40 protein-coding genes and 2 CRISPR repeat arrays (2 of these 42 running past the window's edge) are annotated in these 57,671 nt (G+C 41.1%); of the genes, 20 read left to right on the top strand and 20 right to left on the bottom strand.

The annotated features are described in order from the left end of the window. The 8 genes from MSG93_RS12520 to MSG93_RS12485 all read right to left on the bottom strand — a co-directional run. Positions 1-1,168 carry the 5' portion of an acetyl/propionyl/methylcrotonyl-CoA carboxylase subunit alpha gene (locus MSG93_RS12520; RefSeq protein WP_324622110.1) on the bottom strand. 551 nt of this gene lie to the left of the window's left edge, so the window shows 1,168 of its 1,719 coding nt (coding positions 1-1,168); it begins with the start codon at positions 1,166-1,168; the stop codon falls past the left edge of the window. After that, on the bottom strand, positions 1,168-2,751 hold the full coding sequence (locus tag MSG93_RS12515; protein WP_324622072.1) for an urea amidolyase family protein: 1,584 nt from the start codon (positions 2,749-2,751) through the stop codon (positions 1,168-1,170). Before MSG93_RS12515 ends, MSG93_RS12520 begins: the two co-directional genes overlap by 1 nt. 32 nt (positions 2,752-2,783) lie before the next feature. Next, positions 2,784-3,599, bottom strand: a complete 816-nt coding sequence (locus MSG93_RS12510) for a putative hydro-lyase (protein WP_324622071.1) — start codon at positions 3,597-3,599, stop codon at positions 2,784-2,786. A 2-nt stretch (positions 3,600-3,601) separates the two neighbouring features. Continuing rightward, complete coding sequence (locus tag MSG93_RS12505; protein WP_324622070.1) at positions 3,602-4,366, bottom strand: 5-oxoprolinase subunit PxpA; 765 nt, start codon at positions 4,364-4,366, stop codon at positions 3,602-3,604. Between the two features lie 34 nt (positions 4,367-4,400). Beyond that, positions 4,401-5,654 (bottom strand): NRAMP family divalent metal transporter, encoded by a 1,254-nt coding sequence (locus MSG93_RS12500; protein WP_324622069.1) that lies wholly within the window; start codon positions 5,652-5,654, stop codon positions 4,401-4,403. Between the two features lie 338 nt (positions 5,655-5,992). Continuing rightward, positions 5,993-6,904 carry a LysR family transcriptional regulator MumR gene (gene mumR / locus MSG93_RS12495; RefSeq protein ID WP_324622068.1) on the bottom strand — a complete coding sequence of 304 codons (912 nt, stop codon included), beginning with the start codon at positions 6,902-6,904 and terminating at the stop codon, positions 5,993-5,995. Between the two features lie 106 nt (positions 6,905-7,010). Then, positions 7,011-7,955 carry a DUF4424 family protein gene (locus MSG93_RS12490; protein ID WP_324622067.1) on the bottom strand — a complete coding sequence of 315 codons (945 nt, stop codon included), beginning with the start codon at positions 7,953-7,955 and terminating at the stop codon, positions 7,011-7,013. A 190-nt stretch (positions 7,956-8,145) separates the two neighbouring features. Then, positions 8,146-9,015 (bottom strand): LysR family transcriptional regulator, encoded by an 870-nt coding sequence (locus tag MSG93_RS12485; protein ID WP_324622066.1) that lies wholly within the window; start codon positions 9,013-9,015, stop codon positions 8,146-8,148. 197 nt (positions 9,016-9,212) lie between these two features. Between MSG93_RS12485 and MSG93_RS12480 the strand changes: the two genes are divergently transcribed. Beyond that, positions 9,213-10,082, top strand: coding sequence for a DMT family transporter (locus MSG93_RS12480; RefSeq protein WP_324622065.1), 870 nt, complete (start codon positions 9,213-9,215; stop codon positions 10,080-10,082). A 101-nt stretch (positions 10,083-10,183) separates the two neighbouring features. Here the strand turns inward: MSG93_RS12480 and MSG93_RS12475 are convergent, their stop codons facing one another. Together MSG93_RS12475 and MSG93_RS12470 are read right to left on the bottom strand one after the other, a co-directional pair. Continuing rightward, the gene (locus MSG93_RS12475; RefSeq protein WP_324622064.1) at positions 10,184-11,464 is read right to left on the bottom strand and encodes an OprD family outer membrane porin; all 1,281 of its coding nucleotides are present in this window, start codon (positions 11,462-11,464) and stop codon (positions 10,184-10,186) included. 31 nt (positions 11,465-11,495) lie between these two features. Next, positions 11,496-12,842: an MFS transporter gene (locus tag MSG93_RS12470; RefSeq protein WP_324622063.1), complete on the bottom strand. Its 1,347-nt coding sequence runs from the start codon at positions 12,840-12,842 to the stop codon at positions 11,496-11,498. Positions 12,843-13,360: 518 nt separating this feature from the next. Between MSG93_RS12470 and MSG93_RS12465 the strand changes: the two genes are divergently transcribed. Both MSG93_RS12465 and MSG93_RS12460 read left to right on the top strand, forming a co-directional pair. Beyond that, positions 13,361-14,437 carry an aromatic ring-hydroxylating dioxygenase subunit alpha gene (locus MSG93_RS12465; RefSeq protein ID WP_324622062.1) on the top strand — a complete coding sequence of 359 codons (1,077 nt, stop codon included), beginning with the start codon at positions 13,361-13,363 and terminating at the stop codon, positions 14,435-14,437. A gap of 12 nt (positions 14,438-14,449) precedes the next feature. Then, on the top strand, positions 14,450-15,394 hold the full coding sequence (locus MSG93_RS12460) for a PDR/VanB family oxidoreductase (RefSeq protein ID WP_324622061.1): 945 nt from the start codon (positions 14,450-14,452) through the stop codon (positions 15,392-15,394). 41 nt (positions 15,395-15,435) lie between these two features. On the opposite strand, the gene MSG93_RS12455 is transcribed toward MSG93_RS12460, so the two are convergent. The 3 genes from MSG93_RS12455 to mhpT all read right to left on the bottom strand — a co-directional run bounded on the left by MSG93_RS12455 (position 15,436) and on the right by mhpT (position 18,010). Then, entirely contained in the window at positions 15,436-16,128 is a 693-nt protein-coding gene (locus MSG93_RS12455; protein ID WP_005802836.1) for a GntR family transcriptional regulator, read from the bottom strand. Positions 16,129-16,251: 123 nt separating this feature from the next. Further along, entirely contained in the window at positions 16,252-16,707 is a 456-nt protein-coding gene (locus MSG93_RS12450; protein WP_324622060.1) for a MarR family winged helix-turn-helix transcriptional regulator, read from the bottom strand. Positions 16,708-16,777: 70 nt separating this feature from the next. Continuing rightward, positions 16,778-18,010, bottom strand: a complete 1,233-nt coding sequence (gene mhpT, locus MSG93_RS12445) for a 3-(3-hydroxy-phenyl)propionate transporter MhpT (protein ID WP_324622059.1) — start codon at positions 18,008-18,010, stop codon at positions 16,778-16,780. Positions 18,011-18,258: 248 nt separating this feature from the next. On the opposite strand from mhpT, the gene MSG93_RS12440 reads away from it, so the two are divergent. From MSG93_RS12440 to MSG93_RS12405, 8 genes are all read left to right on the top strand, one after another. Further along, on the top strand, positions 18,259-19,098 hold the full coding sequence (locus MSG93_RS12440) for a p-hydroxycinnamoyl CoA hydratase/lyase (RefSeq protein WP_171056853.1): 840 nt from the start codon (positions 18,259-18,261) through the stop codon (positions 19,096-19,098). Between the two features lie 37 nt (positions 19,099-19,135). Continuing rightward, on the top strand, positions 19,136-20,587 hold the full coding sequence (locus tag MSG93_RS12435) for an aldehyde dehydrogenase (RefSeq protein WP_324622058.1): 1,452 nt from the start codon (positions 19,136-19,138) through the stop codon (positions 20,585-20,587). An 83-nt stretch (positions 20,588-20,670) separates the two neighbouring features. After that, a complete protein-coding gene (locus tag MSG93_RS12430; protein ID WP_324622057.1) occupies positions 20,671-22,557 on the top strand; it encodes a feruloyl-CoA synthase in 1,887 nt (628 codons plus the stop codon). Positions 22,558-22,632: 75 nt separating this feature from the next. Beyond that, positions 22,633-23,772 (top strand): acyl-CoA dehydrogenase family protein, encoded by a 1,140-nt coding sequence (locus tag MSG93_RS12425; RefSeq protein ID WP_324622056.1) that lies wholly within the window; start codon positions 22,633-22,635, stop codon positions 23,770-23,772. Positions 23,773-23,854: 82 nt separating this feature from the next. Further along, positions 23,855-25,105 (top strand): OprD family porin, encoded by a 1,251-nt coding sequence (locus MSG93_RS12420; RefSeq protein WP_324622055.1) that lies wholly within the window; start codon positions 23,855-23,857, stop codon positions 25,103-25,105. 57 nt (positions 25,106-25,162) lie between these two features. Further along, on the top strand, positions 25,163-25,699 hold the full coding sequence (locus MSG93_RS12415; RefSeq protein ID WP_324622054.1) for a DUF3237 domain-containing protein: 537 nt from the start codon (positions 25,163-25,165) through the stop codon (positions 25,697-25,699). A gap of 40 nt (positions 25,700-25,739) precedes the next feature. After that, positions 25,740-26,129 carry a PaaI family thioesterase gene (locus MSG93_RS12410; protein ID WP_324622053.1) on the top strand — a complete coding sequence of 130 codons (390 nt, stop codon included), beginning with the start codon at positions 25,740-25,742 and terminating at the stop codon, positions 26,127-26,129. Positions 26,130-26,162: 33 nt separating this feature from the next. Then, entirely contained in the window at positions 26,163-27,914 is a 1,752-nt protein-coding gene (locus tag MSG93_RS12405) for a tannase/feruloyl esterase family alpha/beta hydrolase (RefSeq protein ID WP_324622052.1), read from the top strand. A 75-nt stretch (positions 27,915-27,989) separates the two neighbouring features. On the opposite strand, the gene MSG93_RS12400 is transcribed toward MSG93_RS12405, so the two are convergent. Then, on the bottom strand, positions 27,990-31,241 hold the full coding sequence (locus tag MSG93_RS12400; protein WP_324622051.1) for a DEAD/DEAH box helicase: 3,252 nt from the start codon (positions 31,239-31,241) through the stop codon (positions 27,990-27,992). A 584-nt stretch (positions 31,242-31,825) separates the two neighbouring features. Here MSG93_RS12400 and MSG93_RS12395 point away from each other — a divergent pair. After that, on the top strand, positions 31,826-32,524 hold the full coding sequence (locus tag MSG93_RS12395; protein WP_324622109.1) for a DUF1826 domain-containing protein: 699 nt from the start codon (positions 31,826-31,828) through the stop codon (positions 32,522-32,524). Between the two features lie 58 nt (positions 32,525-32,582). Here MSG93_RS12395 and cas3f read toward each other — a convergent pair whose 3' ends face one another. Next, on the bottom strand, positions 32,583-35,828 hold the full coding sequence (cas3f, locus tag MSG93_RS12390; protein ID WP_324622050.1) for a type I-F CRISPR-associated helicase Cas3f: 3,246 nt from the start codon (positions 35,826-35,828) through the stop codon (positions 32,583-32,585). A 123-nt stretch (positions 35,829-35,951) separates the two neighbouring features. After that, a CRISPR array of direct repeats spans positions 35,952-36,460; the repeat unit is 28 nt; unit sequence TTTCTAAATCATCTATGCGATGAACAAC. A gap of 278 nt (positions 36,461-36,738) precedes the next feature. Between cas3f and MSG93_RS12385 the strand changes: the two genes are divergently transcribed. The 5 genes from MSG93_RS12385 to cas1f are packed head-to-tail and all read left to right on the top strand — an operon-like array spanning position 36,739 to position 41,453. Next, the gene (locus tag MSG93_RS12385) at positions 36,739-37,905 is read left to right on the top strand and encodes a hypothetical protein (protein ID WP_324622049.1); all 1,167 of its coding nucleotides are present in this window, start codon (positions 36,739-36,741) and stop codon (positions 37,903-37,905) included. After that, positions 37,902-38,786, top strand: coding sequence for a type I-F CRISPR-associated protein Csy2 (gene csy2 / locus MSG93_RS12380; protein WP_324622048.1), 885 nt, complete (start codon positions 37,902-37,904; stop codon positions 38,784-38,786). Before MSG93_RS12385 ends, csy2 begins: the two co-directional genes overlap by 4 nt. A gap of 29 nt (positions 38,787-38,815) precedes the next feature. Further along, positions 38,816-39,877 carry a type I-F CRISPR-associated protein Csy3 gene (gene csy3, locus MSG93_RS12375; protein ID WP_324622047.1) on the top strand — a complete coding sequence of 354 codons (1,062 nt, stop codon included), beginning with the start codon at positions 38,816-38,818 and terminating at the stop codon, positions 39,875-39,877. A gap of 2 nt (positions 39,878-39,879) precedes the next feature. Beyond that, positions 39,880-40,488: a type I-F CRISPR-associated endoribonuclease Cas6/Csy4 gene (locus tag MSG93_RS12370; protein WP_324622046.1), complete on the top strand. Its 609-nt coding sequence runs from the start codon at positions 39,880-39,882 to the stop codon at positions 40,486-40,488. An 11-nt stretch (positions 40,489-40,499) separates the two neighbouring features. Then, entirely contained in the window at positions 40,500-41,453 is a 954-nt protein-coding gene (gene cas1f / locus MSG93_RS12365; RefSeq protein WP_324622045.1) for a type I-F CRISPR-associated endonuclease Cas1f, read from the top strand. Positions 41,454-41,550: 97 nt separating this feature from the next. Next, positions 41,551-46,321: a CRISPR direct-repeat array (repeat unit 28 nt; unit sequence GTTGCTCATCGCATAGATGATTTAGAAA). Here the strand turns inward: cas1f and MSG93_RS12360 are convergent. Next, positions 46,322-47,353, bottom strand: coding sequence for a LysR family transcriptional regulator (locus tag MSG93_RS12360; RefSeq protein WP_324622044.1), 1,032 nt, complete (start codon positions 47,351-47,353; stop codon positions 46,322-46,324). It abuts the feature before it with no gap. A gap of 195 nt (positions 47,354-47,548) precedes the next feature. On the opposite strand from MSG93_RS12360, the gene MSG93_RS12355 reads away from it, so the two are divergent. The 3 genes from MSG93_RS12355 to MSG93_RS12345 are packed head-to-tail and all read left to right on the top strand — an operon-like array spanning position 47,549 to position 53,437. Beyond that, on the top strand, positions 47,549-48,772 hold the full coding sequence (locus tag MSG93_RS12355; protein ID WP_324622043.1) for an efflux RND transporter periplasmic adaptor subunit: 1,224 nt from the start codon (positions 47,549-47,551) through the stop codon (positions 48,770-48,772). A 5-nt stretch (positions 48,773-48,777) separates the two neighbouring features. Next, positions 48,778-51,957, top strand: a complete 3,180-nt coding sequence (gene adeG, locus MSG93_RS12350) for a multidrug efflux RND transporter permease subunit AdeG (protein ID WP_324622042.1) — start codon at positions 48,778-48,780, stop codon at positions 51,955-51,957. A 10-nt stretch (positions 51,958-51,967) separates the two neighbouring features. Continuing rightward, a complete protein-coding gene (locus tag MSG93_RS12345) occupies positions 51,968-53,437 on the top strand; it encodes an efflux transporter outer membrane subunit (RefSeq protein ID WP_324622041.1) in 1,470 nt (489 codons plus the stop codon). A 77-nt stretch (positions 53,438-53,514) separates the two neighbouring features. Here MSG93_RS12345 and MSG93_RS12340 read toward each other — a convergent pair whose 3' ends face one another. The 4 genes from MSG93_RS12340 to MSG93_RS12325 form a co-directional block, all read right to left on the bottom strand. Beyond that, positions 53,515-54,492 carry a hypothetical protein gene (locus MSG93_RS12340; RefSeq protein WP_324622040.1) on the bottom strand — a complete coding sequence of 326 codons (978 nt, stop codon included), beginning with the start codon at positions 54,490-54,492 and terminating at the stop codon, positions 53,515-53,517. 75 nt (positions 54,493-54,567) lie between these two features. Continuing rightward, complete coding sequence (locus tag MSG93_RS12335) at positions 54,568-55,254, bottom strand: GAD-like domain-containing protein (protein ID WP_005231493.1); 687 nt, start codon at positions 55,252-55,254, stop codon at positions 54,568-54,570. 71 nt (positions 55,255-55,325) lie between these two features. Further along, on the bottom strand, positions 55,326-56,012 hold the full coding sequence (locus MSG93_RS12330; RefSeq protein ID WP_032880354.1) for a GAD-like domain-containing protein: 687 nt from the start codon (positions 56,010-56,012) through the stop codon (positions 55,326-55,328). Continuing rightward, positions 56,009-57,671, bottom strand: the 3' portion of a protein-coding gene (locus MSG93_RS12325; RefSeq protein WP_324622039.1) for a polymorphic toxin type 15 domain-containing protein. It continues 23 nt past the right edge of the window; only the last 1,663 of its 1,686 coding nucleotides appear in the window; the start codon falls outside the window, past its right edge; it ends in the stop codon at positions 56,009-56,011. The genes MSG93_RS12330 and MSG93_RS12325 overlap by 4 nt, the downstream gene beginning before the upstream one ends.

The raw sequence follows: 57,671 nt of genomic DNA, 5'->3' as shown, positions 1-57,671 counted from the left end.
TCAGTTTTGCCATAAGTGAGTCAAAGTGGCTGGAAACCAATGACCCAGTTCGAACCCCTGTATCCACGCGAACCCCTTGACCAAACGGCGCTTCGAATAAACTCAACACACCAAAGGCCGGAATGAACCCGCGAGCTGGGTCTTCGGCATTAATACGAAACTCAATGGCGTGGCCTTGGGCTTTTGGTGTTTCTTTAATAGAGAGCACTTCACCTTGTGCCACACGAATTTGCTCAACCACCAAATCGACTTTTGAGGTTTCTTCAGTCACCGGGTGCTCGACTTGCAAACGCGTGTTTACTTCTAAAAATGAAAGCTTGCCGTCACGACTCAGTAAGTATTCAACTGTTCCTGCACCCACATAGTTTGCAGCCTGACAAATGTTTTTTGCCGAGCTTAAGATTTGCTGATAAATCTCATCGCTAATAAATGGTGCTGGCGCTTCTTCGACTAACTTTTGGTTACGGCGTTGCAACGAGCAATCACGTGTACCCAATACCACAATATTGCCATGTTGGTCGGCAATCACTTGCGCTTCGACATGACGCGGTTTATCGAGATATTGCTCGACAAAACATTCACCACGACCAAAGGCAGCTTTTGCTTCTCGAACTGCCGACGCATAAAGCTCTTTGACTTCTTCGAGTTTCCAAGCGACTTTTAAACCTCGGCCACCGCCACCAAATGCAGCTTTAATGGCAATGGGTAAACCAAACTGTTTGGCAAAATCTAAAGCTTCCTCTGCATTGTTGAGTGGATCTTGCGTACCCTGAACCAAGGGTGCACCCACCGAAGCAGCAATTTTACGTGCTTCGATTTTATCGCCTAATTTTTCAATGGCACTTGGTGATGGCCCGACCCATTTTAAGCCTGCATCAATCACAGCTTGAGCAAACTCAGCACGTTCGGATAAAAAGCCGTAACCTGGGTGCACCATCGTCGCTTTGGATTTTTTTGCAATCTCGATAATGGCAGTAATATTTAAATAAGTTTCACTGGCGGTTGCACCAGCCAAGCCCCATGCTTCGTCTGCAAGTTCAACATGCAAGCTGCCAATGTCATCATCTGCATATAACGCGACCGAAGCAATTCCCATGTCACGGCAAGCATGGATAATACGAACGGCAATTTCACCACGATTCGCAATCAATAATTTTTCTGTATTCATCATTCATTCTCAAAATCTGTAAATTCGGCAATTTTTTTAAATTTGATGCGGCAACCTGCAGGAATCTGTGCCACCAAGTCCCAATGGTGTTTAGCAACAGAGCCAATGACTGGATAGCCGCCCGTTAAAGGATGATCATTCATAAACAAAACGGGCTGCCCGCTCGGTGGAATCTGCAAAGCACCAATGCATGTACCTTCACTTTCCAGTTCATGGGTGATTTTGCGAGTTAAAGGCTGCTCACCTGAAAGTCTTAGCCCGACGCGGTTGCTTTCATTGGTTACCAGCCATTCTTGCTGACAGAGCAGTTCAATACTGTCTCGTTCAAACCAGTCAGTGCGTGGCCCCATTACAATATCGAGCTCAACCACTTCACCAGCTCGTGGTAAATCACTTTTACCCACTTCATTTACACTAATGTTGGTCGCCTTCACCTGTCCTTGGTAAATGGTATCTCCGAGCTTTAAAGGCTCTGGCCCTAACATTGCCAAGCTGTCAAACGAGGCACTATTCAGTACAGGTTCAACGTCTATACCACCGCGAATTGCCAGATAGTTTCTTAAGCCTGCGGTTGGTGGCTGAATTTGAAATTCATCTCCTTCATCCAAATTAATCGGCTGATCGCTTGCAAAGTCTACGGTTTGACCGTCGGCAAATTTCACACGAATGTTTGAGATGGCACCTGCCACCGCAATAACACCTGCATGTTGCATCTTGGCTTTTAAGCCACCATTTAAAACTTCAATAACGGGTGTATCGGTTGGGTTACCCGCAACACGATTAGCACTATGCATGGCAGACAAATCCATTGCACCTGCCACCCCAACTCCAATATTGGTCTGGTTTAAGCGCCCTTCATCTTGAATCAGCATCTGTAAACTTGGCGCAGTGATCGTAAACAGTGGCACCGATTGTTTAGGCTCAACTGTGCGCATGATCTGCTGCGGTACATTTACAGTTGTTGGACGATGCGTGACATCTTTAAAATGTACAGTCATGCCCGGTAACAACAAAGCAGGATTTTTACGCGCTAAATCCCACATTTTTTCCGATGTAGTACCAATTAGCTGCCAGCCACCCGGACTGTCTTTTGGGTAAATACCAGAGTATTTTCCAGCCAAGCCCAAAGAGCCTGACGGTATTTTTTTACGCGGAACCGTTAAGCGCGGAATATCAGTAAATGGTCGGTCGGGACTGCTCATATAAGCAAAGCCTGGCGCAAAACCAATAAAAGCCACATTCCACACGCTTTGGTGATGCATTCTAATCACATCCGAGATCGATAACCCTTGTAACTCGGCAACCTGCGCAAGGTCTTCACCATCGTAACGAATAGGTACAATCATTGCTTGGCTGCTACGCTCAAATCCAGCATCAAATTTAAGGCTCTGAATTGAAGCAACCAGCGTTTTAAAGTTGGTTCCGATCTCGTTGAAAAAAACCAAAATTGTTTTTGCAGCAGGGACTAAGTCTTTAATTCCATTCAATTGCGTATTTTGCAATTTATTGTACAACGCCAAAGTTTCCTCTAGGCTCGCAAGCTCAATCAGGAAACAATCGGCGTTTACCGATAAAAAACGCATTTGCTTATCCTTTTAATTGTTCTTTAGTCCAATTAGCCCATCCAAGCGCGGTCAGGAATGTCGGTAATAAACATGTGACCCGGTGCATGACTAATCGCAAAAGGAATTTTTGAGTTCATGACTGCTGCTTGCGGGGTGACCCCACAAGCCCAAAACACCGGAATTTCACCTGCTTCAATACGGGAAGCATCACCAAAATCTGGTTTATTTACATCCTTAATGCCTAAGCTTTCAGGGTGACCAATATGTACAGGTGCACCATGCACGCTTGGCATACGTGAAGTAATTTTTACCGCTTCACTAATTTGATGTGATGGAATTGGTCGCATGGAAACCACCATGTTTCCTGAAATACGTCCTGCTGGTTGACACTGAATATTGCTCAAATACATCGGTACATTGGTATCGTCATGAATATGGCGAACTTCAATACCCGCTTCTTGCAAAGCTGTTTCAAACGAAAAACTACAGCCAATTAAGAAAGTCACCAAATCAGGATGGGCGTTGTAAATCTCGCTCGCATCGGTCACTTCATCGACCATTTCACCATCTTTCCAAATGCGATAGCGTGGAAAGTCGGTTCGAATGTCTGAATCTGCCGCAAGCTGAGTTGCGTAGATGCCTTCTTCAAGCACATCAAGTACTGGGCAGCTTTGCGGATTACGATGCGCATAGAGTAAAAAGTCATAGGCCCACTCTTTTGGCACCGAAATCATGTTGACCTGCGTCATACCTGCCGCCATGCCTGCTGTCGGTTTATCAAAACCTGCACGAATTTTTAAACGCGCATCTAAAGCGGCTTCAAGCTGAGCTGGGTCGACTTTAATATCCTTATACATGGTGCTCATCCTTATGCTTTGTTTACAAATGGGCGAATTTCAATATTGTTTTTTACAAGTTCGGCTTTAATGGCTGCTGACATCTCTAGCGCACCGTCGGTGTCGCCATGTAGGCAAATAGTATCGGCCTGAATTGAGGTAAAGACACCGTCAATTGCCTCGACCCCACCATTTTTAAGCATAGACACCACACGGCTCGCAACAAATGCCGAGTCATGTAAAACCGCACCTTCGAGACGGCGAGACACCAATGAGCCATCGCTGTTATAAGCGCGATCTGCAAATGCTTCAGACACAACTTTTAAGCCAGCCGCACGTGCCTGCTCGACTAAGTTCGACCCCGCCAAAGCCACTAAAACCAATTCAGGGTTATACATTTTAATCGCATCAATCACAGCTGCTGCCTGAGCTTGGTCATGGGCAATGGTGTTATAAAGTGCGCCATGTGGTTTAACATATTGTACTTTTGAGCCTGCCACTTTCGCCAAACCATCGAGTGCAGAAATTTGATAAAGCACATCGGCAATCAGTTCGTCACGTGACAAATCCATATTCCGGCGACCAAAACCAACCAGATCTGGATAAGACACATGCGCCCCAATTGTGACACCCAATTCAACGGCTTTACGAACTGTTTTTAAAATGCCGAGCGGATCGCCAGCATGAAAGCCACAAGCAATATTGGCACTGGTCACGACAGGTAAGATCTGATCATCATTACCCATTTTCCATGAGCCAAAGCTTTCACCCAAATCGCTATTTAAATCTACAAACATGGCATTATTCCTTTATCTCTTCACGTCGTCTGGCTTAAAGCTTGGTCAAATAGTTAAACACTGTCGTAAATGACATATAACCCATCCACCACGTCAACAGACATGTTAACCCACCCAAAATAAGTAACCATTTTGGATAGTTGTAATTACCCATTAAATCTTTACGGCATGCAGCAACATACACAAAAATTGTAAGACCAATTGGCAGCACCAAACCGTTAAAACCACCCACAAAAATGAGTAGACCCGCTGGAGTTGCGCCCAATACCACATAGAGTAATAAAGCTAATGCGATAAAGGTAATGGTTGTATAGTTGCTTTGTTTTGGTGTTAAGTTCTTTTTAAATGCAGTAAAGAATGACACTGACGTATATGCTGCGCCAATGGTGCTACTAATACCCGCTGCCCAGAAAATTAAACCAAATAATTTAAAACCGAATGTACCCGCTGCATATTGGAATGCTTGAGCTGCCGGATTGGCATTATGACTAGCGAGATCAATCGTGGCACCGCTGACCACCACACCTAAAAACGCTAAGAATAATACGTAGCGCATGATGCCAACCACAACAATGCCCTTGGTCGCAGCTCTAGCAACTTCATCAATATTTTCAGGGCCAACCGCGCCTTTATCGAGTAAACGGTGTGCACCCGCATAGCAGATATAGCCACCCACCGTACCACCGACAATGGTGGTAATAATGGCAAAGTCGATCTGATCTGGCGCAAAGGTTTGCTGTACCGCTTGCCCAACAGGAGGCATCACAATGACTGCGACAATGATGATCAGGATGATTTTCAGTAATCCCAACACGATCATGCTTTTATCCATGGCAAGCGTGGCTTTTCTTGATGCAAAAATCAAAATAGCTAACGCACCGCTGAGGATACCTCCCCATTTGGTATCCAGACCAAACAATGCATTCAGACCTAATGCAGCACCTGCAATATTTCCGATACTAAAGAAGAAACCGCCTAGAATCACCAGAAAAGCAAGTAAATAGCCACTACCAGGTAAAGCCTTATTGGCAATATCGGATGCACGCATTTGCGTGAGCGTCACTACACGCCAAATATTTTGCTGCACCACATAATCAATCAGAATAGAAACTAAAATGGCAAAACCAAATGCAGCACCTAATTTCACTGTAAACACTGCAGTTTGGGTTAAAAATCCAGGTCCCATGGCAGAAGTTGCCATCATAAAGATCGAGGCGACAATGGCCCACTGGCGATCTGATAAAAAAGAAGATTTCAGTAAAGACATATTAATGCGTTCCTCATCCATTTGAGCTCAATAACGCTATTTTTAATTTGATTCAGAAATATCATTTTTGACCAATGATCTTCTTCAATCCTTTTCAATAACCAAGATTCTCTGTTCCTGAATGACCACATGAGTTCATCAAATCTTGTATTTAAGATAAAAACACAGCAAAGCCAGCTGAACAATACGACTTTTTACAACAATCGTTAAACTCAAGATTTTGAATTTTAAATATTTTTATTTTCAATATCTTTAATGATAAATTTTACTTATCACGTTCTATAAGCTGTGTTTATCACTTGGCAAATAAGCAATGCTTATAAGAATGAGAAAAAGAACTGGAAAATGCCGCCAATCATTTAGGTATTAATCTGCGCATTCAGTCTTTTCATGGCACTATCCGACACCATCACCGCAACGTCAGTTAATTTTTCTTTCAAGGCCACATCGTTGCCATGAATATACACCGAGGTAAAGTGGAAGGTCTTTAGGCGAATCGGCGTATTTAAGATTTCCAGCCGACCGTCAGTGATCTCCTTCAAGGCAGTTAAGGTCGGCACCACAGCGATCCCCAAACCTTGCTCAGCAAGTCGTAATAATGTCGCCAAGGAATAACTGGTGATTGAAAGCGGCTCATCCAACCCTTGTTCCTTCATTTTGGCTTTAAGCTCTTTATAGGGATAGGTAATTTTTGGATAGGTTAAAATGGTATGTGACATTAAGGTCTTAAAGGACATTTGAGCAATCCCTCCTTTAAATGAAGGTGAAGCCAAGAAGCTGAGTTCAAAATCACAAAGTGCCTGTTCAATACATTCAAAAGCCAGCGTCGGACCGAGTAAAAAGGCCATATCCAGATCACCTGTGCGTACGCCTTCTTGTAAATTCGGGGTCAGATCAACTACGATTTCTACAGAAACTTTAGGGAATTCCTGCTGAACTTTCTCGATATATTCCACCAACCAAGTGTAGACAATGGTTTCCGAAACGCCCAAACGAATTGTACCTGTCAAATGCTGATTTTCAGTTAATTCTGCGATGAGTTCAGTTTCTAAACGCATCAACTTTTCAGCATATTTAAATAAGGTCATCCCTTTATGCGTTGGTTTCAGTTGGCGAAAGCTTCGATCTAAAACTTTAAATCCTAAGTCATTTTCAATTGCAGTGATTTTCTGTGATACCGCAGGCTGAGTAGTCTGTAATTTTGTCGCTGCCTTATTAAAACTATTCAGCGTCACCACCCAGTAAAATGCTTCCAGATTCTTTAAATTCACTTTAAACCAAAGCTCGCTATCCCTTTCTTGCTATATAGTATGAGAGTGAAAAGCCTGATTAAGCTACCTATTTATTAATTTTTGTTGCAGTCATTTGCAAATTGACTCATTTCACTCTTACAAAAATAATATCCAAATCCTGTTTGGGAACGAAGTTACGCTTGGTCATCTGAAATTGAGTTGGGTTAATTTTTTCGACTTTGCCATTCCAGCAAAATGAAACCAATTCATTCTTATCACGCTCAATCGTTAATTTAAAATTTTCAATCGGTTTAGCCCAATTTGCCCCTGTGATCAGAATATAGCTTAAAGCGTTAAACGGTGAATTTTCTGCTTTGGCTTTTTTTAAGCCTTGTTTAAATTGCGCATCCATACAAAAGTTCTGATTATATTCATCAGGATATAGCGCAACAGAACCACCCACCAAAGGTTGATATTGATGCTGAATTTTGGTCAAAGCATTGGCTTTAAAGGTTTGCTTCCAACTATAGATCACTTGTGATGACCATGGGATTTCATCATCTTTTTTAAAGTTCGCCAATATTTTCTGTACTTGTGGCTGCTTACATTGTCTCAATTTCTCTTGATAATATTCATCATCATCTTTATTTCTAACCCAAGGATTGAGCATATCTACCTGACTAAAGCCACATTGTTGAAATGCCTCTGTGCTATCTATCATCGGCGACTTATCATCCTTTTGGATAAAAGTACGTACATGCATTGTAGGTTTTATATTTTGACCATCGACAATAATCTTAAAACTTTTTAACAGTGCTTCGGTATGGGCAAAATCCGCTTCAAAGAAATTATCGATACGCGGTAAGGGAAATAACACGGTTTCAGTAATATCGTGCTTACTTAAATTTTTATAAACATAATCAACCTTGATCAGCTTTTTGCTAATAAATAAGTCTTCACTTTGCATCGCTATCTGCGCGTTTTTAAGATACTGAATACCGCCTGTGCCAACATAGCCCGTAGAATCATTGGCTAGACTAAAGGTCGATAATGAAGCTAAACAGACCCAAACCGCTGTCATTTTTTTCATTTTTAACTGCTCTCACGGAACTTGTTATTATGAGATTTTCATTTATTAGAAATCATAGCGGTTGTAACGCCACAATGTGAAATTTTTATCGGGATGGGTGAAGGAAAAGCATTTATTTAGAGCGAGTAATAGCCTTTTCACAAATTAAAGTACTAAAGAAATAGGTCTATTTAAATCCCATATCCGAGTACTAAATCGATACAGCGTGTCTAAGCGTTTTAACTAAAAGATCGTTTAAGTGATCTACAGCTTTTGAGTCACGAGAAGCCTGGCTTCGGTAAACCGCGACCTCCATTGGCTCTAAAGGACCTAGCCCATGTTCTGCTCCAAGAATTTCTAAATGCTGTGGCGCACTACATAGAGTAAACACAGCAATAGCCAATCCACTTTCAACAGCAGCAATTTGTCCAACCAAACTTGAGCTGCTGTAAACCACACGATAACGGCGCCCTTGCAAGGCAAGAGAGTTAATTGCACTCTTTTTAGCTGAACTGGTACTTTCATACACTGCAATAGGCACAGGATCTTCACGCCAAAGCTCAAACTGTGGTGATCCCACCCAAACCATTGGCTCATGAAATAATAAATTACCTTGACGCTTGCTATCTCTGGAAATTAAAGCCAGATCAATATCACCACTTTCTATACGAGGAATTAAGGAGGTGGATTGTTCACAAATGAGTTTAATTTCAACCCCACTATAACGAGGTGCAAATCGTTTCAATACAGGGGTCAGATATTTCACAGCATAATCATCAGGAACTCCTAAACGTATTTTTCCACTTAACTCTTCCCCATGAAATGCCATCACAGCTTCATTATGCAAATCTAATATTCGCCGCGCGTATCCTAATAGCACCTGCCCCTGAGGGGTAAGTTCTATCTGTCTATGGGTTCTGATCAATAACTGACATTGCACAGCTTCTTCTAATTTTTTCAATTGCATGCTGACCGCAGATTGTGATCGATACAGCTCAGGAGCCGCATTTGAGAGTGAACCAGTATCAACCACCGTAACAAAACACGTTAACCAGTCTATTTGTAAGTTCTTTAGATTCATGACAAATCTTTCTATTTGATTTTCGAATAGTATATTCAAGAATTATGCGCTTTTCATTATTTCATAATAGGACAATACTTACCTTATTCAGCAGGCCGTCACATTGATTTGAAGGCTTTTTTCGATAACTTTTTATCATCATTTTTTATTTTAAAATTTAATAATTTCTTAGGAATTAAATGACTAGGAGTGATTCCATGCGTCTCAATAAAAGTACACTTGCTGCACAAAGTGCCACTTCAGGATTTGTTCTATTATGGGGCTGCGCTGCGATCTTTACTCGTTGGGGGCTCGATAACACATCACCAATCGCTTTATTAATTTTACGATTTTCAACTGCTTTAATAGTCCTCCTCTTACTTGCTCTGTATAGAAAAAAATTATTGCCTAAACATGGGAGTCGCAAACAAGTGTTACTCACTGGACTTCTCATTATTGCGGGTTATTCGATCTGTTATTTTCAAGCAATGGCACATGGCGTTACACCAGGTTTAATTGCGACTATTTTGGGAATACAGCCAATTCTAACGCTATGCATCATGGAGAAAAATATACAAAAAACACGCTTGCTAGGTTTATGTATCTCTTTAGCAGGCCTGACTCTTCTGGTCTGGAAAAGCTTGTCTATGACTTTGATTGCACCTATTGGTATTTTGTTTGCACTGGCCGCGCTACTCTGCATGACTTTTGGTGCCATCATGCAGAAGAAGATTCAACAAGCACCTACAGAAGTATTACCCTTACAATATGCAATCAGTCTTGTCGTATGCTTGATCTTTATTCCATTTGAACATTTTGAAATCCACTGGAACTCACAACTTGTTATCTCTGTTCTTTTTCTTGGAGTTTTGATTTCTGTTGTTGCCCAACTTTTATTGTATAAGCTACTAAGTCAGGGAAATATTGTAAATGTGACGAGCTTGTTCTACTTAGTTCCTGTGGTGACTGCATTACTCGACTTTTTAATTTTAGGCAATAAACTGCCAATAGCAGGTCTTATTGGGATGCTCGCAATTTTATTAGGCGTGTTGCTGGTGTTTAGAAAAGAGTATGACATTCAACGTTAAAATGATGACACCTTTTCACCCGATATCTATTTTTTATTAATTTTTAAAGAATTTTCAAACGGTTTCCCGATTTTTAGAAACCGTTTGAACATATTTACTGTTTAAAACTTAAAGCTATAGTCAATATTCAAGCGTGTTTCATTCGCAGCATGAAAAGTCATATTGGTTGGCATATCGTTGCGATAGTGGGAAAATCGAGCCCGCATTCCCAAACCTTTTAACTTGCCTTCAGGAATTTTATAGCCCAAATCAAATTCCATCGACTCTTCATTAAAACGCTGATCGCCATATTGCAGTAAATCAATGTCTTCACCTTTTGCATAGCGAGTCATAAAACGCAGTCCGTTTAATGAAACATCACCTACCTGCGCATTTTTAAAATCATATTCATAACGAACTGAATAGACTTTTTCGTCTTTATTTGAATAGTCCGAACTCATAAAATCAAGCACAACTGGACTTTCAGTTCCCGACAAAAACGGCAGACCAGTTGAACCAAACGACTGCATGTAGCCCAAAGAAAGCGTATGATTTTGATAGTTCAAACCAAATAAACCACTGATATGGCGGTTATCGACCTCTCCTATTTTTTTACCTCCAGTTTCCTCACTGTTAAAAAAACGCACGTCACTTAAAAAGTTAAGTTGATCATTTAAAGGTTGTTTGCCGTTAAAACCCAAAAACTGTTGTTGGTAAATGTCTTTGAGTTCGGCATGATAAGCTCGTAGGCGATAATCCTTTAACTGATAGCTTCCTCCCAAGGTATAAAAAGAATCGGTGGTTGCCGCTTTATCAAAACGATGATTGATATTATCCGTGCCAACATCGGTAAAACGAATCGAGTCGCGTTGACGTACTTCGTCGACATAAAAGCCTTCGAGTTGAAGATTTGGAATTTCATTAGAAACAAAGCGAATACCGCGATAAGTCTGTGGGAACAAACGCGCTGGCGATGAAAATAGGGTCGGCAATTGTGGAACCATATCTCCTAAAAATAGCTCATTTTTTCTGAATTTCGCCTTCCCTGTAATACCTATTTTTCCATAATAATCATCACGCGAGTTGTCAGGATTAACTTGCAATAAGCCACTACGTGCATAGTCATCAGCACGGCTTCCCATCAGGTTAAAGCCTGCCATTGCCAATACATCGATACCAAACCCAACTGTCCCTTCGGTATAACCAGACTGTCCTTTAAAAATTAAACCCTGCGCCCAATCTCTGGCTGCGGTATAGGGATATGGGTCTTTTTTATAGTCTCGGTCAAAGTAAAAATTACGTAGTGTCAGCTCAGCTTTACGGTCTGCAATAAACTCGGCATGCGCAATTTGACTCAATAACGGGCACAAGCATACCCCCACCCATAATGGTGTCTTTTTCATTTTTTATCTCAACTATTTAATTTTTAATGATTTAAGGTGCTGTTTTAAGCGAGTAGTTCTGCTCTTTCTGACTTCGGTAAAAAGCATTACTTAAACTTAAAATCAGGAAAATGGCTAAAATAAACACCACACCGTAATAGGCGTACAGCGTTGCGGGTGCAATCCCTTGATCTAAAAAAATGCCTGCAACCGTTGGCGATAAAATTGCCCCAATCCGACCAAAACCGATGGCATAGCCTACGCCACGACTACGGATTTCAGCATCGTAAATTGTTGGAGAAATCGAATATAAACCGGCTACACAGCCATTAATAAGTGTGCCAAGTAATAACCCCACCATGAGTGCAACACTGACTTGAGCAGAGACTGCGACAAATAGGAAAACACATGCCGAGGTTAAACCTAAAAACAGGCTTAAGGCATAGAAAATTTTCATACGTGATGCCAATAAACCAATAATGGCTGCCCCGAAAATCCCACCAATACTAATTAAAATACCGGTACTTACACCTTGTTCAGGTGACATCCCCATTGAAATAAGAATTTTTGGTGTCCAGCTCATCACGAAGTAAAAGCCAAACATCACTAAAAAGAATGCAAACCAAAGACAAAGTGTTTGAAATCCAAGCTGTCCTGCAAATAATTTGCTCAGCTCACTGCCATTTTGCGTACTGATTTTTTCATAACGCGGCATAACCGGTAATTCATTTATCCCCATACGATTTACAGTTGCATTAATACGTTCTAGTGCCTGTTTTGGTCTTTTCGCGAGTAAATAATCTAAAGATTCTGGTAATAACCAGGCACTGATCAACAGCATTGCAATAGTGGTAACCCCACCTGCCAAGAAGATTGAACGCCAACCCAAATGCTCAATCAATGCCAGTGATAGTACTCCGCCAAGTGTCGCGCCAATGCCATAACCTGTAGACATTAAACTCACTGCAAGACTGCGCCAGCGAGCATTGGCATATTCACTTGCCAATACATTACTACTTGCAAGAATGCCACCCACCCCGATTCCAGTAATAAAGCGAAGTGCTGCCAACATGTCGTGACTTTGTACAAAAGCACAGCCCAACATGCTAAGACCTGCAATCACAAGACAAACCAAGATAAGTAAACGGCGACCGATTCTATCGGCTAACGGTGCGAGAAAAATGGAACCAGCAGCCATTCCAAACAGGCCGGAACTGAGTAACAAACCAATTTGTGCACCTGAAAGTGACCATTCTGCTGACACGGATGGAGCGGTAAATGCCATTACCATCACGTCAAAGCCATCAATAATATTGAGACAAATACAGATCAAAATGATGAACCATTGGTAGCGACTCATGTTGTTTTGATTGATCTCACTTAAAACATCTCTTTCCATTTGTGTATCTCCCAATGTGGATAAGAGATACACACGACATTGCCGATAAGAGCGATTGGGTGGTTATGCATATCCGTATCCATAATGACCTAGAGGAATATTTTTTTTGGAGCATCCTGCTCTTTTTCTATACTGAATATTTGGATCCAAAAAATCAACAATATTTTTAAAATTTAATTAACAACAAATCAAGCTATTGAAAAATATATTTATAATTTATTTTAACTTTATGAAATAAAAAATATGGATCCATAAATTATTTATCCATTTTTAAATTTGTAACTTCAAGAGCTATCCAAATCTAGTATGGGATTGAGAAGTATGGATCCAAATAAAAGCTAATAAAAATTTCAACCACAAAATTTAAAAGAAATACAAAAAGCCTTCAACAACATTAAAATACATACATAACAACTAAACACATAGATCAATATTTTTAAAAAATATACTGCTTATCAATTGACCAATATTTTTATTTACTATAAATTGGATCCAATAAGTGATAAGGAGTCGTCACAATGTTCATTAAAAATGCTTGGTATGTTGCCTGCCGCCCAGAAGAAATCCAGGACAAACCATTAGGTCGCACTATCTGTGGTGAAAAAATTGTTTTTTACCGTGGCAAAGAAAACCAAGTTGCAGCCGTTGAAGATTTTTGCCCCCATCGCGGTGCCCCACTTTCACTTGGCTATGTAGAAGATGGCAACCTCGTATGTGGATATCATGGCTTAGTCATGGGTTGTGACGGAAAGACCGTTTCAATGCCAGCTCAACGTGTCAATGGTTTCCCTTGCAACAAAGTATATGCAGTTGTCGAAAAGTTCGGTTTTATCTGGATATGGCCAGGCGAGAAAGCTTTAGCAGATGAAGCAAAACTGCCAACTTTAGAATGGGCAGAGCATCCAGAATGGAGCTATGGCGGAGGCCTGTTTCACATTCAGTGTGACTATCGCTTGATGGTCGATAACCTGATGGATTTAACCCACGAGACCTATGTTCACTCCAGCAGCATCGGACAAAAAGAAATTGATGAATCATTACCAGTCACTAAAGTTGACGGCGACCATGTCGTTACCGAACGCTATATGGAAAATGTGATCGCACCTCCATTTTGGCAAATGGCGCTTCGTGGTAACCACTTAGCAGATGATGTACCCGTTGACCGTTGGCAACGTTGCCACTTCTTTGCGCCAAGTAATGTCCACATTGAAGTGGGTGTAGCGCATGCCGGACACGGTGGTTACCATGCACCAAATGACAAAAAAGTTTCCTCAATTGTGGTCGATTTTATTACACCGGAAACCGAAACCTCACACTGGTATTTCTGGGGAATGGCACGTAACTTCCAGCCTGACAATGCAGAACTCACCGATCAAATCCGTGAAGGCCAAGGCAAAATCTTTACTGAAGATTTAGAAATGCTTGAGCAACAGCAGCAAAATATTTTAAACAATCCACATCGCAAATTACTCATGCTCAACATCGACGCAGGTGGTGTACAGTCTCGTAAGGTGATTGAGCGACTACTTGCCGAAGAAAATAAAACACCTCCTGAAACATCCGCACAGAAGTTTCCAAACATTCGGATTATTTAAAGGAGTATGAACATGGACGTTATTATTCAGAAAATTCACCAGCTTACCCCTACCATACGTGCTTTTGAGTTGGTCTCGGCAAATGGTACAGCGCTACCGAATTTTGAGGCAGGTGCACATATTGATGTGCATCTAAAAAACGGTCTAATTCGTCAATATTCACTTTCAAACTGCTGCACTGAAAAGCATCGATATGTCATTGGTGTTTTACATGATGCCAATTCACGCGGTGGCTCACGTTGCATCCACACCGAATATCGTGAAGGCGACCATTTAAAGATTGGTGAACCACGCAATTTATTTGAAATTCACCCTCAAACAAAGCAGGCAGTTTTATTTGCGGGTGGTATTGGTATTACCCCTATTTTGTCGATGGCGTATCGGCTTAAGTCAGCCAATATACCTTTCGAATTACACTACTTTGTTCGTAGTCATGAAATGATTGCCTTCTATGGCAACTTAACCGAGCACTTTGGTGACCGAGTCCATTTTCATATTCAAGATCAGCCAGATACCGAATGTAATATGGCAGAGGTTTTAGGCCAAGTTTCACCAAACAGACACTTATATGTATGTGGACCAACAGGGTTTATGCAGTTTGTCATGAGCTCAGCCGAACAAGCAGATTGGCATAGCGATCAGTTACATCAAGAGCATTTTGTCGCTCAAAAAGTAGATACCTCTAACGATGAAGCTTTCACGATTGAAGTGAAAGGTACGGGCCGTCGAATTGAAGTACTACCAGAGCAAACTGCTACTGAGGCATTAATTGCAAATGGTTTTGATATCCCGGTTTCATGTGAACAAGGCATTTGCGGTACCTGTATTACACGCGTTGTAGAAGGCACGCCAGATCATCGGGATCTATTTATGACCGATGAGGAACATGCACTAAATGACCAATTTACGCCCTGCTGTTCTCGTGCAAAAACCAAACATCTTGTGATTGAGCTTTAACAACCGAGTTCCTTTATTCAAAAATAAAGGAACTTTTCACTTTAAGCGCTGAGAACATTTCTTAGGGTTTCACCCAAAATCACCACACTACTGTGTTCGCGCATTAAGGTTTCAGCACGCCCTGCCTGACGATGTACCAATGCATCGAAAATCGAACAATGCTGTAAATGCGCATAGTGCAAACGACGATATTCTGACAAAGCTTGGTTCTGGTCATAGGTAATGGCTTGAGCAGAAGCCATCGGCAATTGGTTGTTTTTTGCTAAGGCTTGGATGAGTGCGACGTTTTGCGCGCCCTCAATAATCGTGTCATGAAAAATGACGTTAAAATGATGATAACGTTCTAGCTCAGCATCGCCAAACTCGTCTGTTTCATTAAAGAGTTTTTCAGTTTCTTGAATGCAGTGTTGCAATGTCTTTTTCTGTTCTTCGCTTAAGCCCTGTTCTGCCAAAGTTTTTGCAGCCAACCCTTCCAGCACACCGCGCACTTCGAGCGCATCATGAACCAGTTGTTCTGAAATTTCACGAACCGTGTAACCACGAGTTGGGTTTTTAATCAGGAGGCCTTCTTGCTCAAGCAAGCGAAAGGCAATACGGACAGGCTGCCTTGAAACACCAAGTAACTCGGCAGTCGGAATTTCGGCAATTCTGGCACCGCCTTCAAGTTCCCCTGAAATAATCATTTTTCTTAGTTTAAGTAAAACTTGTTGTCCTGAAGACATTCGCTGCCACACATCACCAAAAACGTCACTTCGATGCTAGCAAGTTCATTTGTAAAATGAAATAAATTTTCTGTGTGAATCAGTGCTTAAGCATTTCGATTAAGTTTAATAAATTAAATTGCAAACTATCTTTCATCAAAAATTTTTAAGATTATTGACCATAATATCGAGATTATTACGGATTAAATAAGCCAAGTTAATATCAATGCCTTCAAGCATTTTTTCTTCGACTTTTAAAACCACTTCATTACATGTATTTAGCTTTTCAACACCGCTTTCAGTCAGGGTAATTAAAATACGGCGGCCATGGGTTGGGTCCTGTTTTTTCTCAATCCAGCCATTAACCAATAAATCTTGCAAAATTTTGTTAGCCGATTGCGGCTTAATAAAAGAACGTTCAGCAAGCTTGGCATTGGATAAATTACTTTTTGAAGCTAGAACCGAAAGTGCCGTAAATTGCGGCAAGGTAATTTCAAGTTCTTTTAAATGTTCGGTTAAATGTTTACTAATGATCCGGTCAACACGAGCGATCATGTAACTTAATTTCGGCTCATCTTCTGCTTTTTTTTGAACTAAATTTGAACGTACCATAACCTTTCAATCAACATAAGAAAATCTGTAATGAAAGTATGAGGCTCGAACCCCATACTTTCGTTGAAACTTAGCCAGCACCTGAGCTTTGTACTAAATGTACAGGCTGTTTAGGTTTTTTGACAAGAAGTAATGCAGAGATCGCTGCAATTAAAATCACTGGAATGCTTGAACCAATTACAATGGTCGAACTTTGTCCGAGCGAGAGTAAAAACCCTGCCATTAAAGGCCCTGCAAAAGAACCAATACGCCCGATTGCAACCGCTGCCCCCACTCCCGTCCCACGCATTTCGGTTGGATAATACATGGCAGCCAGACCATACAACGCCGATTGTCCGCCCACAATGAATAAACCACAGCCCACTGCCGAAAGTGCAAGTAAGGCAACGTTTGGGGATATTGCCAAACAGCACAGTGAGAATAAAATGCCGAGATAAATCAGCTTAATCACAAAGCTCATGCGTAATTTATCAAGTAAGACACCCATGAGGATTGAACCTAAAATTCCACCCACGTTGTAGCCCATCTGCACATAGTTTGCCTGAAGTTTCGATAAGCCTTGCGCGCCCATCAGCAACGGCAACCAGTTCAACAAGAAATACAGTACAACGAGCGTACAGAAAAAACTGACCCAAAGCTGAATGGTTGACATACGACGTTCTTTGGCAAATAAAACTTCCAAAAATGGCGTGGTTTTTTGCGCTTGACCTTTACGTTGCAGGTAATCATTAGACTCAGGTAAAAAGCGCATAATCAGTGGAATGAGTAGAATTGGCGCAATCCCACCAATATAGAAAATATGACGCCACTCTGCATCACCTGCCAACGACATAGCAACGACAGAAGTAAGTAATCCACCAAAAGGAATGCCGCTATACATAATACTCACCGCGGTTCCTTTATATTTATCAGGTACAGCTTCAGATGCCAGTGTAATCATCATTGGAAGTGCCCCACCCATTCCTAAACCAGTACAAAAACGAATGAGTAACAGCAAACTAAAGTTAGCAGCATAAGCCGTTAGCAAAGACATAATTCCAAAAAGTAAAATACTAAAAATCAGAATTTTCTTACGCCCGACGATATCTGCAAACCTACCGCCCAATATGGCACCTGGTAGTGTTCCTAAAATTGCAGCACTAAATGCCCATGCCATCTGGCCATTGTCCAACATAAACTCAGCCCGCATTCTTGGAGCGGCTACCCCCATTGACTGAAGATCAAAACCTTCAAAAATTGCTATTGCAAAGCATAATAGCAACGTGATTTTTGCCCTTGCAGACTGTCCTAATATCTTTTCCATTGTGTTATCCCTTATTGACTAGTCGTTCCATTTAGCCCTTTGTGTATTATTGTTTAAACACAGCAAAAATATCAGTTAAACTTACTAAAAAATCAACATATTTTTATATTAAATCATCAATAAAATTAATTAATGTTTAGAATACAATTAATTATGAAATATTTATGAAATTTTACAAAAAACACTTGAATGTAAGTTTAGCTGATATTAAATTAAATCCCAGAACAGCTAAAAATCATTCAAGGAGTATGAAGATGAGTTATGAAAACCGCTGGGAAACCGTAGATGTTAAAGTTGAAGATGGAATTGCATGGGTAACACTAAACCGCCCAGAAAAGAAAAATGCCATGAGCCCGACACTCAATCGTGAAATGATTGATGTACTCGAAGCCATAGAACTTGATCAAAATGCACGTGTGCTTGTGTTGACGGGTGCAGGTGATTCTTGGACAGCAGGCATGGACTTGAAGGAATATTTCCGTGAAGTCGATACTCAACCAGAAATTTATCAAGAACGTATTCGCCGTGACTCATGCCGTTGGCAGTGGCAACTTCTTCGCATGTATTCAAAACCAACCATTGCCATGGTCAACGGCTGGTGCTTTGGTGGCGGTTTCTCACCTTTAGTGGCGTGTGATCTCGCAATTGCAGCAGATGAAGCAACTTTCGGTTTATCTGAAATTAACTGGGGGATCCCACCGGGTAACCTTGTAAGCAAAGCAATGGCAGACACTGTTGGTCACCGTGCCTCTTTGTACTACATCATGACGGGTAAAACCTTTAGTGGTAAAGAAGCTGAAACGATGGGCCTTGTGAATAAAAGCGTACCGCTTGAACAGTTAAAAGCAGAAGTGACTGAGCTTGCAAACTGTCTACTTGAGAAAAACCCTGTGGTTCTTCGTACCGCTAAAAATGGCTTTAAGCGTTGCCGTGAACTGACTTGGGATCAAAATGAAGATTACTTATATGCCAAACTTGATCAATGTATCCACCGCGATACAGAAAATGGTCGCCAAGAAGGTTTGAAACAATTTTTAGATGAAAAATCAATTAAACCGGGTTTACAGAGCTATAAACGTACTGGTTAACTTTTGATTCTCTAATGGCAATGTAAGGACACAACCCATGCAAAATGTACAGTTACTTATTCACGGTCAATCTGTTGATGCATCAAATCAGGTAACGTTTGAGCGTATTAGTCCCATAGATGGATCAGTGGCAACAAAAGCTGCTGCTGCAACATTGGAAGATGTTGATCGTGCAATAGACTCGGCACAACAAGCTTTTAAAATATGGTCGAAACTCTCGCCTACCGAACGCCGTTTACGCTTATTAAAAGCAGCCGATTTAATGGATCAAAAGACCGAGCAATTCATTAAAACTGGAATGCAAGAAACAGGTTCAACTGCAACATGGTATGGGTTTAACGTTCATCTTGCTGCCAACATGTTACGTGAAGCCGCAGCAATGACCACACAAATTGACGGAAGCCTCATTCCGTCAGATGTGCCGGGCAATCTTGCGATGGGTGTACGGGTTCCTTGCGGTGTCATTGTAGGGATTGCACCTTGGAACGCCCCTGTCATTTTGGCAACACGTGCGCTTGCTATGCCTTTGGCTTGTGGTAACACGGTAGTGTTAAAAGCATCGGAAGCCTGTCCAGCAACACATCGTCTGATTGGTGAAGTGTTACATGAAGCAGGTCTTGGTGAAGGTGTAGTGAATGTCATTACCCATGCCGCCGAAGATGCACCACAAATCGTGGAGCGTTTAGTCTCTCATCCAGCCGTGAAGCGTATTAATTTTACCGGCTCAACCAAAGTCGGAAAAATTATTGCCGAGACTGCGGCTAAATATTTAAAACCAGTTTTACTTGAATTGGGTGGTAAGGCGCCTGTCGTGGTTTTAAATGAAGCTGATATTCATGAAGCCGTAAATGCAGTCGCTTTTGGAGCGTTCTTTAATCAGGGTCAAATCTGTATGTCGACCGAACGTGTTTTGGTTCAAGACAAAATTGCCGACCAGTTTATTGAAAAGCTGATTGAGAAAACGCGTTCTATTCGGGCAGGTAATCCAATTTCAAAAGACAATGTACTCGGTGTTTTAGAAAGTCGACGTGCTGCAAACCGTATTCAGCATTTGCTGGAAGATGCTCAAAACAAAGGGGCTGACTTACCTTTAGGCATTCATATTGAAGACACCACCATGCAACCGACGCTGGTACTCAATATTAAACCTGACATGCTGCTTTACCGCGAAGAATCATTTGGACCTGTATGCACAGTTCAACGTTTTTCAAGCATTGAAGAAGGCGTAGCACTGGCAAATGACAGCGAGTTCGGCCTTTCTTCGGCAGTGTTTAGTCAAAATATTTCGCAAGCACTGGAAGTGGCTCAACAAATTGATTCGGGTATTTGTCATATTAACGGCGCAACCGTACATGACGAAGCTCAAATGCCATTTGGCGGAACAAAATCGAGTGGTTACGGACGTTTTGGTAGTAAAGTCTCTGTTGCCGAATTTACCGAACTACGCTGGATCACCATTCAGACCCAATCACGTCATTACCCGATTTAGTCAGGCTAATGCGGACAACAACAGATTAAATAAAAATTGCATGATGCAAAAAATTAAAGCGCAGTGATGCGCTTCCCCATGGAGTGAAAGAAATGCAAATGAATGCCACTCAATCACAAGACCGCGAACGGTTCGTAAAATTAGGGCAACATGATATTCATTATCACCATAAAGATGACACGCTCTATATCAGCCCAAAAGAGCAATTAAAACCGTATCCACAAAAACTGACAGATCGGTTAATTCATTTTGCACAAACCAAGCCCGACCATATTTTTGCAGCAAAACGCAATGCTCAAGGTGAATGGGTTAAACTGAGTTATGCAGAAGTTTTACAACGTGCATGGCACATTGCTCAGGCATTACATGAACGTAAGTTAAGCAAAGAAAGACCTCTGGTCATTTTAAGTGGTAATGATCTCGAACATTTAACACTGTCTATGGCTGCCATGCTGGCAGGCGTGCCTTTCTCGGCGATTTCACCCGCCTACTCTCTGATTTCCCAAGACTTTGGCAAACTTAAACATGTGTTTGAAGTGCTGACACCGGGTATGGTCTATGCCAACGATGGACAAACCTTCGCCAAAGCTATTCAGGCATGTATTACGCCTGATATTGAAGTGGTGACCAATAAAGGGATTGTGGGTGATCAGATCTGCACGTCTTTTCAATCGCTATTAGATACGCCTGTTTCAAATGTTCAAGAGTTTTATCAAACCCTTGATGAAAACCAAATTGCTAAATTCTTATTTACGTCAGGTTCAACCAAATTGCCTAAAGCTGTACCAACCACGCATTTAATGTTGTGTGTGAATCAGCAAATGTTATTACAGACTTTCCCTGAGTTTGAAGAAATACCACCTGTCCTACTCGACTGGCTGTCTTGGCACCATACATTTGGTGGTAGTCACAATGTCGGCATTGCGCTCTATAACGGTGGCACCATTTACATTGATGACGGCAAACCCGTTGCAGGAAAATTTGACGAAACCATTCGTAATCTGAAAGAAATTTCTCCAACCGTTTATTTAAATGTGCCAAAAGGTTGGGAAGAACTCACCGAAGCTTTAGAAAAAGATGAAGAATTAAGAGACCGCTTTTTTGCCAAAGTTAAAATTTTATTCTTTGCAGGTGCAGCGCTTTCAGAAGCGGGCTGGAACAGACTCGATAAAATTGCTCAGCAACATTGCGGAGAAAAAATTCGCATTATGAGCGGATTGGGCATGACTGAAACTGCTCCCTCTTGCGCTTTTACCACTGGCCCACGTGTGATGGCTGGCTTTATTGGTTACCCGGCTCCGGGATGCGAAATCAAGTTGGTTCCATGTGGTGACAAACTTGAGTTTTGTGTTCGTGGCAAACATGTCATGAAAGGTTATTGGCGTTTAAAGGCAGACCAGCAAAGCACTGTGTTTGACGATGAAGGCTTTTTCCATACTGGCGATGCTGTTCGTTTGGTCGATGTGAATGATCCAACTAAAGGTCTGATGTACGACGGACGAATTGCCGAAGATTTTAAACTCAATACAGGTACTTTTGTGAATGTGGGCACACTACGCAACAAAGTACTCATTCAAGGTAATTTACTGATTCAAGATGTTTGTATTACAGGTTCAAACCTGAATGCGGTTGGTTTTTTGATTTTTCCAAAACTAGATGCTTGTGCTCAACAAGCTGGCATTAAGCTGGGCGAACATTCTCCAGCAGAGATACTACAGCATCCTAAAGTCCAGCAATGGTTCCGCCAATTTTTAACGACCTTTAATAAAGATGCGACCGGTAGCTCAAATACAGTCTCAATGCTTTATTTAATGACCGAGCCACCTCAACTCGATGCAGGTGAAGTGACCGATAAAGGCAACCTCAATCAAGGCAATATTACCAAGCGTCGAGCCGCTTTAATTGATGAACTTTATCAAAAGCAGGCCGAAAACCCACTGATTATTCGGGTGCCTACCTTAAAGCAATAAGCAATTGAAATAGAAAAGCAAGCTCAAACTTTGGTTTGGGCCTTAGCCTCACTTTTGCCTAAAAAAAGGTTCAACATGCCACACGATACAGAATTTGAACTATTTCGGGACAGCTATCGCAGGTTCTTAAAAGAACAGGTTGCTCCTTACTACGAACAATGGGAACACGATGGCCTTATCCCACGTGACCTATGGCTTCGTCTTGGGGAAAATGGCTTTTTGTGCGTCGATGTACCCGAAGAATATGGTGGCTACGGTGCTCCAGTTCATTACTCACTCATGCTGGTTCAAGAAACGGCTCAAGCGGGTTTTGCATCTTTGGCGGTTGCCATTGGCGGGCAAAATGAGTTGGTCTCTCCTTACCTGCAAAATATTGGATCCGAAGTGCAAAAACGTTATTGGTTACCGAAAATGGTGACAGGCGAAGTTGTCACTGCAATTGCCATGACCGAAGCCAATGCTGGTTCAGACTTACAGGCCATACGCACTCAAGCCATTTTAGAAAATGACCACTATCGTATTAATGGTTCAAAAACTTTTATTTCAAATGGTTTGCATGCCGATCTGATCGTTTTAGTAACAAAAACCGATCCGCAAGCCAAAGCAAAAGGCATTTCCATTTTTTTAGTCGACTCTGCGTTAGACGGCGTTAAAAAAGGCCGTTCATTACAAAAAATCGGGCTACATGCTCAAGATACAGCCGAACTATTTTTTGATGATGTTTATGTGTCTACAACTCAGCGTTTGGGTGAAGAAGGACAAGGCTTTACTTATTTAATGCAAGAGTTACCTCGCGAACGTTTAAGCATTTCCATGATGGCGTTGGGGTCAATTTTAGGCGCCATTGAAATTACTAAAGACTATGTGCTGGAACGCAAAGCTTTCGGACAACCGTTAAGTCAAATGCAAAACACACGCTTTGTGCTCGCAAACGCGCAAATCAAAGCAAAAGCCGCACAAGCCTTTGTAGATCAATGTGCAGCGCTGTATCAACAACAGCAGTTAAGTGTCACTCAAGTTGCCGCACTGAAATGCTTTATCACCGACACTCAATGTGAAGTGATTGATCAGTTACTTCAGCTCTTTGGCGGCTACGGTTACATGCAGGAATACCCGATTTCACGCTTTTTTGTGGATGCACGGGTACAGAAAATTTATGGGGGAACCAATGAAATTATGAAGGAAATCGTGGCCCGAGAACTGCTCGGAAAATAATTCGATTAAAAAACCAAATCAGGCAGACACAACAATCATGCCTTGTTTAAAACAAAAAAATGTTATTTCAGGAAGAAATGCGATGTCGAAATTATGGATGTACTCTACCCTTATGCTCTCTGGTTCAGTGTGGGCTGGCAATTTTATTGACAACAGTTCAGTAGAACTCACCACGCGAAATTTCTATTTTGACCGCGACTACCAAGAGCAATCTGCTTACCCTGCTGCCAAGGACTGGACACAAGGGTTTATTCTTAAAGCCAATTCAGGTTATACCGAAGGGACTGTCGGTTTTGGGCTAGATGTACTTGCGACGGCCGGCTTTAAGCTGGATGCCGATGCGCAACATGCAGGTACCGGCAATTTAATCAGAAATACGGTTACCAATGAACCTGCTGACTCTTATGGCGAAATTGGGGTCACAGCAAAAGCGAAAATGAGCCAGACCGAGCTACGCATCGGTACGCTCATGCCAATGAACCCGGTGTTAGTGGCTTCACCTGCTCGTTTGCTTCCTCAGACCTATCGAGGTATTTCACTAACCAGTAAAGATATTAAAGACTTCGACTTACAAGCGGCCTATCTCGATAAAGTGAATCATCGTGATTCGACCGACTACGAAAAAATTAAAATTTCAGGCGTGAATGGACGTTTTAAAAGTGCCGAAACCGATGGGCTCTATTATTTAGGCGGGAATTATCAGCTCAATCCCGCATTCAAGCTCACCGCTTTTTATATGGATGTTGATGATCTGTATCATCAGACGCTGGTCGGTGTATTACATCAATATAAAATTAATGACAGCACCAATCTGAGTTCACAATTACGTTACTACCGCAGCCGAGATGACGGACAAGCAAAAGCAGGCTTAGTCGATAATGACCTGTATCATGCGCATTTCGAACTTAAACATCAAAACCATAAATTTATTTTTGGAACCTTCCAACATCACGGCGACACCGCCTTTCCATATTTGACGGGAGGTGAAACTGGACTTCTGATTGATACGTGGCCGGGCGAGTTTTTAAACCCAAAAGAAAAAGCCTATAGCTTCCGTTATGAATACGACTTTAAAGATTATGTACCGGGTTTACGTTTTATGACCCGTTACACCACAGGTCACAATATTTATGCACCCAACTTAGGCGGAACCAATCTAAAAGAACGCGAAACAGACTTTGATTTAGGCTACACCATTCAAAGTGGCTGGTTAAAAAATCTAGGGTTGCGCGCGCGCTACGCCATATATGACAACAACATGCTCTCTACAGCCAACATCAAACCTGTCAACGAAACCCGTATCAACATTGACTACACATGGAAATTTAAATAATTCAAAACAAGAGGTTCTGTCACAGATAGAACCTCTTTTTATTTCGGGAAATTCATCATGAAGAAAGTTGTAGCTCTACTCTGCGGCATGAGTCTGATTGCCCTGACTCATGCCGAAACACAATATAGCCCGCCACCTATTCAGCTTGAGCCTTTAGCAAAATTTAGTGTTGATTTAAATGCGCCTGTTTGGGAATTAGGCACAACCAGTGATGCTGGTAAGCGCCGAATTATTCCTATTACAGGTGGGACATTTGAAGGGAAATCACTTAAGGGCCGCATTTTAAATAATGGCGCAGATTGGCAAATTGTCGACAGTAAAGGATTGGCAATTATTGATACGCGATATTTGTTAGAAACCGATGACGGTGCACTTATTTATCTTCAAACCAAAGGTTACCGACATGGCTCGGCAGAAATACTAAAACAGCTTGCTCAAGGCAAAGATGTCGACCCGAAAAACTACTATTTCAAAATTACCATGCAGTTTGAAACCAGCTCACCCAAATATTCATGGCTTAACCAGACCGTTGCGGTAGGGAGTGCAATGCGCTTGGGCAAAGCGGTTATTTATGATGCCTACAGCTTGAAATAATCATTTTTATAACACTGATAAAAAGGATGGAGCCTTTATTATGGATCAAAAAACTTTAGAACACTTACCGCCCATCCATCACCATTTGGGTGGACACAATATCCATTGGAATGACAAAAACACTGAACTCACCATCCATTACACAGCCCTAGAAAGCTTTACTAATCCACGCGGCACCATTGAAGGCGGCATGGTCTGCGCCATGCTTGATGACGTGATGGGGCTTTTTGCATTTCTTGCAAATGACAGTAAACCAGCTACTACCATTAACTTAACCATGGATTTTTTAAGGCCCTGTGCTGTGGGCGAAGTCATTACAAAATGCCGATTCATTAAACAAGGCAAAACCGTACTTAATCTTGAAAGTGAAGCTTGGCAAAACAACAAAATGATTGCACGAAGCACAGCTAATTTTTTGGTTTTAGATTAATTACAACCATTCATTCAATAAGGATATGAATCAATGAATGACACCAACAATAAACGAATTTTGATGCATTCCGCTGTAGTGCTTGCCATGCTTGGCGCTTTGGCAGGCTGTGGAAGTGATAATGATGACACAACGGTTCCCTCAACAACCAAACCACCGCAGTTGTCTCCTGCTGTTGGCGTAAAAATGACAGGAAGCTGTTCAGACTTACTCGGATTTCAATACAACAATACAGTCATTAGCTCAGCTACCCTTCAAGAAGCAGGCACATTGACTGTCGCCAACAAACCGATTGGCACACATTGTTTGGTTAAAGGTTATATGGACCAACGTGTAAGTCCTATCGATGGACAAACCTATCAAATTGGTTTTGAAATGCGCTTACCTGTTGATTGGAATGGCCGTTTTCTCTATCAAGGCAATGGTGGAACCGATGGTAACTTAGTCCCTGCAACGGGTCAGGTCGGCAGCGGTGGTCCACTGACCAATGCCCTACATGATGGCTTTGCGGTTATTTCTTCCGATGCCGGGCATAATGCTTCACAAAATCCAATGTTTGGTTTAGACCCTCAAGCCAGAATCAACTACGGCTACGGTGCGATTACCAAACTCACGCCTATGGCAAAAAACCTAATTAAAGCCGCATATGGTAAATTGCCAGACCGCTCATATGCAGGTGGTACATCTAATGGTGGGCGTCATGCCATGATTGCCGCAACCCGTTTGGGCGACCAATATGACGGAATTTTAGCAAGTACACCGGGTTTTCACCTACCTCGTGCAGCCGCGGCTCAACTCTACACAGCACAACAGCTCCGTCGTGTCGCAACAGATGAAAATGACTTAAGTACCGCTCTTACCCTTTCAGAGCGTAAAGTTTTAGCAAAAGCGATTTTAGATCGATGCGATGCTTTGGATGGTGTTGCAGATGGCTTGGTACAAGATGTTGAGGCTTGCCGTACGGCTCTTGATATTCACAAAGATGTACCCGTTTGCTCAAGCACAAGAGATGGCACGTGTTTAAGCGCCGAACAAATTGATGTATTAGCCAACATTTACCACGGTCCTGTAAATTCGGCTGGACAAGCGCTCTATGCAACCCAGCCTTTCGACCCCGGTTTAATCGGCAGTAACTGGGCAAGCTGGAAATTCGAGTCTTCGGTGGGAACAGCGCGTGACCCAGTTGCAGTCGGTATTCTTTTTCAGGTTCCACCCGACCCAACTGTGACTCAAAACTCTAGACAATTTGCCTTTAATTTTAACTTCGATACCGACTATCCAAAACTCTCGGCAACCAATGATGTGTATACCGAAAGTTCCATGTCATTCATGATGCCGCCCGATGAACTGAATCTAGATAAACTGCGTAATCACGGTGGAAAAATAATTGTGGTACAAGGCACAGCAGATGGCGTTTTCTCTGTAGATGACACCCAAAATTGGTATGATCAACTGCTACAACACTATAAAAATGATGCAAAAGGTACAGCACCTGAATTCGCACGTTTCTTTAGAGTTCCGGGCATGAACCATTCCCGTGGTGGCATTGCAACCGACCAATTTGATGCTTTAACCACTTTAGTCAACTGGGTCGAATATGGCCAAGCACCTGACAAAATCATTGCCACTGCACGCGGTGCAGGTAATCCGAGTGGTCAAGTGAATACTGAGCTTCCTCAAGATTGGGCACCAGATCGTACCCGTCCACTTTGTCCTTACCCACTGATTGCCCGTTACAATGGTCAAGGTGATAGCGAAAAAGCTGAAAACTTTAGTTGTAAATAAGTCCATTGGAACTAAAAGAGAGCTTATTTAAGCTCTTTTTTAGCTTTAAGAATGACGGTTCTTAATGACTATAAGTTATTCCAACTCAATTGATCTATTAGTGATATTGACTGTTTTTACTGGCATAGCATCAAACAAAGTCGAAAAGTAATTCATTTTAGACCAAGTATGAATATTACCGATGACATATAAACGACTCTTAGCTCTAGTTACAGCAACATTTAACAGATTAGGGCTTGAGGAAGCCCAAGCTCTGGCCCCCTCGCCTTGATCCTTACACGTTCCTAATACAAGAAACACAATCTCAGCTTCTTTCCCTTGAAAGGTATGCACAGTGCCACATTCAATACCTGTTAGTCTTTCTTCTCTAATACGCTTTTTACAAGCTTGGATAACTTTTCTAAAAGGAGAAATGACATATACTTTGATTCTTGACTGATCAGCTGATTTTTTTTGATTTGCTTCAAGCTTTCTTAATGAATAGATCAATACATTAAGTTCTTCATAATTAACAGGATGAATAGAATCTACTGAATCCACATTGAGCCATGAACTAGCACCAATGTCATAAGCAATCTCTGTCACTTTAGGGTTTCCAAGGTTATCGACACGACCTTGCACCATTTGCCCTGCATAAGCAATATTATTTGCGATTGAGAACATCGGATCGTCACATCGACGATGTGTCCTTAAGGGCATACCCGTCCAGATTCTTGATAGTTCATTTACATTACCATCACCAATCCATGAACCAAATTGTGTTATTCGATCAGCAATCGTTTGTACCGACTCAAATACCGGGGACCAAGAGATATCTACATTATTTTGTTTGCACAGGACTTCAACCATACTATCAGGTAATGTAAATACGGGTTTTACCTGTAATGGATCACCAATTAAAATCGCTTTTTTACTCCGCCAAATTGCTCCTGCTGCGGACTGAGGAGTAGCTTGACCAGCTTCATCAATAAGTAACCAGCCTAAACTATCTTGTCCCAAGCCTGCAAAAAGCCGACTAAATGAAGCTAAAGTTGTCGATACAACAGGGACAACAAAAAATAAGCTATCCCAAATTAATGGGCGACCTTCATACTCTAATCCCTTTGCATTACCTGCCAGCATTTGTCCAACCATTCTCAAATTGCTTAAGAACCTCTTGGCATTAGATAAAATCGTTAGCTTATGCAGTTGCATTGATTTAATAAAAATACGGGCCCTCAGATCATCTATGACTTCTGACGTATTTACTGAAGTTCGATGGAGTTCTTCAAATGATAACTTCCATAAATCAGGACCAACAATATTTTTTACGCCTAAATTCTTTATCTCCAATAAATCATGGCTTAACCTTTCATATTCTTGTTTTAACTTGAGAGATTCATTATTAAGCTCTAATAACTCTTGCTGACAGATTTTTATCGCTTTATTTCGTGTTGTCTTATCATCAATTAAGTTTTCATAGTGAGACGTATTTTTTTGCAATGATAAGGTTACCTCATTAATCCGCTTATTATAGATTTCCAGACGCTGTGTCCGAAAACCAAATAATGCGCATAGACGATCCCAGAGTCGAGGTCCATCTGAGATCTGGATTTGCTTTAATATCTGCTGTTTAGACTGTATTAAGATAGATTGATCTTGTAATTCATGCTGTAACTGATCAAATATCTGTTGATGCTCATTTAATACTTTATTTTTTAGTATAACCGTTTGTGATAACTTTTCTCTGTTCTCCCTAATTGCAGAAATAGACACTGAAGCATGCTCTGCTTTCGTCAAAATAGAACGGATTTGTTCTAGTTGCTCAATTAATTCGAGAAGTTCGCGCTTTGTTTGATTCCATTCTTGGCGATAACTATTCACATGGGGAATAGCATCCTCAAGTATTTGCTTCATTGATACAAATGAATCTTTATTACTCACCTCATCGTTATCAGTAACATGATCTTCCTTAAAAAAAGCCCGCGCAAAAGATTTACGATTCGTACTATTACCTAATGCAGCCGCAATGATTCCCCAAGTCGGAATCGTTTTTTGATTTCCATCTAGAACTTTTTGACTATCAAATACCCCCTTTATGACTTCTGGAAAATACAAGGAGGTTGATGCGTACTGCTTTTCTAGTTTACTAAGTGCAGGTAATTCCTGTGAGATATTTTTCACAGCATTATTATTGTTACTACTGATAACAATTGACGTATCCCGTACCAACTCTTCTAAAATCGGTGAGAACATTCTCCCCATGAGTCGAATAGGTTCTTTAAATATAGCTTCAGGCGTAGATAGCGCAGAGATTCGCTTGGCACGCTCAGTAATGACTGTTGCGATGACATCGCATAATAAAGTCGTTTTTCCTGTACCAGGCGGACCATTTACCCCAATAACTCCATCTTGCTTGCTTAAAAAGTTTTGAATATGTGCAACAACAGCTTGTTGTGCTAATACCAATGGTTTATCGGGTGATGTAGGCCAGCGACTAATCGGCAAGTGTGAAGCACAAACAAGCTCCGCCATAGCCTCATGATTTTTTAAAATATCTATTCGATCATCATGAATAATCGAGGAGCCAAGATATGCTGATAATGCTTGTCCAAATGGCTGCTTCGACATACTCTGTTTCAGCATTTGGTCAAGATCATCTAAATAAAATGAATTAAGAAAGTTAACTTCTTGCTCAACTTTCTCTAAATCAGATGGTTTTTTGGGAGAGCGTTTAGTAACAACGATAAACCGCCAATCTAGCCCAGCCTGATCATCCTGTTCAAAAATAGAACGAACTAATTCCGTCTCACTTTGTAAATCCTTCCATGAACAGCGATAGTCCAGTTTTGATTGAGATAAACAGTGACAGCGCTGAGCAAACTCTTCTTTTGCTCGTGTAAGTCTAACATTCAGATTTGTAAGAGACTCTCCTACACTTAAAGCTTGAGTACCATATACATAACTGGCTGGTGTATAACTATCTTCAATCAAACGCCCATTTTCATTTACCGAAAAAGAAGCTAACCAACCAGTACCAGAAATGCGTTCACGCTCTTTATCATTCAACTCTTTTCTTACAACCTTTTGCAAAATAAGTCGGGTGAGATATTCTTGCTCTGTCACACCAATATAGACTGTATGTGTGTATATATTTTTTTGTGTTGGTTGATACTCTGACTTATTCCAAGGTAATTCTTCACCAAACCTTAAGGTGGTGATCTTTGTAAATTCATTACTATCTTTCGCGGTTGGAGCAGATGGTATCGTAAAAATTTCTAAATCTCGCCAAAATGAAAGAATTTGGCTCACTTCTGTAAAATTGCAATTGCTCTTTTTATTATCCATAAAAATTCTCAAAAAAATTATATTCACATCCTTCAAAAGGATTAGTATTTAAAAATACTAATCTAAATAGATATTTAGCACTTTTAATTAAGTTTCCTGTTCTCCCGTACATTGACTTGCGTATCAACAAATGGCAGGAATACTTAACAATGAAAATGAAAACACCTGTCTAGATTACCCCCTAAGTTCTTTAGGGCCCGAGGAATGTTCAAGCTTCCGTTATCAGCTATTCCCTTAAATTTAATCCATTTTACAAATTATAGGAACCTGCTGTCTATACAGATCTGTATACTCATAAACTTCAGTTATTATTCCTCATAGTTTGATGTAATTTTTTAGTGATAACTAAAATTTGCTGAAGAAAATATTTGGTGAATTATTCAATTTATAAAATACTATCTTTCAAAACTGCTCTTTCCGCTCACCTTAATGCCCCAGCACATCTATATTTTTACTTAACTAAGGCAACTGCCTACCACCAATTCATCCAGTTGCTTAAAGTTAATCTCCTCGAATAAATCAAATTAAAAATCTTCAAAAACTCAGTGTATATTACTGTGGATGGTTTCTTTTTTACTGCTGATATGAACAATACATTTTCTGATCACAAGCAAGTCGGTGTGGTATCTACTTTCTCTGAACTGATTAACACTCATTTCCAAGGAGAAATGAATGCGCTTTGCTGGCATAGAAGTCCGGTTGGAGATTTTAAAGAAATCGTGACTCAGCTTCAGTTAAAAGAAAATGTTACCGAAATTTCGGCAGAAGACCTTTTAGCACTGCACCTTTCAGAACAAGGGAATCTAGCTAGAACAATGATTTTGCAGGATATACAGTTATTGACTGATCTTGGAGCCTTACCTACTCTTAATTTAATTGAAAGTTACCAGCGCGATGACGAACTGGATTTCATTTCAACAGATGTCTATTCCTATCACGTCGATCGGTCGCCCATCGCAACGGATACATTTTTATGCACCTATCATGGGGCGGCTAGCGAAATCTTGCCTAATGATCAGGTTGAGCAAAAAATTTTAATCCCGGAAATCAGAGAACAGCTCAGAAAATTACATGACGGGCCGGAAGCTGAATTTGAACACTTCTTGCAAGAATACTTTTTTGATTTGCATTATCAAGCCCAACCTGATGCTCAACCAGTCAATTTAGGGATCGGACATCTTTGGCGCTTGGCTGTAGATCACCCCACCCAACAGGTCTTGCCTTGTGTTCATCGAGCGCCAATTGAAAAAAAAGGCGAATATCGGTTGCTGTTGATTTGTTAAGATAAAACTATGTGATAGTTAATAAGTCTATCCTTATGCATAAATGAAAATTTTATATTTAACTTTTTTGCATCACCCCAAAGCCATAATCATAAGACCAAGTCGGTACTTCATCTCTATTGTAAGGTGTTAAAGATATACGGCAGCCTTGCTCAATGGCAATATGGTACTCATCACAATAATCTTGCATGTGTTGTGGATCGAGAGCTAACCATGCTTGTGGTTTAGCAGGAATTTCTTCGAATTCCACTTGATCCCATACCAAACCATATTTGGGATATTTTAAAGTTTTCGTCGCTTTTTCATCTAAACCATACACTTGTTTTTTAACAATCAAGCTATCAGTCCACTCAAACCTATAGGTTTCTTGATAATTACGTTCACGTAAAGGCGTTAAATTGTAAATATTCTCTGTCATGATACTTGCATCGACATCCGACCGAGAAAATAACTGCTCCCCTTGATCATTAAAATAATTTTGGCAAAAACTTCCTATTTGTTGGTCATCATATTTTGCAAACAAACAGTTTACTTGATCAAAACGTAGTCGGGCATTAATGACTAATTGAGATTGATGATCCCACGGTAAAAGTTCACTTAAATCTTGAGGTGAATATGTTGATATATCTGATGAACCATACCCTTCATAGCCAGGGTATACAAATACAGGGCGACGCTGCTTACTGTGTTGCTTACGTTTTTCAATGTCTCGTTGTTCACAATAACGATAATTCCACTGTGGAATCATAATATTGGGTTGTTGTACTTTTTCTAAGCGATGACGGTTCACTCGGCCAGCCGTTTGTACAATGGATTGCACACTTGATGCATCAATAATCGCCCAATCAAAATCATGATCTCGCCCGACTTCTTCCACTGGTGTTGCAATCACAATAAATGGAATATTTAGAGAATTAGATTTTTGAATGAGATCAATCATTTCATTATCTTGCTCGATCTGCTCATTACCCGTTTTTCTTTTTTTACCATCTTTATGGCGTGTTAAAAGCTGATCTAAACGTTGCTCTTTATAAAATCTTGAAATAAGCCAGTCATTTGCATGATAACAAGCGATGTTTGCCTCAGGTAAATGATCTGATAAAAATTGGGCAAGCCGAATTGCATGTTTAATATTGGCAACCCGTATAAGTCCCAAAGAGATTTTCTTTTCGGTCTTTTTAAAATGCCATGCATGCGCTTGATGAAGTTGCTTTACTGCTGCCAATACCGACTGTTTCCACACTAAAACGGTCGTTTCAGGTAATGAAAGCAACTGAGCCAGTCGATGAGTAGGCTTAGAGAGCAAGTGAACTTGTAAATCATCTAAATGCTTTTGATAATTTTCATTAAATTCTGATTTTTGATTTGATCGTTCTAACCAGACCTGCGGTTTAAGTTCATTATCAATAATCGCAATGATTGATTTTTTCTCATTTCCATACAGAGCCGCCCGCATCTGTATACCTGACTCAAAAGCCCGATGAATTGTTTTGGCAACGGTCAGTGATAAGGTTGCCGACGAACAAATCACGTTCCGACTATACAAAGCAGCGAGCTGAACTAAACGCAACACGGCAATCAATGCCTTAGGTTCATAACCATCCACTTCATCTAAAATTAAATCACTACTCATTATTCTAAGTAATGCTTTAACGTGATGTCCTTGTCGATGGGGCTCACCTGCTGCAATCAGATAATCAATGGTTGACACCAATAATGGTGAAGCAAGAATGGTTGTTTCCTTTTGATCTAAAACTTTACGTCCATTTTTTTCAACCGTAAACAATGGATGTAACCATTCAGGTAATTCACAGTCCTCACCCCAAGCATCAAACATAGGCTCAGGATGATTTTCATCTTCATCAACAAACTCAATTTTCTCTTTACTTTGATCGAATAAATTCTGAGTAACAGTATCACCAATAATCACAGCGATTTCATCTTCCGATAGATTCATCGACGTTTTAAGCGCATGCCCAGTCTGCAAAGTTAGAGAACGCAAATTAAGCGCAATTGCTAGTCTTGGGTCATCTGGTCGTAAAGTACAAGCAGCGCGCAAATTCATACGGGTTTTACCACTTCCTGTCCCTGCAATATTAAATACCAGTGCCGGTGTTTCAGGATGCTTTTGTATATTCTTTTGCAATGCATTTGCTGCGATATTTTGCCATTGGAAACGTGGGTGAGTTGTTGGCTGGCAAATGTATTCAACCGTTTGTTCAGATAGGCCAGATAAACTCAAATCAGTCATCATTTGAACTGCGATGCGTGAAGCCCGATTTCCGACTTGGTGTAAATGCCATTCTAGTGGCTGATCTTGTAATTTGGCTTTTTTGTCTGGGCCTATATTTTTAAGCTTGGTATTGGCAAATAACGATATATTTTCAGGTTTTTGCAAAGAATATTGTTGTGCCGAGACAATATGATCGGCATGAATCAGAGCTGCTCGTGAATGCAATGCTAAGGCTTTCCAATACAAAAGCTGATCTGCTTTTTGTTGTGGTACTAATGCGGTTAAACGCTGCATACGTTTTTGATGGCTTTTAAAAATAGAGTCTGGCAACTCAGCTGCACTGGTTATTTGCTCACGACTTGGAACTAATGTACGGACATGATTTTTATAGTGAGGTAACGAATCGAAAGGTGGTTTGTCCTCACCATTAGGCTCAACACCTAATAAGCCATGATGCGTAACAACCAAATAATCGACTGCTTCTAATTCGTTTTGGATTCCCTGTTCAATTTCCTGTCGATCACCTAAAGTAAATTTATCTAAACCTTTACCTAAATTCTTCCAGGCAAGTTGCCAGTCCCATCCATTTTTTCTGAGTTGTTGCAATAATTTTAGAGACAACCATTCATGTCGAATATCATCTCTAATTTTTTGCCCTGCCATTTCTGGACTTAATTTGTTCTGAAAATGTTGTGAGGCCTTACCAATATCATGCATGTCCCCTGCTGCACCTGCCAACAAGCTACTTGCTTTGACCCATTCATCTAGCATCAATAACTTTTGTTGTTTTTTGGTCGATGCAACTGGATATGCACCGTCATAGGCAAATTTATGTTTTGCGCCCACAACCCATACCAGCTTCATTCTTCGTACACCAAAATTAATATAGGCGGCTACCGCAGTTTGTCGGGTGGCGACTTTTTTTAATGCACTACGAATTTCTTTTAAGCCTTCCATGGTCATGGGTGCTTGCCACGACGAATGTCCTGTACGAATCGCATAACTATCCAAGATCGCTCGAGTTTTCTTTAAGGCTCTTTTTTCACAAGCTGAGATCAGAATGACATGCATAGTTTATTGTTAAAATTTAAATGTAGTGAAAATATAATCTTTTGTTTTAAAAAGAGAAAGTTTTAATCTGCTTAATACCAGTTTTTAACGACAGAATATGTCGCCTTAAACATTGAATGAAGTTTTCTAAATCATCTACACGATGACAAACTCTTTGTTGAAGAAAAGAATAAAAGCTCATTTTTTCTAAATCATCTACGCGATGAGCAACCAAAGCACGTCTGTAGGCATCAATAACATCAATTTCTAAATCATCTACGCGATGAACAACGACGATCAAGCCACGTTATAAAAAGACCTGGTTTTCTAAATCATCTATACGATGAACAACTACATCAGCCCCACTAATCAGGCCTTGTTCTTTTTCTAAATCATCTATGCGATGAACAACCGTACCTGTGAACCTGACAGCCTTGTTATCATTTTCTAAATCATCTATGCGATGAACAACTGTTTAACGAATCTAGGAACAAGGCTCACTGGTTTCTAAATCATCTATGCGATGAACAACGACGCGCTCAACTCTTGAGCCTTTGGGGTAACTTTCTAAATCATCTATGCGATGAACAACTTTTTTGAATTAGGGTATTTGTTTTTTATAAACTTTCTAAATCATCTATGCGATGAACAACTAGAGCTCAGTCAAAACAAAACTCTTAAAAATAATAATATAAAGTTTTAATGAAACAAAAACCTTTAAAAAAAGAGTAATAATATAATATATTGAATTATATTAATTTTTCTAATTTTTTAAAATTCAACCTAATCGTCTTAGGCTAAATTTATAAAGCATATAATATTTTCCTTCAATTGTCTCTACGACTTAATTTGTCGCAGATCTCCGCTTCAATACTTTCATTTTTTAAATAATGTGTTAAAAATTGGCTAGATAACAAAAACGGGGAAGATAATGCCTGAACCACAAACTGATATTTTTATAAATGCCTTAGAAGAATCAGTGCACTTTAGTTTAAAAACGATTAACTCCAATATTGAGAAAGGCGGGATTCGTTTAAGTAAACAACAAGCACTTGATTTACCCTATCTCAGTGCTCGAACTTTATTAAATGAAGACTTTCTGATTCCTACTGATTATCAGGCAAATGCAGGTAAAACAGCTTCTATTTTTAAAGTCGTAAAAGCGGCCATGATTAATGATGAGATCAGTTCAGAAGACGCAGAATTTCAACAACAAGTGGAACAGCTCAAGCCATCCATTTCATCTGTTTTTAATGAGCCGTATCAAGCAGGTACAGAAAACATTGATATTCGTATGCGCCAGCTTTTAATTCCAAAAAATGGTGAATATGTTTCAGTGAGTCCACTTACTGCTGCTGGTGTAAATTATCTTGTGAACCAGGAAGTTGATACTGTAAATGAATTACGCAAAGAAAAAGACAGCGAGTTTAACCGTATTCAAACGGCTGTTTTTGGTATAGGTGGAGCTAATCCACAAAATGTCGGAAGCCTAGTGCGTTCAATGCAACGCCCTATTACAGTGGATGCTCCTCAAGCAAGTGAAAAAGTACGTCAAGCTTTAGCAATTTTCTATAACGGATTCACCATAAGGCTATCCCGCAAGATAAAACTGCTTCATGGAACTAAACGGGCAAAAGAAGCGATTAAAGAGTGGTCAGAGATTTTAAATCGCCAGCTTATTATCACCGCGACCAATACCATTCAAAATTGGCATGACCTCGAGATTTTCGCTCCTTCTACCAATCGGGATGTACGAGATCAGGAAGTTATTTTCCTGAATATCCTTGCTAAAGATGTATTAAGACAGGCGACTTTTCAAAAAAATATTTTAGAAGAGGCTGAATCAATTTTACCAAGTATGGAAGAAATTGAGCGTCCTTCATTCTGGGTTCATCCGAGTCTTTCCTTTGTTTTACAAGGTTTGGTTGACCCAGAGCTAAGGGATGATAGCTGGAGAATTAAATTCTCAGATTATTTAGCTAGAAAAATCACCAATGAGACCTTTGATATCGAAATCAATAATGAAACTATAACGATTAGCCTAGATAGCAATGCTGAAGGTTATATCGCCCGCCGCTTACGGGAGATTATTCGATGAGTCGTTATGTCGTTATTCCTCGTATGCGAGTACAAAATGCAAATATGCAAAGTAATGGCCTGTTATTAGGCGGTGTACCTTTATTTGCAGCCAACATGTTTGCACATCATTTGGCAAGACAATTAGGCACTCAAGAACAAGGCATTATTTATATTCATCATGACCAACAGCGTTTAGGTGGGCAAGCCTATGGCCGCTTTACGCCTGCTCAACGTCGTGGTGCCGTGTTTATTGGTAAAAAGGACTATTCTTCTAAAAATAAATATGCGTTGTCTTTACAACCAACTGCATCTTGTCATTTAGAGTTTAGCCTTGTGATTAAATTTAGTAGCTCTCGGATTAGTCCAGAAAAACTAACAAACATACTTAAACGTAGCCGTTTTGCTGGCGGACAAATTATCGAGTTTTTAGACATTACCACCCATGCTGAAAATGAATTAGAAGCAGCCCTAAAGAAAATCAAAACTGGATTTGTCATTTTAGATCGACAAGATTTGCTTATTGAATATCAGCAACGTCAACAAATAAATCGTGTTCAGGCTTTTACCCAACTCCTGGCATTAAAAGCAGATGCGCTTAGAGCTTTCTTTAATGATCAAAATTTAAGTTGGATATCGGCAACTAATTTAGGGTACGCCCTGCTTGAGCCACTTACAGACCAACGGGCTGGTATTCGCCAAGCACAAGATCAGGAAACGACAGCACATGCCTATGCAGAACCGCTTACCGGCATTGTTCAGTATTTTTCTTTAGGTGAGATTCTAAGGAAAAATACTGAGGCTGAGGATGACACTTGGCATAACTTGCAAAAACTATTGTGGACCTACCACTGGCCGCAAGACGACATTTTTCTTTTAAAACAAAATTGCGTTAATGCATAAATCATTTTTGAACATAAGGAATTTTTCATATGACGATTTTTAAGAAATTACCAGGTAGCCTTTCTTTACAACGCGGCACAGTAGTGAGTGATGGCGCATTTTTTAACTTATTTGAAGATGGCAAACAAGAGCCTTTACATGTGATGTATCACGGTATTCGAGGGACTCAAAATGTCGCAGGTAATAAAGAAAAAGGTGCTGCAACAGGTAATTCACTTGCTCGTGAAGTAACCAATATTCAGTTGACCGAATCTGCAAAATTACAACCTAAAGCCAAACTTTTGGTGAAATGGGATTTCCGTTTTATTGACTTGAGCTATGTACTGTTTGCAAGTGCTTCTAAAGCGGGTGCTGACAAAAGCGAAGAATATAATTTCCGCCAAGCTTTCTTAAATTTTGTAAATCGCACCAAAGAAAGCGATGGACTTAAAGAAGTTGTGCGTCGTTATGTACGTAATATCGTGAATGGTCGCTGGTTATGGCGTAACCGCATTGTCGCTGAAAGCATTACCATTCAAGTGACGGCTCAGGACCACCCTGAAACATTGAGTTTTGATGCCCTTTCCTACAACCTCAAGAGTTTTGATCAACCATCTGAACAAGAACAAAAACTAGCAGACATTTTGTTAAAAGGAATTACTGGCGAATCCACAAGTGCAGCATTGCATATTGAAGCGATTGTTGACTTTGGAATGGGTGGTGTAGAAGTTTTCCCATCTCAGAATTACTTGGAAGATAAACCAAAAGGTTTCTCTCGATCTTTATATCAATTAACACCGAAAAGACCAGACCACAAAGCAAATGACAACCAATATCTGGGTCAAGCTGCATTACGGGACCAAAAAATCGGAAATGCGCTAAGAACAATTGATACCTGGTATCCACAGTTTAAAGAAAATGATGAAAAGCCAATTGCAGTAGAGCCTAATGGGGCAAACCTAGAAGGGCAGATTTTCTATCGTGTGGGTAAAGATAAAGTTTCTGCATTCGATATTTTAAAAGAAATTGATGAGCTTGACCCAAACAGCGAAAAAGGTATGTTCCTGATTGCATGTTTAATTCGCGGTGGCGTGTACTCTGAGGGTGAATAATCATGGATGCCAATTACTATCTGGATATCCGTGTTCTTGAATCATCAGATGATACGGATTTAAAACTGGGCCATATTCGGAATCAAATTTACACCGTGATTCATGGTGCATTTCGAAAACTACCTGCACATTACGCGCTTGCGTTGGAGATATCCAATAAATTGAAAGCGAAGCAGGAACAGTTTGAAAAAAAACATGGTCGTTCAGCTAAACCTGACTTTGATATTTTGCGAATTTTTGCAGAAAAACAGGAGGAGTTAGATGGGTTAATCGAGGCAATTAAAGGACACTGGAAAATTCGCGACTATACCGTTTTAGGTGTCGCAATTGCTGTTCCTGCTGCCAAAATTTCTGGTTGGAAAAGTTATCGAAAGTTTCGTATTCCAACTCAGAAAGCTGAACGCACAAAGCTTTCTCATCAAAATGAACCTTTAAGAGATAGACGCTTAAAAACTGCCAAAGGAATGCCCTTCTTTCAGGTGGTCAGCAGTACAGGTCATGGTTTTACAGTGATTATTGATGTGCAGGACAGCGAAAATGCGGGATACGGCTTACCAGACAGTTATGGCCTTGCCCGTAAGGAAAGTCCTTTTGCCCTACCCGTCTTTTAAGGAAATATGATATGAGTCAACTCCGTCAAGAACGCAGCCGCCCTCTTCTGCTTTCAAAGCGTGCCTGCGTATTTTATCTCGAAAGAGTTCGTGTCGTTTTAAAAGATGATCGAATTGTTTACTTGACGGAGAACTCACAACCTGTGGAATATTTTTATAATATTCCCGAGAAAAACACCGCCTTTTTACTCCTTGGCAAAGGCAGTTCATTAACAGATGCAGCTGCTCGGCGTTTAGCAGAATCTAATGTCATGGTTGGGTTTTGCGGTTCCGGCGGTTCCCCTTTATTTTCATCATTAGACTTAACATTTTTAGCGCCTCAAAGTGAATATCGTCCCACTGAATATATGCAAATCTGGATGAAAGCATGGCTAGAAGATGATGCACGCTTACTCATGGCAAAAATATTATTACTCGAACGTATTGCCCTCGTATCACAGGCTTGGAAAAAGAATTTTGATTTGATTCAATCTGGTATTTATATTGACGAAAATGCTTTAAACACATTTAAACAAGATATTGATCGCTCCGAGAATCAACAGGAATTACTTGCTGCCGAAGGACGTTGGGCCAAAGCGTTATATAAACAACTTGCTAAAGGTTTTGGCCTTGAGTTTACGCGTGATGAAGGAAAAAACTCTCACGATACTATTGTTGATATCGCCAACAGTTATCTCGATCATGGAAATTATATTGCCTATGGCTATACAGCAGTGGCTTTAAATGGCATGGGAATTAGCTTTGCCCTCCCTATTCTGCATGGTAAAACACGTCGTGGAGGTCTAGTCTTTGACCTCGCCGATCTGGTTAAAGATGCTTTTGTGATGCCAATCGCTTTTACATGTGCCGCAAAAGGATTAAATCAAAAAGAATTCCGGATGCAACTTATTGAAACCTGTCAAGATCAAGATATTTTGGATTACATGTTTAGCTTCATTACTGACATATGTAGCAAAATCAAATAAAATCATATAATTAAGACTTATACCTCATAACGAAGTATTTTCACTCATTAAAAACTTATATAATTGATTTTAAGAGTTTTGTATTAACTTAACTCTAGTTGCTCATCGCATAGATGATTTAGAAAATTATCAGTTCGATTGATTGTGGGTCGAACGAGTTGCTCATCGCATAGATGATTTAGAAAACTATTTGCCCCCTTTTTCATCTCAATAAGGTGTTGCTCATCGCATAGATGATTTAGAAATAGCTTGCAGCAACCCAATCCAGATGCAAAAGGTTGCTCATCGCATAGATGATTTAGAAATGCAGCAGGTACTCCTCTTGTTGCTTGGTTAAGTTGCTCATCGCATAGATGATTTAGAAATCAATTTTTAAACCATTAATATCAGAATAAATGTTGCTCATCGCATAGATGATTTAGAAAACGCTAAGCTCCGCTACGGATCAGGCAATGACGTTGCTCATCGCATAGATGATTTAGAAAAGTTCGGAAACGGTGAGGCCGATAAGGAAATAGTTGCTCATCGCATAGATGATTTAGAAAAGTTCGGAAACGGTGAGGCCGATAAGGAAATAGTTGCTCATCGCATAGATGATTTAGAAAAGTGCGTCAGTTGTATTCAAATATCAATGGATGTTGCTCATCGCATAGATGATTTAGAAAAATAAAAAGCCCATAAAAAAGCCACGGTGAAGGTTGCTCATCGCATAGATGATTTAGAAACCAAGCCAACGCGAGCGGCGAAGTTTTGGAAAGTTGCTCATCGCATAGATGATTTAGAAAAGGTTGATGAGATGATTTCGTTTGTATCGATTGTTGCTCATCGCATAGATGATTTAGAAAATATCCGAAGTGGTTAAAATTTTTAACCATGTGTTGCTCATCGCATAGATGATTTAGAAAAAGATCAGAGAAGTAGATAGGCAACTTCTTAGGTTGCTCATCGCATAGATGATTTAGAAAATCTCGTGGAAAAGATGGTGTCAGGTTTAATAGTTGCTCATCGCATAGATGATTTAGAAATGGCCAATAGTTCCCCCTGGGAACATGGTTGCGTTGCTCATCGCATAGATGATTTAGAAAATTAACTGCCTGCGAAACGAACCATCCTACCAGTTGCTCATCGCATAGATGATTTAGAAAAGCACCAACAAGTAATTTTTTGAATGCAAAACGTTGCTCATCGCATAGATGATTTAGAAATTTCTGGCATTGCTATTCGCTTAACAATGAATGTTGCTCATCGCATAGATGATTTAGAAAATCTTGAGTTTCAAGGCTAGTGTTATCTGCAAGTTGCTCATCGCATAGATGATTTAGAAAAGAAGATGAAGGTGAATTGATCGACTTTGACTGTTGCTCATCGCATAGATGATTTAGAAAATAAAGCTTGAGCTAGAGATTCCAGCTCCTTTGTTGCTCATCGCATAGATGATTTAGAAAAATAAGATACATTTCTGTATTATTCCAGTTCGGTTGCTCATCGCATAGATGATTTAGAAAATTTACTCCAATTAGATGCAGAACATTATTCAGTTGCTCATCGCATAGATGATTTAGAAATTGATAACCAGTAGCTGACGCTGCACCATATTGTTGCTCATCGCATAGATGATTTAGAAATTCTGGTGATGTATCAGCCGAGGCTTGAATTGGTTGCTCATCGCATAGATGATTTAGAAATTATGACCAAAGCCACTGACGAACAGATTCTCGTTGCTCATCGCATAGATGATTTAGAAACTTGGCAATTTTCGAGTCATGCATATTCAACAGTTGCTCATCGCATAGATGATTTAGAAAGCATTGATCGTTAACATGCTCATCGATATGACGTTGCTCATCGCATAGATGATTTAGAAAATATATTGTTGTTGGCTGCCCGACCACTGGAGGTTGCTCATCGCATAGATGATTTAGAAAATTAAGAGCGCTCCTTAATTTTAGGCATAAAAGTTGCTCATCGCATAGATGATTTAGAAAAAGAGTAAAAATCATGGAACAAGCATCAATCGGTTGCTCATCGCATAGATGATTTAGAAATCCCCATGCTGTAGCTCTTGCATCACTACGCCGTTCCTCATCGCATAGATGATTTAGAAAAGAATGTCCGCGCCCGCTTGGTCCCACGCTACGTTCCTCATCGCATAGATGATTTAGAAAAGAATCTTAATTTTCTATCAACGATGATCTCGGTTCCTCATCGCATAGATGATTTAGAAAAAAGAGCTTGCTGCAAAACACGGTATTAAATTGTTGCTCATCGCGTAGATGATTTAGAAACATCTCATGCGCCGAATTTCAGAAGCTCGCAAGTTGCTCATCGCGTAGATGATTTAGAAAAGCAATTAGCTTTGTGGATCTGGGGGTAAGCCGTTGCTCATCGCGTAGATGATTTAGAAAAATGGTGATCAGATTTAATCTACTTGAAGAACGTTGCTCATCGCGTAGATGATTTAGAAAAATTCCTTAAGTGCGATACGGATCTGTGAAAGGTTGCTCATCGCGTAGATGATTTAGAAATGTCGAACTTACAAATGATTGGGATGATCGAGGGTTGCTCATCGCGTAGATGATTTAGAAATTTAGCACGTGATAGTGCAAGCGAACTATTATGGTTGCTCATCGCGTAGATGATTTAGAAAAGAATGACAAAACTAGATTGCGTGCTAGCCGCGGTTGCTCATCGCGTAGATGATTTAGAAATTCAGGAGGTTTTCTTTTATGCCCTGCTACGGGTTGCTCATCGCGTAGATGATTTAGAAAGAGCCCGAATATCTCTGAACCTCGACCTAGATGTTGCTCATCGCGTAGATGATTTAGAAAATTCTTGGAAATGATCTTCAACTCAGAAATATGTTGCTCATCGCGTAGATGATTTAGAAATATCAAACATTGAGGGCCGCGCCCTTGCATGGGTTGCTCATCGCGTAGATGATTTAGAAAAACTTGAACCGCCATTTGTACTACGTCTGTTAGTTGCTCATCGCGTAGATGATTTAGAAAGTGCTGGATCGGTTGCGTGGACATGCAGGATGGGTTGCTCATCGCGTAGATGATTTAGAAATACTGGTAGAGTTCATCAAACAGAAGATAGTTGTTGCTCATCGCGTAGATGATTTAGAAAATAAATGGATTCATAGTCTGAGGTGCGTTTTCGTTCCTCATCGCATAGATGATTTAGAAAATGGCGCAAACTATGACAGTGAAATCTTTGATGTTCCTCATCGCATAGATGATTTAGAAAAATTCTGGGCGCAGAATGCTGCAGGTCGAATCGTTCCTCATCGCATAGATGATTTAGAAATAATAAATCCATACTATTGATAGAACCAAAATGTTCCTCATCGCATAGATGATTTAGAAAAATTCAATCACCGTACCAGGCGGGCAGCTATTGTTCCTCATCGCGTAGATGATTTAGAAAATAATTACATCGAAATGGCCTTGAAGTTCCTTGTTCGTCATCGTGTAGATGATTTAGAAATTCACGGCGCATATCTTCCTTAGAAGGGATTTGTTCGTCATCGTGTAGATGATTTAGAAAATTGTCTGTGACAGCTTTTCACGCTCAAATCGGTTCGTCATCGTGTAGATGATTTAGAAAATAATATGCATTCATAAAACGTTCGCGCCAAAGTTGCTCATCGCATAGATGATTTAGAAACAATTGGCCTTCCCACTGGGCGCCAGCAAACGGTTCGTCATCGTGTAGATGATTTAGAAACTGAGCGCTTTGATGTTGCAGCTCCAAAAGAGGTTGCTCATCGCGTAGATGATTTAGAAAGGGATCAGGAAATGAATGCATGGGCGCATAATGTTCGTCATCGCATAGATGATTTAGAAATACCTGTGGAATGACATCTTGTAAACACACTCGTTCCTCATCGCATAGATGATTTATAAATCCCACATTGCTACCCAAGCGCATTAAATCAGGTTCCTCATCGCATAGATGATTTAGAAACGCATTCAGCCACAACTGGTGCTGTGATAGAAGTTCCTCATCGCATAGATGATTTAGAAAAAAATTGCGTCTCCATCCACAAATGGCATTAGTTCGTCATCGCATAGATGATTTAGAAAATACTGGTCGTATTATGGTTCATACCGAGACCATTCGTCATCGTGTAGATGATTTAGAAACTGTCCCAACGCTTGAAAATCTAGGCGTAAATGTTCGTCATCGTGTAGATGATTTAGAAATAAAACATGTGTGCAATAATCCTTGTATACATGTTCGTCATCGCACAGATGATTTAGAAATCACAGAAACAGGCGCTTGCTATCATCCCAGCGTTACTCATCGCATAGATGATTTAGAAAATCAAAGCTGCGACAAACAGCAAAAACCAAACGTTGCTCATCGCGTAGATGATTTAGAAATTCTTCCATGACCCAACCAACACCCTCAATGAGTTGCTCATCGCGTAGATGATTTAGAAATGGATCGCTGTCACGTAGTACTGAATGTTGTCGTTCGTCATCGTATAGATGATTTAGAAATTAGAACGCATCCCTGCTGGTCCAGCCTTCACGTTCGTCATCGTATAGATGATTTAGAAATCAATATAATAATGATGTGAGACAAGCTCTCTGTTCGTCATCGTATAGATGATTTAGAAAATATCAACAAGCTGCAAATTCAGGTTAAAGGTGTTCGTCATCGCACAGATGATTTAGAAAATTTCATAACGATGGTAAATACCCTGTCGAGAGTTGCTCATCGCGTAGATGATTTAGAAATCTGACAAGAACTCAGAGTTCATTGAGATTACGTTCGTCATCGTGTAGATGATTTAGAAAACGCCTTCTAATGGTGGAATCTAGTCCAATATGTTGGTCATCGCTCAGATGATTTAAAAATCAAGTCTTTAACGCCCTTGCTTCAGCAATATTATGCTGTTCCACCAAAGTACGAATGGTATATTCATGATTGGTTTTCTGGTCACAGGCAAATTCACATTTTTGATCCAAAGGTAACGCACTCCCCCCAAGCAATGGGCAGCCTGCAAACAGCTCCGCCACCCAGTCAACAAAGACCCGAACCTTTTGTGATAAATGTCGACTCTGCAAATATACTACCGAAATCGGCATCGGTGCAGGCGTCCATTGGGGCAAGACTTCTTTTAAAGTCCCCGCCTCAAAGTGATTGGTCAGCATATAACGTGGTCCTTGAATCAGGCCAAAGCCTTGCAGCGCCAAATCGATATAGGCATCACCATCATTGACAGACACCTGCCCATTAACACTGACACTTTGAATCAGGTCATCGACCACAAAATCCCAGTCAAAATTACGCCCTGTACGACTGGAAAAGAAATGAATGGCTTGATGATTCTTTTGCAAATCCTCAAGTGTTTTCGGTTCACCATATTTTTCTAAATAGCATGCTGATGCCGCTGTTGCACACTGAAAAGTGCCAATACGGCGGGCAATTAAACTCGAGTCCTGTAATTCTCCCACCCGAATTGCACAATCTACCGCCTCACCCACCAAATCCACAGGACGATCATTCATTCCAATGACCAGATCAATATCCGGATAACGTTGATGAAAATCTCTCAACCTTGGAATCAGAATCAAACGACCAATCGAAACGGGAACATCAATCCGTAATCGACCTCGCGGCCCTCGTTCCTCATCATGGAAAGATGCTTCAATATCTTCCACGTCCGCCAAAATTCTCAAGCTACGGTCATAATAGACTGCCCCATCAGGGGTTAGACTCAGTTTACGCGTGGTTCGATTCAGCAGGCGAACCTGTAAATGTTTTTCTAAAGCCTGAATCGTGGTAGTCACCGATGCACGTGGCAGCCCCAGACTATCCGCAGCCAGACTAAAGCTGTTGGTTTCAACCACTTTATTAAAGACTTTCATTGCATGAAATAGATCCATGGGCCACTCCCATTGATGCATTTTTTGGATTTTATGCATCAATTGTTATAAAAATACGAATAGTGTTATCAAATTTAGTATATTTATTCGTAATTGACAAACTTTTATGCTCCTTCCATTCCATAAACCTGTTTCTCCCATACAGACCACAACAAAAAGTCTGAAAACAGGGATTCAAATAACCAGGAGCATCCCATGTCACTTTCCCGCAAGCAGCTGACGCTGTCTGCTGTCATTATTGCTATTTTTGCAACAGGTGGCAGTTTTATTCTCTTCCAAGAAAATGCAGATGCCAAAGCGACTTCAACAACAACTGCGCCGTCAGCGGCAACCGTTGATGTAGCCAATGTCGTCAGTCAAACCATTACCGACTGGCAAGAATATTCGGGACGTCTCGAAGCCATCGATCAAGTCGATGTCCGTCCACAAGTTTCAGGCAAACTGATTGCCGTGCATTTTAAAGATGGCAGTTTAGTAAACAAAGGCGACCTGCTGTTTACCATTGATCCTCGCCCTTTTGAAGCAGAACTGAATCGCGCCAAAGCGCAAATGGCTTCTGCTGAAGCACAAGTCACCTACACCTCAGCAAATCTAGACCGGAACCAGCGTTTAATTCAAAGTAATGCGATTGCCCGTCAAGAACTTGATCAAGCGCAAAATGAAGCCCGCTCAGCCAATGCCAATTTACAGGCCACCAAAGCAGCCGTTGAAACTGCCCATCTAAATCTGGAATATACCCGTATTACAGCCCCTGTCAGTGGGCGTATTTCCCGTGCCGAAGTCACGGTGGGTAATGTGGTTTCCGCAGGTAATGGCGCACAGGTGCTGACCAGTTTGGTTTCGGTATCACGTCTGTATGCTTCTTTCGATGTCGATGAACAAACTTATTTAAAATACATCAGCAATCAACGCAATTCAGGCCAAGTCCCTGTTTATCTTGGTCTTGCCAATGAATCTGGTTTTAGCCGTGAAGGTTATATCAGTTCGATCGACAATAATTTAAATACCACCTCAGGCACCATCCGTGTCCGCGCTACCTTCGATAATCCTAAAGGTGTGATGCTTCCTGGACTGTATGCCCGCATTCGTCTGGGCGGTGGACAACCTCGCTCAGCCATTCTGATTAGCCCAACTGCGATTGGTGTTGATCAGGACAAACGTTTTGTGGTGGTAGTCGATGCGAAAAATCAAACTGCATACCGTGAAGTAAAACTCGGCGCGCAACAAGACGGCCTACAAATCATCAATAGTGGTCTGCAAGTCGGTGATCGTATTGTGGTGAATGGTTTACAACGTATCCGTCCGGGTGATCCTGTCAAACCTCAACTCGTTCCTATGCCGAATCCTCAAATCATCACCGATAACACAGCACAACAACCTCAGCCTACAGAAAAAACCTCAACTTCGGCAAAAGGTTAATCCTCATGAATATTTCTAAATTTTTTATTGATCGCCCGATCTTTGCTGGGGTACTGTCCGTTCTGATTCTACTGGCGGGCCTACTCTCCCTTTTCCAACTACCTATTTCTGAATATCCAGAAGTGGTGCCACCCTCTGTGGTGGTGCGTGCCCAATATCCGGGTGCCAACCCTAAAGTTATCGCTGAAACCGTTGCTTCTCCGCTGGAGGAATCCATCAACGGCGTAGAGAACATGCTGTATATGCAGTCTCAGGCCAACAGCGATGGCAACTTGACCATTACCGTCAATTTCAAGCTTGGGATTGATCCCGATAAAGCCCAGCAACTGGTCCAGAATCGGGTTTCTCAAGCCCTACCTCGTTTACCCGAAGATGTACAACGTCTCGGTGTGACCACGCTAAAAAGCTCACCAACCTTGACCATGGTGGTGCATCTGACCTCACCGGATAATCGCTATGACATGACCTACTTGCGGAACTATGCCGTACTCAATGTCAAAGACCGTCTGGCACGTCTACAGGGTGTGGGTGAAGTCGGCCTGTTTGGTTCGGGTGATTACGCCATGCGCGTATGGTTAGATCCACAAAAGGTGGCGCAACGTAATCTCACCGCGACTGAAATTGTGAATGCAATTCGTGAACAGAATATTCAGGTTGCCGCAGGAACCATTGGTGCAGCGCCCAATAATTCACCTTTACAACTCTCGGTGAATGCACAAGGCCGTTTAAGTACCGAACAGGAATTTGCCGATATTATTTTAAAAACGGCTACGGATGGTGCAGTAACGCGACTCGGTGATGTGGCACGTGTTGAACTGGCCGCTTCGCAATATGGTTTACGTTCATTACTGGACAATAAACAGGCGGTGGCGATTCCAATTTTCCAAGCTCCAGGTGCCAATGCCTTACAGGTCTCGGATCAAGTGCGTAGTACCATGGCGGAACTGTCCAAAGATTTTCCAGCCTCAATTAAATACGACATTGTTTACGACCCAACCCAATTCGTGCGCTCAAGTATCAAAGCGGTGATTCATACCCTGCTTGAAGCGATTGCACTGGTGGTTGTGGTGGTGATTCTGTTCCTACAAACATGGCGTGCCTCGATTATTCCGTTACTGGCCGTGCCTGTTTCAATCATTGGTACCTTCGCCTTGATGCTGGCCTTTGGTTATTCCATCAATGCCCTGTCACTGTTCGGGATGGTGCTCGCCATCGGGATCGTGGTCGATGATGCCATTGTGGTGGTGGAGAATGTCGAGCGGAATATTGAAGCAGGACTCAGTCCACGAGATGCGACTTACCGTGCCATGCGTGAAGTCAGTGGACCGATTATCGCGATTGCATTGACCTTGGTTGCCGTGTTCGTTCCGCTGGCCTTTATGACTGGTTTAACAGGGCAATTCTATAAACAATTCGCCATGACCATTGCCATCTCTACCGTGATTTCGGCCTTCAACTCACTCACCCTGTCTCCTGCGTTGGCCGCCATGTTGCTGAAAGGTCATGATGCCAAACCAGACGTCCTGACCCGTGTAATGAATCGTGTTTTCGGACGCTTCTTTGCCCTGTTTAATCGCGTATTCTCACGTGCCTCTGATCAATATGGCCGTGGTGTCAGCCGGGTGATTTCCCATAAAGCCTCAGCGATGGGTGTGTATGCAGCTTTACTTGGTCTGACCATCGGAATTTCTTATATCGTTCCGGGTGGCTTTGTGCCCGCACAAGATAAGCAATACCTGATCAGCTTTGCCCAATTACCCAATGGCGCTTCACTGGATCGAACCGAAACCGTGATTCGTAAAATGAGTGATGCTGCGCTGAAACAACCTGGCGTAGAAAGTGCGGTGGCTTTCCCTGGCTTATCCATTAATGGTTTTACCAACAGTTCCAGCGCAGGGATTGTGTTTGTGACCTTAAAACCTTTCGCTGAACGCAAAGCAGCCGATCTTTCTGCCAATGCCATTGCCGGTGCTTTAAATCAGAAATACGCCGCGATTCAGGATGCTTATATTGCGGTCTTCCCGCCACCACCGGTGATGGGTCTCGGCACCATGGGCGGCTTTAAACTGCAGCTCGAAGATCGCGGTGCTTTAGGCTATGCCGAATTGAATAACGCAGCACAATCCTTTATGAAGGCGGCACAATCTGCACCTGAATTGGGGCCAATGTTCTCCAGTTATCAAATCAATGTACCGCAACTGAATGTCGATCTGGATCGGGTCAAAGCCAAGCAACAAGGCGTTGCCGTGACCGATGTATTTAACACCATGCAGATTTACCTCGGTTCACAATATGTGAATGACTTTAACCGCTTTGGTCGTGTCTATCAGGTACGTGCTCAAGCCGATGCGCCATTCCGTGCCAATCCTGAAGATATTTTACAGCTTAAAACCCGTAACAATGCAGGACAAATGGTACCGCTGTCTTCTCTGGTCAATGTCACTGAAACCTATGGCCCGGAAATGGTGGTGCGTTATAACGGCTATACTGCTGCCGATATTAACGGGGGTCCTGCACCGGGCTACTCATCCAGCCAAGCCGAAGCTGCAGTTGAGCGCATTGCCGCTGAAACCTTGCCACGAGGGGTAAAATTTGAATGGACCGATCTGACCTATCAAAAGATCTTGGCAGGTAATGCCGGATTGTGGGTGTTCCCGATCAGTGTGCTGTTAGTGTTCTTGGTCTTGGCAGCGCAATATGAAAGCCTGACCTTGCCATTAGCCGTGATTCTGATTGTGCCAATGGGTATCTTGGCGGCACTAACAGGGGTTTGGCTCACAGGCGGTGATAACAACATCTTTACCCAAATCGGCTTGATGGTACTGGTCGGGCTGGCCTGTAAGAATGCCATCTTGATCGTGGAATTTGCCCGAGAACTGGAAATGCAAGGCGCGACCGCATTCAATGCTGCGGTTGAAGCCAGTCGATTACGTTTGCGTCCGATCCTGATGACTTCAATTGCCTTCATTATGGGTGTGGTGCCACTGGTCACATCAACCGGTGCTGGTGCTGAAATGCGTCATGCCATGGGCGTTGCGGTGTTCTTTGGCATGATCGGAGTGACCTTCTTTGGTTTGTTCCTGACGCCTGCCTTCTATGTATTGATTCGTACCCTGAACAGCAAACATAAACTGCATTCGGCGGCTGTGCATGAAGCACCTCTGCACAGTTCACACGATCATTAAGGAGCAGGACATGACAGGATTCAAACCTCACTGGATACGCTCCTCACTCATGGGAAGCCTGCTGCTTGCAGGCTGCTCATTGGCACCGGAATATCAGCCTGCCAAGGTGGTTATTCCACTGCAATTCAAGGAAGCTGATGCTAAGTTGAACGATCCCAACTGGAGCATTGCCCAACCTGCCGATGCACAACCTCGCGGTGAATGGTGGCGTATTTTTAATGATCCACAACTGAATGATCTGGAACAACAGGCAATTGTGGGTAACCAGAATTTAAAGGCCGCATCAGCCAATATTCAGGCCTCACGGGCATTAAGGTCTGCTGCACAAGCTGAACGCTTACCTAGCATCGGCGCAGGTTTTGGGCCAACCCGCCAAAAACCCTCACCTGCGTCTTTAGGACCTGATTCGGATGCATCTACATCTGCACGTACCTTATGGCGGGCACAAGCCAATGTCTCCTATGAACTGGACTTATTTGGACGAATTGCCAGCAGTGTCAATGCGGCGACTGCAGATGTACAGCAACAGGAGGCACTTTATCATTCTGCACTGTTAGCCTTGCAAGCTGATGTGGCGCAGGCTTACTTTCTGATTCGTCAATTCGATGCTGAACAGGCCATCTATACGCAAAACATCAAGTTACTGACCGAGAATCAAAATTTGATCCAAGCACGTTATCGCAATGGTCTCGTCAGTGATCTGGATGTTTCACGTGCGCAAACGGAACTCTCAACCGCCCAAAGCACTGCACTCAGTATTACACGGAATCGTGCCAGTACCGAACATGCACTGGCAGTATTACTCGGGAAAGCGCCTGCTGATTTTAGCTTAGCGATTCAACCCTTGTCTGCTACAGTGATTCGCTTGCCTGCGGGTTTACCTTCGAGCTTGCTTGAACGTCGTCCCGATATCGCTGCCGCTGAGCGTGCCATGGCAGCCGATAACGCCCGAATCGGTATTGCCCGTGCTGCCTTTTTCCCCAAACTTGATCTCACTGGTGCACTGGGTTATGAATCTGCAAGTTTAGGTGATTTAGGCAAATGGTCGAGTCGAACTTTTTTACTCGGCCCTGTTGCAGGCACAATTTTGTCTTTACCGTTATTTGATGGCGGGCAACATAAGGCAGGTGTTGCGCAAGCTCGGGCTAGCTATGAACAAAGTGTGGCCAATTATCGGCAGACGGTGCTGAATGCTTTCCGTGAGGTTGAAAATGGTTTGTCTGATCAGCGTATTCTGGATCAGCAAATTCAGGCACAGGGGCAAGCACTTGCTGCATCCCGACATGCCAATCAGCTCTCACATTTGCGTTATCGTGAAGGCAGCATTAGTTATCTGGATGTGATTGATTCTGATCGGAGTATCTTGCAGCAAGAGCAATTCGCTGCTCAGCTTCATGGCAGTCGAATGATTGCCAGTGTAGATCTTATTCGGGCTTTAGGTGGTGGTTGGCATACTGGGCAAGTAGAGCTGGTACAGTAATAACGTACATTTAGAATAGATTAAAGCCCATCATATATGGGGCTTTTTTAAACTTAAAATTAAATCTTGTTCATTTATTATCTTTCATCATTGTCAGGATGACTGATTCTATCCCATGTTTTTCCATCAAACCGAATCAAGTGCTTATAGCTAAGTACCCAAAGAACTCCATCTTTTTCCTCAACAGAGATGACCCCTTGTATATCACTTAACTCAGGAACGATGGAGTATTCCGAATCTGCATATTTATATAACCCCTGCTCGGAAGCTATGTAAATCATTTCTTGATAAAAAGCTGCATTATAAAAAGTCGAATTTATACTTCTATTTTTTAGACTTTTAAACCCCTCATCTATATTCCCTTCCAGAAGTGTGCCATGTTGCCCAGTAATTAAAATATTTTTCCCATCTCGACATAATGTAATCCCATACAATGCAGAAGTCGCAATTCGATTAACCTCTATCCAATTATTACCATTAAAGAAGGCCATAAACCCAGCTTCTTTTTGTGTTCCACATACGTATAAGGCATTGTTATTAAATCCATTTATATCATAAAAGCATCGATTAAAATCTAAATCATTTTCATATTCTAAAAAGGATAAATCCTGATTTTTCAATTCAATAGGGTCTTCTTCCAATCCAATTCCAATAGATTTCCATTCATTCTGGTTATTCTTATAAACTTGACTTCCATCTCCACAAGCATAAAGATCACCGTTAATTACACGGACATGATTAAATTGCCCATAAATTTTTTCCTCTAATTTATATCTAATTTCTTGATGTTCATTATTATTTTGTTGAAATATCCCAACACCCCCTTCTTGATCAAGTGAAATAATGGAAGGTTCACCCTCTCTAATTTGGTAAGCAACTGAAATAACTTTCCATCCTTCCAAATCCAAACATGACCGGTTTTGCTGTTCTAAATGTTTATAAATGATTGTTTTACTAAAGCAATCCCATGTATCCAATCTATCAACATTTGCTGATAAACAGAAACTATAGGCACTAATAGCGCATCCTGAAGTAAATGTAATAGAATTTTTCATATATTTGATCTAATAAATATAACCATATCATTTTTTAAAAATATAAAATGACATAAAAAAAAGCCCTTACGGGCTTTAATCATCTTTTCCTAGACCTTGCTCGTCCACAAACTTGCCAATGTCTAACATCATTCTTGGCGTATCAAGAGAGGCTAACAATTGTAGATGTGAAATAATTGGTAGCTTGCGTACATTCTCTAGTTTAGCTTCCCCACCTAGAATCAAAGCTGGTTCAAAACCAAACATTTCATTCGGTTTTAATACACCATACTTTTTGACGGCTCTATCAAAAAGAGGTTTATTTTTCCAATCACCTAAATCTAAATTACCTTTTTCTTGAACTATGAGAAATGTTCGAAGCAAACTATCCCATCTTTCATTTTTAGCAATTTCCATTTGTGGATAAATACGAGAAAATATAGATGAAATTGTTAAACAATGACCATGAATCGTACCCCATATTTCTAAATCCCCGAAGGCTGTTCGGGCAATCACAAAGTATTCTTCATGAGAAGGTAGTTCTACATGTTCTAACCAAGCATCAAGTACCCCTTGATAGTCATCAGGATTGACTAACCAAAATAAACCATTACCCCATCCAGAAAAACCAAAAGCTTTCCAATATTCAAGTAACTGATTAGGTAATTTTCCTTTAAACTTAGCTAATATTTCTTCGGAGACGGGGGTAGACTCAATAGGAGGTCCAAACCCTTCATCATTATAGAAGTAGTCAAATGCCTCGTCTATTATAAATTCACTCATTTTCTACCTTTGTAATTTTTCAGGCATACATTTAGAAAATGTTAAACTGGACAAAAAAAGCCCTTACAGGCTTACTCATCTTTTCCTAGACCTTGCTCGTCCACAAACTTCCCTATATCTAACATCATTCTTGGTGTATCTAAAGATGCTAAGAATTGTAGATGTGAAATAATTGGCAGCTTGCGCACATTCTCTATTTTAGCTTCCCCACCTAAAATCAAAGCGGGTTCAAAACCAAACACTTCATTCGGTTTTAGTACGCCATACTTTTTCACAGCCCGATCAAATAAGGGCTTATTCTTATAGTCTTTAAAATCAAATGTCTTCTTCGTCGGGGTTGAAATATAGTTACGTAGTATGAAGTCTTCCTCACCCTGTTCCATTTTTTCCATATTTGGAAAAATTTGCGAAGTGACCGAAGAAATTTTTAAACAGCGACCATGTATCGTCCCCCAGATAATAAGATCACCAAATGCACTACGACCAAAAACAAAATATTCTTCATGTGGAGGTAACTCTATATGCTCTAACCAAGCATCTAATACATCTTGATAGTCATCAGGATTAACTAACCAAAATAAGCCATTCCCCCAACCAGAAAAACCAAAAGCTTTCCAATATTCAAGCAGTTGATTTGGTAGTTTGCCTTGATACTTTTTAAGAGTTTCTTCTGGTACAGACTCTACACAAACTGGCGGTCCAAAACCTTCATCATGATAAAAAATTTCAAAATTTTCATCCATTATAAACTCACTCATTTCTTACACCTTTCCAGTTTTGCATTCATTCCTGTCGAACTTCTTTCACTTACAGGAACTTTTGCTGCCGCTTCATCTAATGTTTGAACCCTGGTTTTCCATTGACTACCAATAGAAGAATTGACATTCTTTAGCCCGATTGCTTTAGTATCCACTTTATTTGCCCCACCCACGATCTGATCTGGGTTATGTAAAGCAGCCATTTCATTCATAATTCGACCAGACTTATCTTGGGCCATTTTCTTTGCTTCCCTAGCACCAACGCCCTGTTTCTCATACTCTTTCTTATATTTCTCTGTTAAACTTTCTCCATATTCTTCTCTAGCTGTAGCTGCTGGTACACCACCACCACGACCCTCTGTATCAAAAGCTTTTCGCCCTTGTATATAGTCCTCTACACTCATCTCATTGAGACCTTTTTGCTGATTTGCCAACTGCCAGTCAGTCTCTTTATTTAAGTATTCTTCAGTCGCAAGACTGTTACTGTCCTTAGGATAGTTTTCTTTAATCATCTTATCTGCATTTTTTCTTGCAGAAGATGTATTAACCGGATTAAAGCATTTTACCTTTGTCTCAGGCATCTTCTTGGTAATCGGCTCTTTCACTTTTGGCTGATGTACATTTTCAGGCGTCTTAGTACCTGATGCACTTTTATTAGATGCGCCTGCTGTATGTACTACATTCGCTTTTGCAGTCTGAGGGTATGAAGGTCTAACCGTTTGTGTTGGTGTAGGAACGGGCTTTACCTTGGTTCCAACTGTAGCATAAGCAGGTTCATACTTGACCGATTGCTTTAATAAGTCCTGTAAATGTTCGTCAAACTCTTTAAAGCCCTGTTTAATTTTGATCGCTGATTTCTGAATCATTGAAATTAAAACCGCTTCAAATCGCTCCATTCTTAAGTAAATAGATTTGGCCCATCCTAAGCCCATCCAATTGATCTTTGCGCCGTAACTCAACAATGACTTAACACGTTTGACCAAACCAAGTAATTGATTAAGTATCGAGGTAATAATATTCGTAACAGCGCTAGCGTAATCTGAGTACTTTATCCTCTTCAATGTTGGAACTACATTGCCCTTCATAAAGCCATTGAGCTTAGAAATAATCGTTGCTAAATGAGGCGTTCTTTTAATAAGAAAAAGTCCTACACACTTAACAACATTTCCAATTTCGCTTCCGATAGCCCCACCAAGAACACCACCAGCTCCTGCACCTGGAGCGGCACCAACGCCTCCAAAAAATGCACCTCCAGCACCGCCTGTTGCAGCACCTGTCGCGGCAGTCGCACCAACTAAAACAAACGGTAGCAAATAAACAGCTAAAAGCATCCACTCCTGTACTTCATCTTGTTTCTTTGGATCATTTAGCATCCTCATGATAACCGCGATCGCATCTCGGGCACTAAATACAAGAACCGTCCCGGGAACAAAACCTGCGAGCATTTCAGTTACAATGACAGAAACAGGACGTTCATCTGTATTGAATTCACCATAAATGAAACTTTTAACCCAGCTTTGAGCGCCATCCAATGACTTACCATATTCTGCGATAAGTTCATTCAGCTCCTTCTCTACCCATTGTGCGGTTTGATTAAAATTGGATTGCAAACCATTGATAGATTGATTAAAGCTTCTCTGAAGCTGATTTTGGTAACCA

This window comes from Acinetobacter sp. IK40, assembly GCF_035615075.1.
GTDB lineage: Bacteria > Pseudomonadota > Gammaproteobacteria > Pseudomonadales > Moraxellaceae > Acinetobacter > Acinetobacter courvalinii.
The sequence above is the reverse complement of the archived record's forward strand: the minus strand, read 5'-3'. Positions and strand labels throughout refer to the sequence as shown.

Bases quoted from the DNA above. Each gene is read 5' to 3' on its own strand.
- MSG93_RS12515 (WP_324622072.1), bottom strand. From the start codon at position 2,751: ATGCGTTTTTTATCGGTAAACGCCGATTGTTTCCTGATTGAGCTTGCG.
- MSG93_RS12510 (WP_324622071.1), bottom strand. From the start codon at position 3,599: ATGAGCACCATGTATAAGGATATTAAAGTCGACCCAGCTCAGCTTGAA.
- MSG93_RS12505 (WP_324622070.1), bottom strand. From the start codon at position 4,366: ATGTTTGTAGATTTAAATAGCGATTTGGGTGAAAGCTTTGGCTCATGG.
- MSG93_RS12500 (WP_324622069.1), bottom strand. From the start codon at position 5,654: ATGGATGAGGAACGCATTAATATGTCTTTACTGAAATCTTCTTTTTTA.
- MSG93_RS12490 (WP_324622067.1), bottom strand. From the start codon at position 7,955: ATGAAAAAAATGACAGCGGTTTGGGTCTGTTTAGCTTCATTATCGACC.
- MSG93_RS12485 (WP_324622066.1), bottom strand. From the start codon at position 9,015: ATGAATCTAAAGAACTTACAAATAGACTGGTTAACGTGTTTTGTTACG.
- MSG93_RS12480 (WP_324622065.1), top strand. From the start codon at position 9,213: ATGCGTCTCAATAAAAGTACACTTGCTGCACAAAGTGCCACTTCAGGA.
- MSG93_RS12475 (WP_324622064.1), bottom strand. From the start codon at position 11,464: ATGAAAAAGACACCATTATGGGTGGGGGTATGCTTGTGCCCGTTATTG.
- MSG93_RS12470 (WP_324622063.1), bottom strand. From the start codon at position 12,842: ATGGAAAGAGATGTTTTAAGTGAGATCAATCAAAACAACATGAGTCGC.
- MSG93_RS12465 (WP_324622062.1), top strand. From the start codon at position 13,361: ATGTTCATTAAAAATGCTTGGTATGTTGCCTGCCGCCCAGAAGAAATC.
- MSG93_RS12460 (WP_324622061.1), top strand. From the start codon at position 14,450: ATGGACGTTATTATTCAGAAAATTCACCAGCTTACCCCTACCATACGT.
- MSG93_RS12450 (WP_324622060.1), bottom strand. From the start codon at position 16,707: ATGGTACGTTCAAATTTAGTTCAAAAAAAAGCAGAAGATGAGCCGAAA.
- mhpT (WP_324622059.1), bottom strand. From the start codon at position 18,010: ATGGAAAAGATATTAGGACAGTCTGCAAGGGCAAAAATCACGTTGCTA.
- MSG93_RS12440 (WP_171056853.1), top strand. From the start codon at position 18,259: ATGAAGATGAGTTATGAAAACCGCTGGGAAACCGTAGATGTTAAAGTT.
- MSG93_RS12435 (WP_324622058.1), top strand. From the start codon at position 19,136: ATGCAAAATGTACAGTTACTTATTCACGGTCAATCTGTTGATGCATCA.
- MSG93_RS12425 (WP_324622056.1), top strand. From the start codon at position 22,633: ATGCCACACGATACAGAATTTGAACTATTTCGGGACAGCTATCGCAGG.
- MSG93_RS12420 (WP_324622055.1), top strand. From the start codon at position 23,855: ATGTCGAAATTATGGATGTACTCTACCCTTATGCTCTCTGGTTCAGTG.
- MSG93_RS12415 (WP_324622054.1), top strand. From the start codon at position 25,163: ATGAAGAAAGTTGTAGCTCTACTCTGCGGCATGAGTCTGATTGCCCTG.
- MSG93_RS12410 (WP_324622053.1), top strand. From the start codon at position 25,740: ATGGATCAAAAAACTTTAGAACACTTACCGCCCATCCATCACCATTTG.
- MSG93_RS12405 (WP_324622052.1), top strand. From the start codon at position 26,163: ATGAATGACACCAACAATAAACGAATTTTGATGCATTCCGCTGTAGTG.
- MSG93_RS12400 (WP_324622051.1), bottom strand. From the start codon at position 31,241: ATGGATAATAAAAAGAGCAATTGCAATTTTACAGAAGTGAGCCAAATT.
- MSG93_RS12395 (WP_324622109.1), top strand. From the start codon at position 31,826: ATGAACAATACATTTTCTGATCACAAGCAAGTCGGTGTGGTATCTACT.
- cas3f (WP_324622050.1), bottom strand. From the start codon at position 35,828: ATGCATGTCATTCTGATCTCAGCTTGTGAAAAAAGAGCCTTAAAGAAA.
- MSG93_RS12385 (WP_324622049.1), top strand. From the start codon at position 36,739: ATGCCTGAACCACAAACTGATATTTTTATAAATGCCTTAGAAGAATCA.
- csy2 (WP_324622048.1), top strand. From the start codon at position 37,902: ATGAGTCGTTATGTCGTTATTCCTCGTATGCGAGTACAAAATGCAAAT.
- csy3 (WP_324622047.1), top strand. From the start codon at position 38,816: ATGACGATTTTTAAGAAATTACCAGGTAGCCTTTCTTTACAACGCGGC.
- MSG93_RS12370 (WP_324622046.1), top strand. From the start codon at position 39,880: ATGGATGCCAATTACTATCTGGATATCCGTGTTCTTGAATCATCAGAT.
- cas1f (WP_324622045.1), top strand. From the start codon at position 40,500: ATGAGTCAACTCCGTCAAGAACGCAGCCGCCCTCTTCTGCTTTCAAAG.
- MSG93_RS12360 (WP_324622044.1), bottom strand. From the start codon at position 47,353: ATGGATCTATTTCATGCAATGAAAGTCTTTAATAAAGTGGTTGAAACC.
- MSG93_RS12355 (WP_324622043.1), top strand. From the start codon at position 47,549: ATGTCACTTTCCCGCAAGCAGCTGACGCTGTCTGCTGTCATTATTGCT.
- adeG (WP_324622042.1), top strand. From the start codon at position 48,778: ATGAATATTTCTAAATTTTTTATTGATCGCCCGATCTTTGCTGGGGTA.
- MSG93_RS12345 (WP_324622041.1), top strand. From the start codon at position 51,968: ATGACAGGATTCAAACCTCACTGGATACGCTCCTCACTCATGGGAAGC.
- MSG93_RS12340 (WP_324622040.1), bottom strand. From the start codon at position 54,492: ATGAAAAATTCTATTACATTTACTTCAGGATGCGCTATTAGTGCCTAT.
- MSG93_RS12335 (WP_005231493.1), bottom strand. From the start codon at position 55,254: ATGAGTGAATTTATAATAGACGAGGCATTTGACTACTTCTATAATGAT.
- MSG93_RS12330 (WP_032880354.1), bottom strand. From the start codon at position 56,012: ATGAGTGAGTTTATAATGGATGAAAATTTTGAAATTTTTTATCATGAT.